At 64.9% G+C, this 57,025-nt stretch carries 53 protein-coding genes and 1 other RNA gene (2 of these 54 running past the window's edge); 28 read left to right on the top strand and 26 right to left on the bottom strand.

The genetic code is table 11. From position 1 onward, the window contains the following. A protein-coding gene (dnaX, locus tag VSR72_RS06670; protein WP_342951639.1) for a DNA polymerase III subunit gamma/tau crosses the window boundary here: on the bottom strand, positions 1–330 show its 5' portion. 2,025 nt of this gene lie to the left of the window's left edge; only the first 330 of its 2,355 coding nucleotides appear in the window; its start codon is at positions 328–330; its stop codon lies beyond the left edge, outside the window. Between the two features lie 244 nt (positions 331–574). After that, positions 575–673: signal recognition particle sRNA small type (ffs, locus tag VSR72_RS06675), an RNA gene on the bottom strand. A gap of 478 nt (positions 674–1,151) precedes the next feature. Between ffs and trxA the strand changes: the two genes are divergently transcribed. From trxA to VSR72_RS06715, 8 genes are all read left to right on the top strand, one after another. Then, complete coding sequence (gene trxA, locus VSR72_RS06680; RefSeq protein WP_027818380.1) at positions 1,152–1,478, top strand: thioredoxin TrxA; 327 nt, start codon at positions 1,152–1,154, stop codon at positions 1,476–1,478. 295 nt (positions 1,479–1,773) lie between these two features. Further along, positions 1,774–3,036 carry a transcription termination factor Rho gene (gene rho, locus VSR72_RS06685; protein ID WP_027818379.1) on the top strand — a complete coding sequence of 421 codons (1,263 nt, stop codon included), beginning with the start codon at positions 1,774–1,776 and terminating at the stop codon, positions 3,034–3,036. Positions 3,037–3,199: 163 nt separating this feature from the next. Beyond that, the gene (locus VSR72_RS06690) at positions 3,200–3,742 is read left to right on the top strand and encodes a MerR family transcriptional regulator (RefSeq protein WP_342951640.1); all 543 of its coding nucleotides are present in this window, start codon (positions 3,200–3,202) and stop codon (positions 3,740–3,742) included. Further along, complete coding sequence (locus VSR72_RS06695) at positions 3,739–5,295, top strand: MFS transporter (protein ID WP_342951641.1); 1,557 nt, start codon at positions 3,739–3,741, stop codon at positions 5,293–5,295. Before VSR72_RS06690 ends, VSR72_RS06695 begins: the two co-directional genes overlap by 4 nt. Positions 5,296–5,332: 37 nt before the next feature. Continuing rightward, complete coding sequence (locus tag VSR72_RS06700; RefSeq protein ID WP_342951642.1) at positions 5,333–6,169, top strand: M90 family metallopeptidase; 837 nt, start codon at positions 5,333–5,335, stop codon at positions 6,167–6,169. Positions 6,170–6,327: 158 nt separating this feature from the next. Continuing rightward, positions 6,328–6,591: a type B 50S ribosomal protein L31 gene (locus VSR72_RS06705; RefSeq protein ID WP_069267507.1), complete on the top strand. Its 264-nt coding sequence runs from the start codon at positions 6,328–6,330 to the stop codon at positions 6,589–6,591. A 320-nt stretch (positions 6,592–6,911) separates the two neighbouring features. Continuing rightward, positions 6,912–8,666, top strand: coding sequence for a glycosyltransferase family 39 protein (locus VSR72_RS06710; protein ID WP_342951643.1), 1,755 nt, complete (start codon positions 6,912–6,914; stop codon positions 8,664–8,666). A gap of 7 nt (positions 8,667–8,673) precedes the next feature. Next, positions 8,674–10,041 carry an MATE family efflux transporter gene (locus VSR72_RS06715; RefSeq protein WP_342951644.1) on the top strand — a complete coding sequence of 456 codons (1,368 nt, stop codon included), beginning with the start codon at positions 8,674–8,676 and terminating at the stop codon, positions 10,039–10,041. 44 nt (positions 10,042–10,085) lie between these two features. Here the strand turns inward: VSR72_RS06715 and lipA are convergent, their stop codons facing one another. From lipA to VSR72_RS06745, 6 genes are all read right to left on the bottom strand, one after another. Next, the gene (lipA, locus tag VSR72_RS06720; protein WP_342951645.1) at positions 10,086–11,084 is read right to left on the bottom strand and encodes a lipoyl synthase; all 999 of its coding nucleotides are present in this window, start codon (positions 11,082–11,084) and stop codon (positions 10,086–10,088) included. Positions 11,085–11,086: 2 nt separating this feature from the next. Beyond that, positions 11,087–12,208 carry an acetoin dehydrogenase dihydrolipoyllysine-residue acetyltransferase subunit gene (locus tag VSR72_RS06725; protein ID WP_342951646.1) on the bottom strand — a complete coding sequence of 374 codons (1,122 nt, stop codon included), beginning with the start codon at positions 12,206–12,208 and terminating at the stop codon, positions 11,087–11,089. A 4-nt stretch (positions 12,209–12,212) separates the two neighbouring features. After that, a complete protein-coding gene (locus VSR72_RS06730; RefSeq protein ID WP_342951647.1) occupies positions 12,213–13,217 on the bottom strand; it encodes an alpha-ketoacid dehydrogenase subunit beta in 1,005 nt (334 codons plus the stop codon). 47 nt (positions 13,218–13,264) lie between these two features. Beyond that, on the bottom strand, positions 13,265–14,242 hold the full coding sequence (locus VSR72_RS06735) for a thiamine pyrophosphate-dependent dehydrogenase E1 component subunit alpha (RefSeq protein ID WP_342951648.1): 978 nt from the start codon (positions 14,240–14,242) through the stop codon (positions 13,265–13,267). Between the two features lie 67 nt (positions 14,243–14,309). Next, positions 14,310–15,086 (bottom strand): SDR family NAD(P)-dependent oxidoreductase, encoded by a 777-nt coding sequence (locus VSR72_RS06740; protein ID WP_342951649.1) that lies wholly within the window; start codon positions 15,084–15,086, stop codon positions 14,310–14,312. A 49-nt stretch (positions 15,087–15,135) separates the two neighbouring features. Next, positions 15,136–16,203, bottom strand: a complete 1,068-nt coding sequence (locus VSR72_RS06745) for an NAD(+)/NADH kinase (protein WP_342951650.1) — start codon at positions 16,201–16,203, stop codon at positions 15,136–15,138. Between the two features lie 481 nt (positions 16,204–16,684). Between VSR72_RS06745 and VSR72_RS06750 the strand changes: the two genes are divergently transcribed. The 3 genes from VSR72_RS06750 (at position 16,685) to VSR72_RS06760 (ending at position 20,063) form a co-directional block, all read left to right on the top strand. Beyond that, positions 16,685–18,697: a sigma-54-dependent Fis family transcriptional regulator gene (locus VSR72_RS06750; protein WP_342951651.1), complete on the top strand. Its 2,013-nt coding sequence runs from the start codon at positions 16,685–16,687 to the stop codon at positions 18,695–18,697. 215 nt (positions 18,698–18,912) lie between these two features. After that, complete coding sequence (locus VSR72_RS06755; protein ID WP_342951652.1) at positions 18,913–19,497, top strand: helix-hairpin-helix domain-containing protein; 585 nt, start codon at positions 18,913–18,915, stop codon at positions 19,495–19,497. A 125-nt stretch (positions 19,498–19,622) separates the two neighbouring features. Beyond that, the gene (locus VSR72_RS06760) at positions 19,623–20,063 is read left to right on the top strand and encodes a YidB family protein (protein ID WP_342951653.1); all 441 of its coding nucleotides are present in this window, start codon (positions 19,623–19,625) and stop codon (positions 20,061–20,063) included. Positions 20,064–20,176: 113 nt separating this feature from the next. Here VSR72_RS06760 and clpB read toward each other — a convergent pair whose 3' ends face one another. Together clpB and VSR72_RS06770 are read right to left on the bottom strand one after the other, a co-directional pair. Then, entirely contained in the window at positions 20,177–22,774 is a 2,598-nt protein-coding gene (gene clpB, locus VSR72_RS06765) for an ATP-dependent chaperone ClpB (protein ID WP_342951654.1), read from the bottom strand. Positions 22,775–23,034: 260 nt separating this feature from the next. After that, on the bottom strand, positions 23,035–23,535 hold the full coding sequence (locus VSR72_RS06770; protein ID WP_342951655.1) for an Rrf2 family transcriptional regulator: 501 nt from the start codon (positions 23,533–23,535) through the stop codon (positions 23,035–23,037). A 208-nt stretch (positions 23,536–23,743) separates the two neighbouring features. Here VSR72_RS06770 and VSR72_RS06775 point away from each other — a divergent pair, with 208 nt between their 5' ends. Next, positions 23,744–24,304 carry a group III truncated hemoglobin gene (locus VSR72_RS06775; RefSeq protein ID WP_342951656.1) on the top strand — a complete coding sequence of 187 codons (561 nt, stop codon included), beginning with the start codon at positions 23,744–23,746 and terminating at the stop codon, positions 24,302–24,304. Positions 24,305–24,404: 100 nt separating this feature from the next. Here the strand turns inward: VSR72_RS06775 and VSR72_RS06780 are convergent, their stop codons facing one another. From VSR72_RS06780 to VSR72_RS06805, 6 genes are all read right to left on the bottom strand, one after another. Continuing rightward, the gene (locus VSR72_RS06780; RefSeq protein WP_342951657.1) at positions 24,405–24,887 is read right to left on the bottom strand and encodes a molybdenum cofactor biosynthesis protein MoaE; all 483 of its coding nucleotides are present in this window, start codon (positions 24,885–24,887) and stop codon (positions 24,405–24,407) included. A gap of 19 nt (positions 24,888–24,906) precedes the next feature. Beyond that, entirely contained in the window at positions 24,907–25,164 is a 258-nt protein-coding gene (moaD, locus tag VSR72_RS06785) for a molybdopterin converting factor subunit 1 (protein WP_112176957.1), read from the bottom strand. 25 nt (positions 25,165–25,189) lie between these two features. Next, entirely contained in the window at positions 25,190–26,416 is a 1,227-nt protein-coding gene (gene glp, locus VSR72_RS06790; protein ID WP_342952026.1) for a gephyrin-like molybdotransferase Glp, read from the bottom strand. A gap of 298 nt (positions 26,417–26,714) precedes the next feature. After that, the gene (thrC, locus tag VSR72_RS06795) at positions 26,715–28,166 is read right to left on the bottom strand and encodes a threonine synthase (protein WP_342951658.1); all 1,452 of its coding nucleotides are present in this window, start codon (positions 28,164–28,166) and stop codon (positions 26,715–26,717) included. A gap of 10 nt (positions 28,167–28,176) precedes the next feature. After that, positions 28,177–29,508: a homoserine dehydrogenase gene (locus VSR72_RS06800; RefSeq protein ID WP_342951659.1), complete on the bottom strand. Its 1,332-nt coding sequence runs from the start codon at positions 29,506–29,508 to the stop codon at positions 28,177–28,179. A gap of 60 nt (positions 29,509–29,568) precedes the next feature. Then, positions 29,569–30,807: a pyridoxal phosphate-dependent aminotransferase gene (locus tag VSR72_RS06805; protein WP_342951660.1), complete on the bottom strand. Its 1,239-nt coding sequence runs from the start codon at positions 30,805–30,807 to the stop codon at positions 29,569–29,571. Positions 30,808–31,325: 518 nt separating this feature from the next. On the opposite strand from VSR72_RS06805, the gene VSR72_RS06810 reads away from it, so the two are divergent. The 12 genes from VSR72_RS06810 to VSR72_RS06865 all read left to right on the top strand — a co-directional run bounded on the left by VSR72_RS06810 (position 31,326) and on the right by VSR72_RS06865 (position 44,645). After that, entirely contained in the window at positions 31,326–31,700 is a 375-nt protein-coding gene (locus tag VSR72_RS06810; RefSeq protein ID WP_342951661.1) for an Mth938-like domain-containing protein, read from the top strand. 156 nt (positions 31,701–31,856) lie between these two features. Next, complete coding sequence (locus VSR72_RS06815; protein WP_342951662.1) at positions 31,857–33,548, top strand: glycosyltransferase family 39 protein; 1,692 nt, start codon at positions 31,857–31,859, stop codon at positions 33,546–33,548. Positions 33,549–33,656: 108 nt separating this feature from the next. Next, positions 33,657–34,028, top strand: coding sequence for an SMR family transporter (locus VSR72_RS06820; protein ID WP_028204911.1), 372 nt, complete (start codon positions 33,657–33,659; stop codon positions 34,026–34,028). Positions 34,029–34,147: 119 nt separating this feature from the next. Continuing rightward, positions 34,148–35,311: a DegT/DnrJ/EryC1/StrS aminotransferase family protein gene (locus VSR72_RS06825; RefSeq protein ID WP_342951663.1), complete on the top strand. Its 1,164-nt coding sequence runs from the start codon at positions 34,148–34,150 to the stop codon at positions 35,309–35,311. A 129-nt stretch (positions 35,312–35,440) separates the two neighbouring features. Then, positions 35,441–36,532, top strand: a complete 1,092-nt coding sequence (locus VSR72_RS06830) for a glycosyltransferase (protein ID WP_342951664.1) — start codon at positions 35,441–35,443, stop codon at positions 36,530–36,532. After that, positions 36,529–37,485 (top strand): formyltransferase, encoded by a 957-nt coding sequence (locus VSR72_RS06835; protein WP_342951665.1) that lies wholly within the window; start codon positions 36,529–36,531, stop codon positions 37,483–37,485. The genes VSR72_RS06830 and VSR72_RS06835 overlap by 4 nt, the downstream gene beginning before the upstream one ends. Then, on the top strand, positions 37,482–38,531 hold the full coding sequence (locus VSR72_RS06840) for a bifunctional UDP-4-keto-pentose/UDP-xylose synthase (RefSeq protein WP_342951666.1): 1,050 nt from the start codon (positions 37,482–37,484) through the stop codon (positions 38,529–38,531). The genes VSR72_RS06835 and VSR72_RS06840 overlap by 4 nt, the downstream gene beginning before the upstream one ends. A gap of 24 nt (positions 38,532–38,555) precedes the next feature. Further along, on the top strand, positions 38,556–39,452 hold the full coding sequence (locus VSR72_RS06845; RefSeq protein ID WP_342951667.1) for a polysaccharide deacetylase family protein: 897 nt from the start codon (positions 38,556–38,558) through the stop codon (positions 39,450–39,452). Between the two features lie 162 nt (positions 39,453–39,614). Next, positions 39,615–40,076, top strand: coding sequence for a peroxiredoxin (locus VSR72_RS06850; protein WP_321936791.1), 462 nt, complete (start codon positions 39,615–39,617; stop codon positions 40,074–40,076). A gap of 399 nt (positions 40,077–40,475) precedes the next feature. Beyond that, positions 40,476–42,314, top strand: coding sequence for a PhoH family protein (locus VSR72_RS06855; RefSeq protein WP_342951668.1), 1,839 nt, complete (start codon positions 40,476–40,478; stop codon positions 42,312–42,314). A gap of 233 nt (positions 42,315–42,547) precedes the next feature. Next, positions 42,548–43,702: a C40 family peptidase gene (locus VSR72_RS06860; protein WP_342951669.1), complete on the top strand. Its 1,155-nt coding sequence runs from the start codon at positions 42,548–42,550 to the stop codon at positions 43,700–43,702. 136 nt (positions 43,703–43,838) lie between these two features. Further along, a complete protein-coding gene (locus VSR72_RS06865; RefSeq protein WP_342951670.1) occupies positions 43,839–44,645 on the top strand; it encodes an SDR family oxidoreductase in 807 nt (268 codons plus the stop codon). 63 nt (positions 44,646–44,708) lie between these two features. Here the strand turns inward: VSR72_RS06865 and VSR72_RS06870 are convergent, their stop codons facing one another. From VSR72_RS06870 to VSR72_RS06915, 10 genes are all read right to left on the bottom strand, one after another. Next, complete coding sequence (locus tag VSR72_RS06870) at positions 44,709–45,719, bottom strand: inorganic phosphate transporter (protein ID WP_201696883.1); 1,011 nt, start codon at positions 45,717–45,719, stop codon at positions 44,709–44,711. 10 nt (positions 45,720–45,729) lie between these two features. Further along, positions 45,730–46,356 carry a DUF47 domain-containing protein gene (locus VSR72_RS06875; RefSeq protein ID WP_342951671.1) on the bottom strand — a complete coding sequence of 209 codons (627 nt, stop codon included), beginning with the start codon at positions 46,354–46,356 and terminating at the stop codon, positions 45,730–45,732. Between the two features lie 194 nt (positions 46,357–46,550). Beyond that, the gene (locus tag VSR72_RS06880) at positions 46,551–47,933 is read right to left on the bottom strand and encodes a replicative DNA helicase (RefSeq protein ID WP_342951672.1); all 1,383 of its coding nucleotides are present in this window, start codon (positions 47,931–47,933) and stop codon (positions 46,551–46,553) included. Positions 47,934–48,092: 159 nt separating this feature from the next. Continuing rightward, the gene (gene rplI, locus VSR72_RS06885; RefSeq protein WP_342951673.1) at positions 48,093–48,545 is read right to left on the bottom strand and encodes a 50S ribosomal protein L9; all 453 of its coding nucleotides are present in this window, start codon (positions 48,543–48,545) and stop codon (positions 48,093–48,095) included. Positions 48,546–48,572: 27 nt separating this feature from the next. Then, positions 48,573–48,848, bottom strand: a complete 276-nt coding sequence (rpsR, locus tag VSR72_RS06890) for a 30S ribosomal protein S18 (protein ID WP_027797225.1) — start codon at positions 48,846–48,848, stop codon at positions 48,573–48,575. A 2-nt stretch (positions 48,849–48,850) separates the two neighbouring features. Continuing rightward, a complete protein-coding gene (priB, locus tag VSR72_RS06895; protein ID WP_028204898.1) occupies positions 48,851–49,150 on the bottom strand; it encodes a primosomal replication protein N in 300 nt (99 codons plus the stop codon). Between the two features lie 44 nt (positions 49,151–49,194). Next, the gene (rpsF, locus tag VSR72_RS06900) at positions 49,195–49,566 is read right to left on the bottom strand and encodes a 30S ribosomal protein S6 (protein WP_027818337.1); all 372 of its coding nucleotides are present in this window, start codon (positions 49,564–49,566) and stop codon (positions 49,195–49,197) included. Positions 49,567–49,772: 206 nt separating this feature from the next. Further along, positions 49,773–50,687, bottom strand: a complete 915-nt coding sequence (locus VSR72_RS06905) for a zf-HC2 domain-containing protein (protein WP_342951674.1) — start codon at positions 50,685–50,687, stop codon at positions 49,773–49,775. Next, the gene (locus VSR72_RS06910; protein WP_342951675.1) at positions 50,677–51,459 is read right to left on the bottom strand and encodes an RNA polymerase sigma factor; all 783 of its coding nucleotides are present in this window, start codon (positions 51,457–51,459) and stop codon (positions 50,677–50,679) included. The genes VSR72_RS06905 and VSR72_RS06910 overlap by 11 nt, the downstream gene beginning before the upstream one ends. 130 nt (positions 51,460–51,589) lie before the next feature. After that, positions 51,590–52,498 carry a LysR substrate-binding domain-containing protein gene (locus VSR72_RS06915; RefSeq protein WP_342951676.1) on the bottom strand — a complete coding sequence of 303 codons (909 nt, stop codon included), beginning with the start codon at positions 52,496–52,498 and terminating at the stop codon, positions 51,590–51,592. A gap of 183 nt (positions 52,499–52,681) precedes the next feature. On the opposite strand from VSR72_RS06915, the gene gcl reads away from it, so the two are divergent. The 4 genes from gcl to lysM all read left to right on the top strand — a co-directional run. Continuing rightward, positions 52,682–54,466: a glyoxylate carboligase gene (gene gcl, locus VSR72_RS06920; RefSeq protein ID WP_342951677.1), complete on the top strand. Its 1,785-nt coding sequence runs from the start codon at positions 52,682–52,684 to the stop codon at positions 54,464–54,466. Between the two features lie 97 nt (positions 54,467–54,563). Then, positions 54,564–55,361: a hydroxypyruvate isomerase gene (gene hyi / locus VSR72_RS06925; protein ID WP_342951678.1), complete on the top strand. Its 798-nt coding sequence runs from the start codon at positions 54,564–54,566 to the stop codon at positions 55,359–55,361. A gap of 46 nt (positions 55,362–55,407) precedes the next feature. Further along, positions 55,408–56,313, top strand: a complete 906-nt coding sequence (locus VSR72_RS06930; protein ID WP_342951679.1) for a 2-hydroxy-3-oxopropionate reductase — start codon at positions 55,408–55,410, stop codon at positions 56,311–56,313. A 436-nt stretch (positions 56,314–56,749) separates the two neighbouring features. After that, positions 56,750–57,025, top strand: partial view of a peptidoglycan-binding protein LysM gene (gene lysM / locus VSR72_RS06935; protein WP_342951680.1) — the 5' portion only. 234 nt of this gene lie beyond the right edge of the window; only the first 276 of its 510 coding nucleotides appear in the window; it begins with the start codon at positions 56,750–56,752; the stop codon falls past the right edge of the window.

Raw genomic sequence — 57,025 nt, forward strand, 5'->3', positions numbered from 1 at the left:
ACGCTCGAGCAGCGCGGCCATTTCGTCCACGCCGCGATTGCTCGCCGCATCCATCTCGACGTAATCGACGAAGCGCCCTTCGTCGATTTCCCGGCACGCGCGACACACACCGCACGGCTTCGACGTCACGCCGGTCTCACAGTTGAGCGCCTTGGCGAAGATGCGCGACAGCGTCGTCTTGCCCACGCCGCGCGTGCCGGTGAAGAGGTACGCGTGATGCAGGCGGCCGCCGTCGAGTGCATGCGTGAGCGCGCGCACCACGTGCTCCTGTCCGACGAGCGAAGCGAAATCCTTCGGTCGCCACTTGCGTGCGAGAACTTGATAGGTCATCCGGAAATTGTATCAGCAACGCCCGCGCGTCCAGATGAATCGAAAGGCGGCGCATGCTCACCTCACGACGGCCGCGCAATGGCGCTTGCAAGCGATTGCGGGCGACGAAAACAGTGGCGATAAATGCGTGACAAACAGGACAGAAACGGAGCACAGACGAACGACAGACGAAGAAGCGCGTCGCGCACTCGATTGCGCGGCGTCAATGTCGTATCTGGGGGAAAACCGGAAGAAAAAAGAGGAAGGTGACGAGCCTGACCCTCGGCACTGGCGGAAAACGGCTGTGGCTGCTTCGTTCCCGACCTGACCAGGTTGACCGCCCCTCCATGCGAGGAGGCCCGTCACGGCGCATTCTAACATCGGTCGCGCAGCAATGCGACTGCTGCAGTGCGAAAAAACGCGCCGAGCCGCTCCGGACAGCCTTGCACGCCATTATTGGACGCCCTCTTGCAACGGCCCGCACCGTCTCCAGATAGCGTGCAGGAGCACAAGATATCGCACCGCAATCCCGCGAAACGGCCCAGCAAAAATGCTCGCGCCGCCGCCCGAATGCCCCGCCAAATGTGGCCTGCAAGACGGAAACCCTGCTTGCGGTATGAGTACTATCACCGTCGGCAACGCATAGGGATTTAGGCTACACTGGCGTCGGCAATTGGCTGGGCCACGTGGTTTGCGTGCGAATAGCGTGTGTTTTGGACGTGCAATTCGGACGGATGAACGGGTTCGGTCTGGCCGCCCTGGCGGCCCCGGATGAATTTTCAGTTTTGGTGTATCGTGGCGAGCAATTAACTCAGCCTCGAATCGAAAGAGGTATTCATACAATGAGCGAACAAATCAAGCATATCAGCGACGCATCGTTCGAACAGGACGTCGTGAAATCCGACAAGCCCGTGCTGCTGGACTTCTGGGCCGAGTGGTGTGGCCCGTGCAAGATGATCGCGCCGATTCTCGATGAAGTCGCGAAGGATTATGGCGATCGTCTTCAGGTCGCGAAGATCAACGTCGACGAACACCAGTCGACGCCGGTGAAGTTCGGCGTGCGCGGCATCCCCACGCTGATCCTCTTCAAGAACGGCGCCGTGGCGGCGCAGAAGGTCGGCGCGCTCTCGAAGTCGCAGCTCACCGCGTTCCTGGACAGCCACCTGTAACTTCCAGGCTGGCCGTCCCTCCCCGACCGGGTGCATTGCCCGGCCAGCAAGGGATGAGCCATGCAACGGTGCGTGTTGTCATGCGACAACACGCACCATAAAAACACGTCGAAACTTGCTGTCGGTCTTCACTGACGGGTTCTGGCGTGTGCTATGCTAGAATTCATAAAGCGTCTACCCGGCGCCCTATAAAGTTTCAAGCAAGATTCAAGCAAAGTTTCGTCCTTGAGCGGTTCCGCTCACTTCTTTCCCCCAGACTTCTTTTCGTCGCACTCCTCCCCGACGGGTTCTCCGTATGCATCTTTCCGAGCTCAAGTCTCTGCACGTGTCCGAATTGATCGAGATGGCCAATGGCCTCGAGATCGAAAATGCGAACCGCCTGCGCAAGCAGGAACTCATGTTCGCGATTCTCAAAAAGCGCGCCAAGACGGGCGAAACGATCTTCGGTGACGGCACGCTCGAAGTGCTCCCCGACGGCTTCGGCTTCCTGCGCTCGCCGGAAACCTCGTATCTCGCCAGCACGGACGATATCTATATCAGCCCGTCGCAGATCCGCCGCTTCAACCTGCACACCGGCGACACGATCGAAGGTGAAGTGCGCACGCCGAAGGACGGCGAACGCTACTTCGCGCTCGTGAAGGTGGACAAGGTCAACGGCCAGCCGCCCGAGGCCTCGAAGCACAAGATCATGTTCGAGAACCTCACGCCGCTGCACCCGAACAAGGTGCTGCTGCTCGAGCGCGAAATGCGCGGTGAGGAGAACGTGACGGGCCGCATCATCGACATGATCGCGCCTATCGGCAAGGGTCAGCGCGGCCTGCTGGTCGCTTCGCCCAAGTCCGGCAAGACCGTGATGCTCCAGCACATCGCTCACGCCATCAAGCAGAACCACCCCGACGTGGTCCTGTTCGTGCTGCTGATCGACGAGCGTCCTGAAGAAGTGACGGAAATGCAGCGCTCGGTGGCAGGCGAAGTGATCGCCTCGACCTTCGACGAACCGGCTGCGCGTCACGTGCAGGTCGCCGAAATGGTGATCGAGAAGGCCAAGCGCCTCGTCGAAATGAAGCACGACGTCGTGATTCTGCTCGACTCGATCACGCGTCTCGCGCGCGCCTACAACACCGTTGTGCCCGCATCGGGCAAGGTGCTCACGGGCGGTGTGGACGCCAACGCGCTCCAGCGTCCGAAGCGCTTCTTCGGCGCGGCACGTAATATCGAAGAAGGCGGCTCGCTCACCATCATCGGCACGGCGCTGATCGAAACCGGCAGCCGCATGGACGACGTGATCTACGAAGAGTTCAAGGGCACCGGCAACATGGAAGTGCACCTCGAGCGCCGTCTCGCGGAAAAGCGCGTCTACCCGTCGATCAACCTGAACAAGTCGGGCACGCGTCGCGAAGAACTGCTGATCAAGCCGGACATCCTCCAGAAGATCTGGGTGCTGCGCAAGTTCATCCACGACATGGACGAAGTCGAGGCCATGGAATTCCTGCTCGACAAGATCCGTCAAACGAAGAACAACTCCGAGTTCTTCGACATGATGCGCCGCGGCGGCTAAGGCCCTCGCCCGCTGGATTCACCACAAAACGCCCGCGAAATTCGCGGGCGTTTTTCTTTTCCGGGATCAAATCACTACGGGTCCCAACCTGTACGTGAACGTTCACGTTGAACTATAATGCGCGGCATGCCTCGATCGCCCCACGGCGAAAAAAGAGTTCACCATGCCCAAGGATTCCCCTGCTTTGCTCACGGTTCGCGACGCCGCCGAGCGCCTGAATGTCACGCCGCGCACGCTCAAGTATTACGAAGAGCGCGGGCTTGTCAGCCCGTCGCGCAGCGAAGGCCGCTACCGGCTCTACGACGAGCACGACCTCGAGCAGTTTTCGCGCATCCTGCGGCTGCGCGCGCTCGGCTTTTCACTGCACGGCATCACCGAAATGCTCAAGCGGCCGCTCGAACACGCTGGCGAAGGCCGCCGGCGCTATTCGCAGGAGTCGCTCCAGCAGATCGCCGAGGCGCTCTCGCAGCAGATCGAAACGCTCGACACGCGTATTGCGGCCGTGCGCCGCGAGTTGAAGGAAGCGCAGACGGTGCGTGCGGAGCTTGCCGACGACCTCGACTACCTGCAGCGGCGCCTCGCGGGTGAGCCGTCCGATCAGCTGATCGAACAGCGCCTCGCCGCCACACGGCGCCGCAAGGCAACTGCGAGCACCACACCGGCAGAGCCTGCGGGCAAAGCACGCGACGACAACGACCCGGCATGAGCGCGACCCAGCCCCGCGAGCCGATCTTCAGCGCGGCGCGCCTGCGTGGCGACTTTTTCCCGTGGGTGCTCGCCCTCGCGACTGGGCTCGACTATTACGACAACGCGATCTTCTCGTTCTTCACGAGCCATATCGCGGGCGGCATCAACGCTTCGCCGGACGAACTCGTCTGGTCGTCGAGCGCTTACGCGGTGTGCGCGGTGCTGGGCATCCTGCAGCAGCAATGGTGGGTGGAGCGCATGGGCTACAGGCGCTACGTGGGCGGCTGCCTGCTTCTATACTCCGCCGGAGCGATTGCGGCTGCACTGTGCGAATCATCGATCGAACTCGCCTTCGCGCGCGGATTTCAGGGCTACTTCATCGGCCCGATGATGGGCACCTGCCGCATCCTCATCCAGATCAGCTTCACGCCGCAGCAACGGCCGGTCGCGACACGCGCGTTCCTTATTCTCATCGTGCTCTCCAGCGCGCTCGCGCCGCTCGTGGGCGGCCAGCTCGTCTCGCATTTCGACTGGCGCGCCCTGTTCGCTTTTTCCGCGCCCGCAGGCGTGCTCTATGCCGTGCTCGCCCTGCTCGCGCTGCCCGATACGGGCCACTTGCTACCCGAGGAACGCGGCGAAGCCCACTTCTGGCCTTACCTCATCTTCGCGTTTGCGCAGGGCGCGTTGCAGATCGCCATGCAGCAGGTGCGCTTCGAACTCTTCAGCGCGTCGCCGGAAATCATCCTGCTCACGCTCGTCGGGATCACGGCTCTCGCGTGGTTCGGCTGGCACCAGTGGCATCATCCGAAGCCCCTCATGCGCCTGCACGCACTGCGCGAAAAGCCGTTCCGGGTGGGCCTGCTGCTCTACATGGTCTATTACTACCTGAGCACGGCGCTCAGCTACCTGGTCTCGCGGCTGCTCGAAGGCGGATTCGACTATCCCGTCGAAAACGCCGGCCGCCTCACTGGCGTCACATCGCTCATCTCGGCCAGCGCGATCTTTCTCTACTTCCGATACGCGAAGTTCGTCACGCATAAGAAGTGGATCATCGTGCCCGGCTTCGTGCTCTCGGCGCTCATCTCGTTCTGGATGACGCGGCTCACGCCGCAAGCAAGCGAAGCCTGGCTCATCCCGCCGCTGCTGCTGCGTGGGCTCCTGTTGCTCTTCATCGTGCTGCCCGTCGCCAATCTCACGTTCCGCATCTTCGCGATCGAGGAATTCACGCACGGTTACCGCTTGAAAAACATCGTCCGACAGTTGACGATATCGTTCGCCACTGCCACGGTTATCATCGTCGAGCAGCACCGGCTCGCGCTGCACCAGACGCGGCTCGCCGAGTTCGTGAATCCGTTCAACCCGGCGTTCCAGAACACGTACGCTACGCTCACGCATTCGTTTGAGCTCATGGGCAGGTCCGCGGCCGAAGCACACGGACTCGCGCTCGCGCAGGTGAGCCGCATGGTCGCACAGCAGGCGAGCTTTCTGAGTTCGCTCGACGGGTTTTACTTCCTGATCGGCGTGGCGGTGTGCGGCGGGATCTTCGCCGCGTGGCAAAAGCAGATCGACTGAGCGAAAATCGCAAGCACGCGAACACTCACCCGAATCGATGCTTTCGAAACTCTCTAACTGGTTCGGCGCGCGCCGCCGCGAGAAGGCGCTGCGCACTTACGCGATCGACGACGCGCTTTGGCACGCCACGCTCGCCGGCCTGCCGTTTCTCAAGCACTTCGACGCCGCCGACCTTGCTCGCCTGCGCGAACTGACGAGCCTTTTCATCGCGCAGAAGGAGTTCTCGACGGCGCACGATCTCGAACTGACCGACCCGATGACGGTGGCGATCGCCGCTCAGGCGTCGCTGCCCGTGCTCAATCTTTCGCTCGATCTCTACAAGGGCTGGGTGGGCGTGGTCGTGTATCCGGGCGAATTCGTGATCCGCAAGACCGTGGAGGACGAGGACGGCGTGGTCCACGAAGTCGAACACGACGCGAGCGGCGAGGCCTGGGAAGGCGGCCCCGTGATCCTCTCGTGGGAAGACGCGCAGATGACCGACGGCAGCGACGCGTACAACGTCGTGATCCACGAGTTCGCGCACAAGATCGACATGTTCAACGGTGAGGCCGACGGTCATCCGCCCCTTTATCGACGCTGGCATGCGCCGCTCGACGCGCAGGCGTGGGCCGACGTGTTCGACAACGCCTACGACCAGTTCTGCGACAAGGTGGACGCCGTGCCGGAGCGCCGCTGGGCGCGCTTCGAGCGCGATTCGCTGATCGATCCCTATGCCGCCGATCATCCGTCGGAGTTCTTCGCGGTGTGCAGCGAGGCCCTTTTCGTCAAGCCGAAGGCGTTCGAGGCGGAATATCCCGAGCTTTACCGGTTGCTCGCGCGCTATTACCGCCAGGACCCGGCGCGCGTGGGCGCGCTGGCCGGCCAGCCGGCCTGAAAACCTGTCGCGCGGGGCCCTCAAAAATTCGCCAACCGGCTGATTATCTGGCATAATCGCCGTTTCTCGACCCTTGGGTAAGTGGCTCGCGCGAGCAAAGCCGGCAACATGGTGTTGCAGGCCCGCGGGTTGGCTACCGCCAGATTTAAGGAATAACCATGAAAGAAGGCATTCACCCGGATTACCGCGAAGTCCTGTTCATCGACGTTTCGAACGACTTCAAGTTCGTGACCCGCTCGACCATCCAGACGCGCGAAACCGCCGAATTCAACGGCAAGACCTACCCGCTCGCCAAGATCGAAGTGTCGTCGGAATCGCATCCGTTCTACACGGGCACGCAAAAGATCATGGACACGGCCGGCCGTGTCGAGAAGTTCAACAAGAAGTTCGGCGCACGCGCCTCGGGCAAGGCTGGCAAGTAAAAGCTTCGCCGCACCGGCTTCTGGCCGGTCCCGCATTTTACGTGCACAAAAAGGGCAGCATACGCTGCCCTTTTTTGTTGCCTGCGCCACCATTGCGCCGTCCAGGCAGCCAGTTGCGTGCGACTTACTGCCCCTTTTCAGATGTTTCCTTGGATTAACACGCGGCTAACGCCGTGACGCACGGTCGCCGGCCCGGCTAGAATGCCGGATTGCTCCGCGGCATACGGACGGGTGTACCGTCTGCCGCGCATGCGTGCCTCGCCCTGCGTGCGAGCCACCCGCTCGAACACGCCCGGTTTATCCGTCTCCCTTCGTACTGCATGAAGCCAGCCATTCGACTGACCGCCTCCGCCACCAGCGCCCTGCCGCGCTGGCTGCTGCTGACCATCTGTATCGTCTTCGCGGCGTTCGGCCTCTTTGGCCGCGACCCGTGGAAGAACGAGGATGCAGCGGGCTTCGGCGTGATGTGGACGATGGCGGGCGGCAGCTCCCACGACTGGCTGCTGCCGAATCTCGTCGGCAAGTACGTGACCGAGAACGGTCCGCTCGGCTACTGGCTGGGCGCCGCCTGCATCCGCCTCTTCGCCCCGTGGGTCGACGCGAGCAACGCTTCGCGCATCGCCACGGGCGTGCTGTTCTGTCTCGCGTGCGCGTTCGTCTGGTACAGCGCGTATCTGCTGGGCCGCCGGCCCGAAGTGCAGCCGTTCAAGTACGCGTTCGGTGGCGAGCCCGAGCCGCGCGACTACGGCCGCACCCTCGGCGACGGCGCCCTGCTCATTCTGCTGGGCTGCTTCGGCCTTGCCGAGCGCGGTCACGAAACCACGCCGCAGCTCATGCAGTTCGTGGGCATCGCCATGCTCCTGTACGGCGTCGTGCGCGCCATCGACAAGCCGGTTCAGGGCGCGCTCTGGTGGGGCCTCGCGCTCGGCATCGTGATGCTTTCGAGCGGCCCCGTGCTCGTAGGCGCGCTCCTCATCGGCACGTTCGCCATGCTCGCCATCGCGCCCGAAACGCGCTCGCGCTGGCTGCTCGTGGCGGGCCTGCCCGTGGCGCTCGTGATCTCGGCCTCGTGGCCGATGCTGGCGCTTCACTTCTACCCCGACGACGCCGTCTGGTTCCTCAACCAATGGGCGCACACCAACGTCAACGCCTTCGCCGGGCCGCCGGGCTACGTGCTGCGCTACGCCGCCAAGAACCTGCCGCTCTTCACATGGCCCGCGTGGCCGCTGGCGATCTGGGCCTTCGTGAGTTGGGCCGGACTGCGCCACAAGCCGCACATCGCGATTCCGCTTTCGGTGATCGTGCCGCTCATCATCCTCGTGATCGTGCAGAGCCACGAATCGAACCGGCTCTTCATGCTCGTGCTACCCGCGCTTTCGGTGCTCGCAACGTTCGCGCTGCCCACACTCAAGCGCGGCGCAATCAACGCGATCGACTGGTTCGCGGTGCTGAGCTTCACGATTCTGAGCACCTTCGTGTGGCTCGTGTGGCTCGCGGGCATGACCGGCTTCCCGGCACCGCTCGCGCGCAACCTCGCGCGCCTCGCGCCGGGCTTCGTGCCGCAGTTCAAGATTCTCTCGTTCGTGTGCGCGGTGGCCGTCACCGTGTGCTGGATGGTGCTCGTGCGGTGGCGTGTGGCGCGCCATCCGAAGGTGCTGTGGCGCAGCGTCGTGCTCTCGAGCGGCGGCACCACGCTCATGTGGGTGCTGCTCATGACGCTCTGGCTGCCGGTCGTCAACTACAGCCGGACCTATAAGGACGTCGCCGAACAGATCGCCGCGCACCTGCCCGCGGACTATCAGTGCATCTCGCCCGTGCGCCTCGGCGACGCGCAGATCGCCACCTTCGCGTACTTCGGCAAGATGCACTTCGCCTTCAACGAGGACTGCGACGTCATCCTGCGCCAGGACACCCAGGACTACGGCGAGCCGAGCTCGATGCCGGACTACGTGTGGAAGCTCGTGTGGGAAGGCCGCCGCGCCGCCGACCGCGACGAGCGCTTCCGCCTCTATGTGCGCATCGACCGTCCGACACCGCCGATCAAGAAGCATGTCTGGCGCAAGCGTCCGGACTGAGGCCGCGGTGACGACGACGTTCGCCGGCGACGTCCGGCGTATCGCCGCGCTCGCGTGGCCGGTGCTGATCGGGCAGCTCGCGATCATCGCGTTCGGCGTGATCGACACCGCGATGGTCGGCCGCTACTCGGCGCTCGACCTCGCTGCGCTCGGCCTGGGGTCGTCGATCTACGTTTCGGTCTATATCGCCCTCACGGGCATTCTTAGCGCGCTGCAGCCCGTTGCGGCGCAGCTCTACGGCGCGCGCAAGGACACGGAAATCGGGCTCGAGGTGCGCCAGGCATTCTGGCTCGCGCTCGTGCTGATGGCGATCGGCTTCACGATCCTCTACTTTCCCGGCCCGCTACTCGATCTCGCGCGTGCGCCTGAGGCGCTGCGCGAGCGCACCGTCGGCTATCTGCGGCTGCTTTCGTTCGGGCTGCCCGCGGCGCTGGCCTTTCGCATCTACAGTTCGCTTGCCAATGCCGTGGGGCGACCGCGTCTCGTGATGTTCCTGCAAGTCGGCGCGCTCGTGCTCAAGGTGCCGCTCAACACGTGGCTCATCTTCGGCGGCCACGGTGTGCCGGCGCTCGGCGGTCCAGGCTGCGCGCTCGCAAGCACGTCGATCAACTGGGCGCTCGCCTTGTGCGCGGCTGTCGCGTTTACGCGTGTTGATGTGTTCGCGCCGTTCGAAATCTTCAAGCACTTCTGCTGGCCCGAGTGGAAGCGCCAGGCCGAACTGCTCAAGCTCGGCATTCCGATGGGGCTTTCGTACCTGATCGAAGTGACGTCGTACACGTTCATGGCGATCTTCATCGCGCGCATGGGCACGACCACGCTCGCCGGGCACCAGATCGCCGGCAACATCGGCGCGGTGCTCTACATGACGCCGCTTTCGATCGGCGTGGCGACCTCGACGCTCGTCGCGCAGGCGCTGGGCGGCAATCGTCCGGCCGAAGCGCGTACGCTCGCGCGGCACGGCGTGGCGACAGCCGTGGCGATCGCCTGCTGCTACGGCGCGATCGTGTTCGTGCTGCGGCCGCTGATCATCGGCGGCTATACGCCAGATCCGACCGTTGCGGTCGCAGCGATGCCGCTCGTCGCCATCGTCACCTGCTATCACGTATTCGACGCGCTGCAGATCACCACGGCCTTCGCCTTGCGCGCCTACAAGGTCGCGGTCGTGCCGACCATCATCTACGCGATCGCGCTCTGGGGCGTGGGGCTGGGCGGCGGCTACGCGCTGGGCTTCGATGTGACCGGCACGATGCCCGCCTGGGCGACGGGCGCGCGCGGCTTCTGGCTCGCCAACATGGCTAGCCTCCTGATTGCCGGCGCTGGACTTCTGTTTTATCTCTCGCGTGTAAGTGCGCGGTTTGTGCGCGAGCGTGCCTAGCCTGTTGTCGCGGGAGGCGGTTGGCGGTTAGTTGCAAACACAGATCACCCGGCATCAGCCTGCCGCGCCGCCTCCACCGTCTGAGCCGCGTGATACGACGAGCGGACCAGCGGCCCGGCCACGACTTCGCTAAATCCCATTTCCAGCCCCGCCGAGCGCAATGCGGCGAATGCATCGGGATGCACGTAGCGCATCACCGGCAAATGGAACTTCGATGGCGCGAGATACTGCCCAATCGTCAGTACTTCTACGCGATGCTCGCGCAGGTCGCGCATCGTCGCGAGCAGTTCTTCGTCGGTTTCGCCCAACCCCACCATCAGCCCCGACTTCGTGACGAGCGCACCGTTCGCCGCTTTCGCGCGCGCCAGCAGGTCGAGCGAACCGCGATAATCCGCGCCCGGCCGCGCCGCGCGATAGAGCGAGGGCACGGTCTCGATGTTGTGATTGAACACGTCGGGCCACGCGAGCGAGAGCGCCTCGAGCGCACGCGCGATGCGGCCGCGAAAATCCGGCGTCAGCACCTCGACGCCGATCCCCGGCACGCGCTCGCGCACCTGCGCGATGCAGCGCGCGAAGTGCGCTGCGCCACCGTCGCGCAAGTCGTCGCGATCGACCGATGTGATGACGACGTGCCGCAAGCCCAGCGCCGCGACTGCCGCCGCAAGGTGCGCCGGCTCGTCCTCGTCGAGCGGCGCGGGCCGCCCGTGAGCGACGTCGCAGAACGGACAGCGCCGCGTGCAAAGGCCGCCCATGATCATGAAGGTCGCGGTGCGCTGCGCAAAGCATTCGCCGATGTTCGGGCACATTGCTTCTTCGCATACCGAATGAAGCCGGTGTTCGCGCAATACGGCCGCCACGCCCGCTACGGTCTCGCTCATGAGCGGGCGCGCGCGCAGCCAGGGCGGCTTCGGCAAGACCGCGTCAGTGCCCGAGGGCGGCACTATCTTCACCGGAATCCGCGCAAGCTTCTCGCGGCTGCGAAGGCCCTCCTGACCAAGCGCCGTACTCGACACGTGAGACGTATGGGACGTGGCGGCATCCATGCTCAGGCTCCTTCGTCAAAGAACGCCTTGAGCAGGCGGTTGACCTCCTGCGCGGCCTCCATCTGCACCATGTGCCCCTTGCCCGCGATCACCTCCACACGCACCTGCGAGGGCAACCCCTGCGCATGACGCGCCGGAATGATCTGGTCGGCCTCGCCCCAGATCACGAGCGCGCGCGGCGCGAGCGAGGCGACACGCTCCCGGAACACGCGCTGCTGCGCGCCACCTTCGAAAGCCTGCCCAGCGATCTTGCCGAGCGCGGCCTGTACGCCTTCGAGCCGTTTGTACTTCACGAGGTCTTCGACAAGCTGGCGCGTCACCAGCGCGGGATCGGCGAACAGCTTCGTCACGTGCGGCTTGAGCGCGTTGCGATTCGCCGCCGCGACGAAACCGTCGATATACGCACCATCGATCTCGCTCCCCAGGCCCGCACTCGCAATCAGCGAAAGCGAGGCCACGCGCTCGGGCGCTTGCTCCGCCACCGCCATGGCCACCGCACCGCCCAGCGAGTGCCCGACGAGATGCGCTTTGCCGATTTTCTGCGCGTCGAGGAACGCGATCACGCTTTGCGCGAGCTCATCGAGACTGCCGCTCTCAACGGCCTTGCCCGACTCGCCGTGCCCCGGCAGATCGAGCGCCCAAACCGTGCGCTCTGCAGCGAGATCGGTGTGGTTGAAGAGCCAGTTGTTGAGATCGCCGCCGAAGCCGTGAATCAGCACGACTGGCACGCCCGCGCCTTCGCCCTGCTTCAGGTAGCGCACGGTCCTGCCGCCGATTTGCGACTTTTCCGGCTGCGGCCCCGCGTCGGCGTCGCCCGCCTGCGCAGGCAGGAAGTCGCGCTGAAACTCGGCCACGGCCGCGTCGATATCCACGTCTGCCGCTTCGGCATCGGCTACCACGCCAAGCAGCGCGCCCACGGGCAGCGTGTCGCCCTCCTGCGCGATCTGCCGCCGCAACACGCCCTCGAACGCGCACTCGACGCCCGACGCGATCTTGTCGGACTCCACATCGAGCAATTCATCGCCCTTGGTGACCTTGTCGCCGAGCGACTTGAGCCAGCCGTTCACCTGGCCCTGCTCCATCGACAGGCCCCATTTGGGCATCGTGATCATGTGAATCGGCATGACTTCAGCTCCTTGCTGCGCGCGCGGCTTCGGCAATCTTCTCCGCCGAGGGGATGTAGAGGTCTTCGAGCGATGCCGCGAACGGCACCGGCGTATGCGGCGCGGTGACCATGCCGACGGGCGCCTTCAGATCCTTGAACGCCTTCTGGCCGACGAGCGCGGCAATGTCGGTTGCGATCGAGCAGCGCGGGTTCGCTTCGTCCACGACGACGACCCGGCCCGTACGGCGCGCGCTTTCGAGGATCGTTTCCTCATCGAGCGGAGAGGTCGTGCGCAAGTCGATCACGTCCGCCTCGATGCCGTCTTTCGCGAGCTTCTGGGCGGCGTCGAGCGCGTAGTGGACCATGCGTCCATAGGTGACGATCGTGATGTCGTCGCCATCGCGCACGATGTTGGCTTCGCCGAATGGAATTGAATAGGATTCCTCCGGAACATCGCCCTCCATCGTGTAGAGCAGCTTGTGCTCGCAGAAAATAACAGGATCGTTGTCGCGGATCGCTTCGATCATGAGGCCCTTGGCGTCATAGGGCGTCGCAGGGCACACGACCTTCAGCCCCGGAATATGCGTGAAGAGCGAGGTGAGCATCTGCGAGTGCTGCGCTGCCGCGCGCAAGCCCGCGCCGTACATGGTGCGGATCACGACGGGCGTGACCGCCTTGCCGCCAAACATGTAGCGAAACTTCGCGGCCTGGTTGAAGATCTGGTCGAAGCACACGCCCATGAAATCGATGAACATCAGTTCCGCCACCGGCCGCATACCGCACGCTGCCGCTCCCACTGCCGTGCCGATGAAGCCGCCTTCCGAGAGCGGCGTATCGAGCACGCGCCCCGGGAACTTGCCATAAAGGCCCTTCGTCACGCCGAGCACGCCGCCCCAAGCGTCCTGCTCGCCTGGCGCCCCGGCTCCGCCCGCGTTGTCCTCGCCCATGACGATCACGCTCTCGTCGCGCCCCATCTCCTGGGCAAGCGCTTCGTTGATGGCCTGCGAATAGGTGATTTTCCGTGCCATTTCCGTCTCCTTTATCTGGAATTCCTGATGACCTGAACGCGCAGCGCTTAAGGGTATGACACGTACACGTCAGTGAGCAGCGCCTCGGCTGGCGGCAGCGGCGCGGCCTTGGCCTGCGCCACGGCGTCGTCGATCAGTTGCTTCACTTCGGCGTCCACCTTGCGCAGATCGTCGCTGCTTGCGAGTTCGGCGCGCACCACGCGCTCCTCGAAGCGCTTGAGGCAATCCTTCTCTTCGCGCAGCTTTTGCACTTCGCCCGGCGCGCGATAGGTTTGCGCGTCGCCTTCGAAGTGGCCAAAGTAGCGCGAGAGTTTCATCTCCACGAGCGTCGGGCCACCGCCGCTGCGCGCGCGTGCAATCGCTTCGCCCAGCGCTTCATGAACGGCGAAAAAGTCGAAGCCGTCGACGATCACGCCCGGCATACCGAAGCCGTTTGCGCGGTCGGCTATGTTGTCCGCCGCGACCGACCATGTGGACGATGTCGCCTCGGCGTAGCCGTTGTTTTCCGCGACGAAGATCACCGGCAAGCGCCATACGGAGGCGAGATTCATCGACTCGAAGATCACGCCCTGATTCGACGCGCCGTCGCCAAAGAAGCACACGCCCACTCCGCCCGTCTTCTTCTGCTTGGCGGCGAGGGCCGCGCCGCACGTGAGCGGGCCACCCGCGCCCACGATGCCGTTCGCGCCCAGCATGCCCTTCGAGAGATCGGCGATATGCATCGAGCCGCCCTTGCCGCGGCACGAACCCGTGTGGCGCCCATAGATTTCGGCCATCATTTCGCGCACGTCCACGCCCTTGGCGATGCAGTGGCCGTGGCCGCGGTGCGTGGTGGCGACGTAATCGCTATCGTTCAGATGGCTCATCGTGCCGACCGCGGATGCCTCCTCGCCCGCGTACAGGTGCACGAAGCCTGGAATCTCGCCGGTCGCGAACTCGACGTGCAGCCGTTCCTCGAACTCGCGGATCGTGCGCATCGAGCGATACGCGGTGAGCAACTGCTGCTTGTTCAACTGAAGTGACATGGTTGTCTCCTGGGTGTACGACGCTGTAACGCTCTGGATTAGCCTGCTGCGGGAATTGCAACTGCTCCTAGTGGAAAGTGAAACCGCCGTCTACGTTGACCGACTGGCCCGTGACGTTGTCCATCGTCGCGAAGAACAGGGCGAGCCGCCCCATGTCCTCCGGCGTTTGTGCGCGGCCTTGCGGGATCAGCGTGAGCTGATGGCGCTGCCAGGACTCTTCGACGCTCTCGCCTTCTGTCTTCCATTCGTCGGAGAGCCGGTCCCACATATAAGTGCGCACGATGCCGGGGCAAATCGCATTCACGGTAATGCCCTCGCGCGCGACTTCCTTGGCGAGTGCGTTGGTAAAGCCGACCACCGCAAATTTTGAAGCGCTGTAGTGCGCTAGATTCGGAAACCCTTCCTTGCCCGCGATCGAAGCGACGTTGATGATCCGACCGCGCTTTTGCGTGCGGAAATGCGGCAACGCAGCTTTGCAGCCGAGGAAAACGCCCTTGGCATTCACGCCCATCACGAAGTCCCAGTCGCGCTCCGTTAATTCGGATACCGGACTAATGGAGATTACGCCGGCGCAATTCACGAGAATATCGAGGCCGCCGAATTCGGAAATCGCCTGCGACACCATCCCTTCGAGTTGGACGGCCTGGGTAACATCGACCTTCGCGAACGCGGCGCGTCTGCCCAGCGCGCGTATTTCTTCGGCCGTCGCTGCAAGGGGCTCCTCGAGCAGATCCGCGAGCAGCACGTCCGCGCCGGCCTGCGCGAGCGTGAGCGCAATACCGCGGCCGATACCGCGCGCGCCGCCGGTCACGATCGCGACCTGGCCTTTCAAGGGTGTGTCCATGCCGATGTCTCCTTCTTTCGGTTACGAGTGGAGGAAGCCAGCCAAATCGCTACGCGCGCGCCGCGGCCTCGCGCAACAACTGATGCGACGCCGCGTAGCGCAGCGTGCGCGCGACGTCGACGGTCAGCGGGCCGTGCCAGTCGAGCGTGACTTCATAGCGGTCGCCGCGCGCCGGTTCGATCTCGCGCTCGCCGTCGAACGCGAGCGTGCCGTGGCCCGCTTCGAGCGGCAGCGCCACGCCCACTTCGAGGCGCTGGCAGGTGCGCATGGTCAAGCGTTCGACGCGGCCCGGCGCGATCGGCGCGAGCAGCGGCACGCCCGCACCTGAGCCCTCGGGCGCGCCAGGCTGCGCGAAAGTCATGTGCAAACCGTGCGCGGCATCGCGCCCGACCGGCGCCCATGCCCCGCCAATCGACGAGAGGCCGATGCCGTCGGGCGGCGCAAAGGTCAGAAAGAGTGATTCGATATCCGAACTTTCCGAAATCGCACGCGCGCCGATGAACTGCTGACGCGCCACGCAAATGTCGACGAGCGCGATTTCCTCGCGCCCGCGCGACGGCCCTTCCACGCAGCGCGCGACGAGCCGCTTGTTGCGCGAGAGCGCCGCCTCCGCCGGCACCGCGCCAGTCGCGACGAGCGCGCCGGCGAGGCCCGCGACGGTGGCCTCGCGCAGTTCGGGAAAGGCGTTGTTGGTGCCGGTAGAGAGCGCGAGCAGCGGCGTCGCGCCGCAATGTGCCGCGACTGCGCGATGGGTGCCGTCGCCACCCAGCACCGCGATCAGCGCAACTTCCTCACGCACCATGTGGTCGACGCCGGCGTGCGTATCCGCAACGCTCTCGCTCACGGGCAGATCGACGAACACGACCTCGGGCCAGGGCTCGTGCGCGGCGATGGCCGCGTGCGTTTCGATGGCGCGCAGCAGGAGTGCCGCTACGCCGGTGTTGTCGCGCAGCGTGAGCACGCGCGCGACGCCGAGCGCGCCCAGGCCAGCAAGCAGGCGCACGACCATATTCGCCTTCTCGGCCGTGGGAAAGACGGATGCATGCGAAGTGAGACGGCGGATGTCGCGCCCCGATGCGGGGTTCGCGATCACGCCTACGGTCACGGGCGTCGTCACGGGTCTTGTCTCCTGATCGCGTCGCACCGTGAGTGCGCCGCTTTTGCCAGCAGACTCTGCAAGCGTCATGCCAATGACGTTGGCGACGCGATGGATGCGCGCGGAGGACCGCGCGACGGGCTTCTGCGCCAATTACGCGCCGTAGCGCGAGCAGCGCTTGCGTCGCGCACGGCGTCTCAGCCGACGTCTCGCGCGCGCCGCGTACCCAGGGCACCGCCAGCCGCCCGAGTGAAAGAAAACGCGCACAGCCCCGCGTGGCGCGCCTGAGCGGCAACTGAGCGTTCCCGTCTCCCGCGTGGGAGTGCGGATCACACTGTGCTGAGACAGTCGTCTCAGCCGTCTCGCATGCTGCGCTGCGGTGTGATCGCGCGCAAAGGATGTGCTACAAAAGACTCCCGCCGAACGCTTTCCGGTCCGACGCTACCCAACGTTTAGCGACGTTACCCCGACGCTCTTTGCGAGCCACCGTCTGGAACCGCTCATGCCCTACGCCCTTGCGTCTACCCGGCACGCCGAGCGCGTGCGTGGCGCCGTAGAAGGCCGGCTGCCCGCGCCGTCCGATTCGCCGCGCCTCGTCTCGTCGTGGCAGCGCTCGTTCGAGCGCTATCAGCTCGACCCCGGCTCCGTGATCGGCCCACGCGTGCTGAGCGCCGCCGAACTGCGCGAGATCCGCGATCGCGAGGAGTCCTTTCTGCGCGCCTCCGGTCAATGCCTCACGCGCCTGCACGACATGGTGCGCGAAGCCGATTACTGCGTGATGCTGACCGACGCGCACGGCGTGACCATCGACTACCGGCTCGACCGCGAGCGCCGCAACGATTTCAAACACGCGGGGCTCTATATCGGCTCGTGCTGGTCCGAGAGCGAGGAAGGCACCTGCGGCATCGCGAACGTGCTCACCGATCTCGCGCCCATTACGGTGCACAAGACCGATCATTTCCGCGCTGCGTTCACCACGCTCACGTGCAGCGCCGCGCCGATCTTCGCGCCGGGCGGGGAACTGATCGGCGTGCTCGATGCTTCAGCCGTGCAGTCGCCCGACAATCGCGAAAGCCAGCGCATCGTCAACCAGCTCGTGCGCCAGAGCGCCACGCTCATCGAAGACGGCTATTTCCTGCATCGTCTCGCGTCGTGCTGGATTCTGTTCGGCCACCAGAATCGCAATTACGTCGAGGCGCAGCCCGAGCTGCTGATCGCCTTCGACGAAAACGGCAACGTGGTCGCCGCGAACCGGCGCGCGCGCGAATGCATGCCGTGCCTGGACGGCCCGCGTCACATCGACGAGATCTTCGATTCGTCGCACGTGCAGTTGCGCGACATCGGGCGCATCGAGACGATCGCGGCGCTGCGCCTGCGCGCGAACGGCTCGATGCTCTATGCGCGCATTCGCGCGCCGCTTGGGGCTGGCAGTTACGGCGGACACAGCGCGCGTAGCGGCCACAGCGGCGGTACAAGCGCGGCGCATGGCGCCATGCCGCTGCGCCGCGACGCCATCGACGCGCACGAATACGATCGCAGCGCGCTCGGCCCCTTCCTGCGCAGCGCCGACGCGCGCGTGGCCGAAAACGCGCGCATCGCACAACGCGTGGCGGGCAAGCGCCTGCCGATCCTGCTGCTCGGCGAAACGGGCGCCGGCAAGGAAGTGTTCGCACGCGCGATTCACGACGCCAGCGCGCGACGCAATCGCGCATTCATCGCGGTGAATTGCGGAGCGCTGCCCGAGTCGCTGATCGAGAGCGAACTGTTCGGCTATGCGCCGGGCGCGTTTACAGGCGCGCGTCGCCACGGCGCGCGCGGCAAGATCGCGATGGCCGACGGCGGCACGCTCTTTCTCGACGAGATCGGCGACATGCCGCTCGCGTTGCAAACCCGCCTGTTGCGCGTGCTCGCCGAAGGCGAAGTGCTGCCGCTGGGGAGCGAAACACCGGTGCGCGTCGATATCGACGTGGTGTGCGCAACGCACCGGGACCTCGCGCAAATGGCGAGCGCCGGAGCGTTCCGCGACGACCTCTACTATCGCCTGAGCGGTGCGGTGCTCACGCTGCCGCCGCTGCGCGAGCGGCGCGACATCGCCATGCTCATCGACACGGTATTCGCGGAAGAAGCGCAGGCCGCCGGCCGCCCGCTTGCGCTCGACGCCACGCTTGCGGTGCGGCTCGCGGCGTTCGCATGGCCCGGCAACCTGCGGCAACTGCGCAATGCGATGCGTTACGCATGCGCCGTGTGCGACACCGTGCTGGTCGAAGCCCGACACCTGAGCGCCGATCTCGCGGCAAGCCTGCCGGAACTCGCAGCGGCCGCAGCACCCTGCTCCGCGGCCGGCATGCCGCCAATGTCGCCGCTCTGCGCCGAAGATGAGCGCGCGCGCATCGTCGCGGCGCTCACGGCGCACCGCTGGCGCCCGAACGCCGCTGCGCAGGCGCTCGGCATCTCGCGCGCAACGCTCTACCGCCGCATTGCGAAGCTGGGCATCGTCGGCCCTCATCGCGTTTGAGCCGGATTTCGCCGACAGCCGCGCGTTTCGCGTCGCCAGATTGCACAGAAGTATTAAATATTGTGCGGCGCGATTTACTTGCCACACATCGACCGGTATAAATCGAGCGCTCGCGATCCACGGATACGCCTTCTGGCCTATTCTTGTACCGCAGCCCCCGCTGGATGCGTCGTCCGTTCCCGGCTAACTGAAATGCCCTCAATGGAGTGATTGCCATGCTCAAGAAGCTGCTGATGCTGTTCCTCGCCATCGGCCTGTCGCTGTCCGCCGTGCTCGCCGCAGCCGTGGAGGTGAACACCGCCGACCAAACCGCGCTCGAATCGGTCAAGGGTATCGGCCCGGTGCACGCCAAGGCGATCATCGACGAACGCACGAAGAACGGCCCGTTCAAGGACGCCGACGACCTCGTGAACCGCGTCAAGGGCATTGGCCCGAAGTCGGTGCAGAACCTCGAGGCCGCAGGGCTCACGATCAACGGCTCCTCGGTGCCGCCGGCGGGCAAGACGGCTAGCGCAAAGAGCGGCAAGAGCGCCGCTGCAACGAGCGCTGCGCCCGCCGCTACCACGGCCAATCCGATGACGGCGCAGACGCCGGCCGCCGCGACGACTGCGCAAGCCGCCTCCGGCACGACGGCCGCAAAGTCGAAGCACATGAGCAAGAAGGACAAGGCGGCGGCAAGCGCGCCCGAAGCGGGCTCCGCAGCGGCCGCCGCGACCACGGCATCCGATACGAAGGCGAAAAAGCCCAAGAAGTCGAAGAAGGACAAGGCCGCTTCTGCTGCGGCCGCTTCCGGCGCCTGATTGCCGGCATCCGCCGGCGCGCGCAAGCCGCGCGCCGGACCTCGCAAACGCGGCGCCGCCCTCGCGTGCGCCGTTCGACTTACCGGCCGCGTCCCCCGTCGCGGCCATCACTCAGAGAGATCGTCATGAGTCTGCTAGATACCCTCGGTTCCCTGCTCGGTTCGCAGTCGCAACAGCAAGGCGGCGGCCAGGCCCAGCTCCTCGCCACAGCGATGGAGTTCGTCAACAACCAGCCCGGCGGCCTGAACGGCCTGATCGAGAAGTTCCAGCAAGGCGGCCTCGGCGACATCGTGCAGTCGTGGGTCGGCAACGGCGAGAACCAGCCCGTTTCGTCGGATCAACTGCACAACGTGCTCGGCTCGGACGTCGTCTCGGGTCTCGCCCAGAAGGTCGGCATGCAGCCCGACCAGGTGAGCGGCCTGCTGGCCCAGGTGCTGCCGCACGTGGTCAACGCGGGTACGCCGAACGGCGAAGTGCCGCAAGGCGGCCAGATCAACACCGAAAGCGTGCTTGGCACACTTGGCGGCCTTGCGTCGCTGTTTGGCGGCGGCAACAAGCAGGCCTAAGCAGCAAGCAGTCGCAGGCATGAAAAAAGGGCAGCTCAATGAGCTGCCCTTTTTGTTTCGGCTCGGCGCGCGCACCTCGCGGCACGCGCCTTCACCGGCTAACGCTGCGCGCGTCAGTGCACCACGCGCTCGAACACGAACTTGCCGTCGTGCACGCCGACCGGAATCACGTCCTTCGGTCCGAACTTGCCCGCGAGGATCAGCTTGGCGACCGGATTCTCGATCTCCTGCTGAATCGCGCGCTTGAGCGGCCGAGCCCCGAACAGCGGGTCGTAACCGACCTTGGCGATCTGGCCGAGCGCGTCGTCCGACACCATGAGCTCCATGTCGAGCTTCTCCAGACGCTCGCGCAGACGCTGCAACTGGATCTTCGCGATCGACTCGATATTGGTGCGATCGAGCGCATGAAACACCACGACCTCGTCGATCCGGTTCAGGAACTCGGGGCGGAACTGCTGCTTCACTTCGTTCCACACCGCGTCCTTCACCGCTTCCTGCGGCTCGCCGGCCATCGCCTGAATGAGGTGCGAACCGAGGTTCGACGTCATCACGATCACCGTGTTCTTGAAGTCGACGGTACGGCCCTGGCCATCGGTCATGCGGCCGTCGTCGAGCACTTGCAGCAGCACATTGAACACGTCCGGGTGCGCCTTCTCGACTTCGTCGAGCAGGATCACGCTATACGGCTTGCGTCGCACGGCCTCGGTCAGATAGCCGCCCTCTTCATAGCCCACGTATCCCGGCGGCGCGCCGATCAAACGCGCGACGCTGTGCTTCTCCATGAACTCGCTCATGTCGATGCGGATGAGGTGATCCTCCGAATCGAACAGGAAGCCCGCCAGCGCCTTGCACAGCTCGGTCTTGCCCACGCCCGTCGGCCCGAGGAACAGGAACGAGCCGTACGGCCGGTTCGGGTCCGAGAGACCGGCGCGCGAGCGGCGGATCGCGTCGGCAACGGCGGTGATGGCCTCGTCCTGGCCCACCACGCGCTCATGCAGCTTTTCTTCGATCTGCAGCAGCTTTTCACGCTCGCCCTGCATCATGCGCGAGACGGGAATGCCGGTCGAGCGCGACACGACTTCCGCGATTTCCTCGGCGCCCACGAGCGTGCGCAGCAAGCGCAAACGCGTGGGGTTGTTCTGCTCGTTCGCCTCGGCGAGCGTCACCTGCTTGAGCTGCGCTTCGAGTTCCGGCAGCTTGCCGTATTGCAGTTCCGCGACCTTTTCGAGCTTGCCATCGCGCTGGTACTTCGTGATCTCGGCGCGCACGCGGTCGATCTCTTCCTTGATCTGCGCACCGCCCTGCACCGCGGCCTTCTCGGTGGTCCAGATCTCTTCGAGGTCCTTATATTCCAGGCTCAGGCGATCGATCTCTTCCTCGATCAGCTGCAGACGCTTTTGCGACGCTTCGTCCTTCTCCTTCTTGACGGCCTCGCGCTCGATCTTCAGCTGGATCAAACGGCGATCGAGCTTGTCCATTGCTTCGGGCTTCGAATCGATTTCCATCTTGATCTTCGAAGCGGCTTCGTCGATCAGGTCGATGGCCTTGTCCGGCAGGAAGCGGTCGGTGATGTAGCGATGCGAGAGTTCCGCGGCTGCGACGATTGCCGGGTCGGTGATTTCCACGCCGTGGTGCAGCTCGTACTTCTCCTTCAAGCCGCGCAGGATCGCGATGGTCGCCTCGACCGACGGTTCATCGACGAGCACCTTCTGGAAGCGGCGCTCGAGCGCCGCATCCTTTTCGATGTACTTGCGATATTCGTCGAGCGTCGTCGCGCCGATGCAATGCAGCTCGCCGCGCGAGAGCGCCGGCTTGAGCATGTTGCCCGCATCCATCGCGCCTTCGGCCTTGCCCGCGCCGACCATCGTGTGAATTTCGTCGATGAAGACGATGGTCTGCCCTTCGTCCTTCGCGATGTCGTTGAGCACGGCCTTCAGACGTTCTTCGAACTCGCCGCGATACTTCGCGCCCGCGAGCAGCGCGGCCATGTCGAGCGAGAGCACGCGCTTGCCCTTGAGCGTTTCCGGCACTTCGCCGTTGACGATGCGCTGCGCGAGGCCTTCGACGATGGCCGTCTTGCCCACGCCCGGCTCGCCGATCAGCACCGGATTGTTCTTGGTGCGGCGTTGCAGGATCTGGATCGAGCGGCGGATTTCGTCGTCGCGGCCGATCACGGGGTCGAGCTTGCCCGAACGCGCGCGCTCGGTCAGGTCGACGGTGTACTTCTTGAGCGCTTCGCGCTGGCTCTCGGCGTCCTGGCTGTGCACCTGCGCACCGCCGCGCACCGCCACGATCGCGGCTTCGAGCGCCTTGCGCGTCAAGCCGTGCTGGCGCGCGAGACGGCCCGCTTCGCCCTTGTCGTCGGAAACGGCGAGCAGGAACATCTCGCTCGCGATGTACGTGTCGTTGAGCTTTTGCGCTTCCTTGTCGGCCTGATTGAGCAGGCCGGTGAGTTCGCGGCCGATCTGCACGTTGCCGTCGGTGCCCTGCACCTGCGGCAAGCGGTTGATGGCGTCGTTCAGCGTGTTCTGCAGGGCCTGGACCTGCACGCCCGCACGGGACATGAGCGAGCGCGCGGAGCCGTCCTGCTGCGCGACGAGCGCAGCCAGCAGGTGAACAGGTTCGATGTACTGGTTATCGTGACCAACGGCGAGGCTTTGCGCGTCGGCGATGGCTTCCTGGAACTTGGTGGTGAGTTTGTCGATTCTCATTTAATGCGAGACCTCCAGATTTCTAGACTGTCACCAAATTTGAGGGGGGACACGCCGGTTTCAAGCGCTCTGGCGTCATTTTTTCCGATTTTTCGGATTCAAGCGCATGCGGCGGCCATCGGCAACCCTGCCGAGGCGCGAGAAAACGGGGGAAGAATATGAGACGGCCGAGGCCGTGCGAAGCAAAGCGCCACGGCTGGGCGGCGCCGCTCGAAAATGAAGGAAATGGTGCGCGAGGCGCGCGGGACGCTGACGCGCCCTTAATGCTCCCGGGTAGACGCGGGTCGAGCCGCCTGCGCAAGCGGCATGAACTGGATCGGCGCGAGGCCAAGCAGCCCGGTCAACTCGTCTGCCGGCTGCGCCAGTTCGCCGATGGTATGGCGGTCGAGTTCCGCGAGGAACGCGTCGCGCGCAGCCGCCAGCGCGTGTTTGAGCCGGCACTGCGGCTCGATGACGCAGCTACGCCGTTCGCCATGTTCGTCCGGAAAGCAGCCGACCAGCGAAAAGTCGCTCTCGGTCTCACGGACGACCGCACCCACCGTCAGATCGAGCGAAGCCGGCGCGAGCCGCAAGCCACCGTTGCGCCCGCGAACGGTATCGACCCAGCCCAGTTCCCCGAGGCGCTGCACGACTTTCATCAGATGATTCTTCGAAACGCCGTAGGCGTCCGAGATCTCCTGGATCGTGGCCAGGCTGTCGCGACGCAGCGCGAGATACAACATCACGCGCAACGAATAGTCGGTGTAGTCGGTCAGTCTCATGGCGGTGGCAATGACAGGATGATGCGGGTGACAGAACCCATACAATAACATGCAGTTAGCATGCAGGTTTTGCCCGGACTGGGTATCATTGTCGCTTCGATGGTCACTTCGCAGTGCCTGGCAGCTTGCATGCGGCTCACGGCCGCATCGTGCCGCGGCCCCGCCGCCGACTACACTCCAGGCACTCCAGGTATCACCCAGGCCCCAGATGACTCGCCCCGACACCCACCCCGCTGCTGCGCTGCACGCCCAGCCAACCGAAGACAACATCCGCGAACTCGTCTACGCGTTCTACGACCGCGTGCGCGACGACGCGATGCTCGGCCCGGTGTTCGACGGCGTGCTGGCCGGACGTTGGGACGAACACTTGCCGAAAATGTGCCGCTTCTGGTCGAGCCTCGTGCTCGGCACCAAGACCTACCGCGGCAATGTGCAGCAGGCTCACGATCCGGTGCCGGGCGTCGAGCCGCAGCATTTCAGCCGCTGGCTCTATCTTTTCCTCGATACGGTTCAGGCGCGCTACGAACCCGCGGCGGCAGTGCAGTTCATGGAACCCGCGCTGCGCATCGCACAAAGCCTGCAACTCAGCCGCTTCGGCTGGGACTACACGATTCCGCCCGAGCAGCAGGCGATCCTCGATCGCGTCGCGCCGCGCAGGCGCCCTGCCGGCCACGGCCATGACTTGCCCACGCGCCCCACTGGCGAGCCGTTCCCGGCCCGTTTCGTTGGCCGCCAGGTGGATGTCGACGAAAGCACGCCGGCAGAGTAAGCGTCTCCGCTTTCAGCGAAGTGCTGGAGCAGGCGGTTAGTTGCATTAGACAGCGCACGGGACGAGCTGAATCCGTCCCTTCGCCCCAACGTACGATCGCCTAGCTGGATTCGCGCGAAGTATTCCCCGACGCCACACCCCAGCGCTCCAACGCCGCATCGTCGCTTTCGCGGGCATCGACCCAGCGCGCGCCCTGCTCTGTCTCTTCCTTCTTCCAGAACGGCGCCTCGGTCTTGAGGTAGTCCATCACGAACTCGCAGGACGCGAAGGCGTCGCCGCGATGCTTCGAGGTCGTCGCGACCAGCACGATCTGGTCGAGCGGCGCGAGCTTGCCCACGCGGTGCACGATCAGCACCTCGATGCCCGCCCAGCGCCGCTGCGCCTCCAGGGCGATCGCTTCCAGCGCCTTCTCGGTCATCCCCGGATAGTGCTCGAGTTCGAGCGACGCGATCGTGCTGCCGTCGTTCAGGTCGCGCACTGTGCCGACGAAGCACGCCACCGCGCCGATCGCCGGATTACGCGCGCGCAGTTGCGCAACCTCGGTGGTGAGGTCGAAATCTTCGGTTTGTACGCGCACGGGCATCGTGAATCTCCTGTCGCGCTCAGCCGCCCGTCACGGGCGGGAAAAACGCGACTTCGCAGCCCTCGGTGATGCGCGTGCGCGGGTCCGTCATCACGTGATTGCAGGCCATGCGCAGCGCGCGGCCTTCCGCAAGCGTCTCGGCCCACACGCCGCCGCGCGCACGCAACCAGCCGCGCACGTCGCCGACTGTCACGATGCCGTCCGGCAGCGTGACCGTTTCGTCCGCGACGCCCAGCGCCTCGCGCACGCTTGCAAAAAATTTCAACTGGATCTTCATCGCTCGGTGTTTCAAATAGGGCTTTTCAGTACAGCAATTCGGTGAACGGGATGAAGCGCACGGTCTCGCCGGCGCTGATCGCGTGGTTGGGCGGATTGTCGATCAGACCGTCAGCCCAGACCGTGGAGGTCAGCACCGCCGAACTCTGGTTCGAGAACAGGTCGAGCCCGCCAGCCGGATTCACGCGCGCGCGCAGGAATTCGTTGCGGCGATCGCTCTTCGTCTGGGTGAAGTCGGCGCGCAGCGAAAGCGCGCGCGGGCTTACGTGCGTCGCGCCTGCGAGACGCAGCAGGAACGGGCGCACGAACAACAGGAAGGTGACGAAGCTCGACACCGGGTTGCCGGGCAGCCCGATGAAGAACGCCTCGCCGGCATGCGCAGCCGCGGCGCCTGGCGTTCGACGCACGGCACCGAACGCAAGCGGCTTGCCTGGCTTCATGGCGATCTGCCACAGGTTGATGCGCCCTTCGGCCTCCACGGCGGGCCGCACGTGATCCTCTTCGCCCACCGAGACGCCGCCCGAAGTGAGGATGAGGTCGTGGGCAGCGGCCGCCTCACGCAGCGTTGCGCGGGTGACGTCGAGCTGGTCCGGCACGATGCCGTAGTCGGTGACTTCGCAGCCGAGGTTGCGCAGGAGTCCCGTGAGCGTGAAGCGGTTCGAATTGTAGATCGCGCCGGGCTTGAGCGGCTCGCCTGGCATGGTCAGCTCGTCGCCGGTGAAGAACACCGCGACCTTCACGCGGCGCACGACGTTGAGCGCCGCGCACCCCACCGACGCCGCGAGCCCGAGCGCCGCGGGCGTAAGACGCGTGCCCGCCGGCAGGATCACCGTGTTCTTGCGGATATCCGCGCCCTGCGCCGTGATCCATTCGCCCGCCTTGGGCGTGTGCAGAATGGTGACGGCGCCTTCCGCGGCCTCGGTCTGCTCTTGCATCACCACGGCGTCCGCGCCCGGCGGCACCGTCGCGCCCGTGAAGATGCGCGCGGCCGTGCCCGCCGCAAGCGGCTGCGGCGCGTGGCCAGCGGGAATGCGCTGCGAAACTGGCAGATTGCGGCTGCCTTGCGCGAGATCGGCCACGCGCACCGCGTAGCCGTCCATCGCGCTCGTATTCATCGGCGGCACGTCGAGCGGCGAGACGACATCTGCGGCGAGCACGCGGTTCAGCGCGTCGAACGTCGAAATCGTTTCGGCGCCGGCAAGCGGCTGCGCTGCGGCAAGCAGCGTCGCAAGGGCGTCGGCGGTGGAGAGCATCGGCGTGCGCGGTGCAGGCGCCGGCGCAGCGGAAGACGGGGACGTAGGCGTGGACATCGAGGTCGTCTCGGACTTGGGCGGTGGGGCCGCCAGCAACGGTTGGTCTGCCGTTATTGTAGCGGCGCGACCGGCGCGCCGTGCCTTATGCCGTGGATATCCCTGGCGCAGAACGCCTTCGAGCACTGAGGGTCGGCTGGGGCTTTGCAGCGGGCGGATCTGAGCGACCCGCCGCCTGGGAAATGCTGATGAGACATCGACGCGCCAGGACCGGTAGCAGATCCGGCCCCGGCTGCATCGATCAGTCCGCCGTGTGAGCGGCAATATAGTCCTTCACGCGCTTAGCGTCGGCGGGCACGACTTCGAAGCGCTGCGGCAGCGCCTCCAGGCCTTCGAACGCAGCCGGGCGCTCCGGCTCGCGGTCCAGCGCCTCGCGAATCGTCTCGCCGAACTTCACGGGCTGCGCCGTTTCGAGCACGATCATCGGCACACCCGGTTGCAGGTGCTCGCGAGCGACCTTCACGCCGTCGGCGGTATGGGTGTCGATCATCGTCTTGTAGCGCGAATAGATGTCGCGGATCGTCGCGATGCGGTCGTCGTGGCTGCTGCGGCCCGACACGAAGCCGAACTGCTTCACGCGCACAAAGTCCCCGCTCGCCACGAGATCGAAGCCGCCCTTCTCCTCCACGTCGCGGAACAGTTGCGTCACGCGTGCCGGATCGCGGCCGAGCAGGTCGTACACGAAGCGCTCGAAGTTCGACGCCTTCGAGATATCCATGCTCGGACTCGTCGTGTGATACGTCTCGGCCGAAGCGCGCACGCGATAAACGCCCGTGCGGAAGAATTCGTCGAGCACGTCGTTCTCGTTGGTCGCGACCACGAGCTTCTCAACGGGCAGGCCCATCATGCGCGCGATATGGCCCGCGCAGACGTTGCCGAAGTTGCCCGAGGGCACCGTGAACGACACGCGCTCGTCGTTCGACTTCGTCGCAGCAAAGTAACCGGCGAAGTAGTACACGACCTGGGCCACGACGCGCGCCCAGTTGATCGAGTTGACCGTGCCGATCTTCTGCTGCGCCTTGAACGCGTGATCGTTGGAAACGGCCTTGACGATGTCCTGGCAGTCGTCGAACACGCCTTCCACGGCGAGGTTGAAGATGTTCGGGTCCTGCAGGCTGAACATCTGCGCTGTCTGGAACGCGCTCATTTTCTTGTGCGGCGAGAGCATGAACACGCGCACGCCCTTCTTGCCGCGCATCGCGTATTCGGCGGCGCTGCCGGTGTCGCCCGAGGTCGCGCCGAGAATGTTCAGCTCCTGGCCGGCCTTCGCGAGCGTGTACTCGAACAGATTGCCGAGCAACTGCATCGCCATGTCCTTGAACGCGAGCGTCGGGCCGTTCGAGAGTTCGAGCAGCGAGAGCTTGGCGCCGTTTTCCTCGCCGAGCGTGGTGAGCGGCGTGATCTTGCTCGCGTCTTCGCCGTGGCGCACGTTGCGGTACGTTTCGCCCGTGTAGGTGCGGCGCGTGATGTCGCGCAAGTCGTCGGCAGGAATGTCGCCGGCGAACTTCGAGAGGATTTCGAACGCGAGATCCGCGTACGAGAGGCCGCGCCAGCGCGCGAGTTCTTCCTTGCTGATCTGCGGATACTCGGCCGGCAGATACAGGCCGCCGTCGCGCGCGAGGCCGCCCAGCAGGATGTCGGAAAACGAATGATGCTCGCCGGCGCCCGCGCCGCGCGTAGATACGTAATTCATAGCCCTTGCCTTAGTTCAGTCCTTCCATGCGCAGCTTCGTGACCGGCAACTTCACCGTCGCGAGCTTTTCGATCTGCGCGATCGCCGCGTTGACGTTCTTCTCGAGCGTCTCGTGGGTGATCAGGATGATGTCGGTTTCCGCCTTGCCCTGCGCGTCGATCTGCTCCGCTTCCTTTTGCAGCAGCGCATCGATCGAGATGCCGCCGTCCGCCAGGATGCGCGTGATGGCCGCCATCACGCCGGTCTGGTCGGCCACGCGCAGGCGCAGGTAGTAGCCGCTCGTGACTTCGTCGATCGGCAGGATCGGCGTGTTCGAAAGGCTGTCCGGCTGGAATGCCAGATGCGGCACGCGGTGCTCGGGGTCGGCCGTGTGCAGGCGCGTGACGTCCACGAGATCGGCCACCACGGCGGATGCAGTAGGCTCCGCGCCCGCGCCCTTGCCGTAGTAGAGCGTCGCGCCCACGGCGTCGCCGTGCACGACCACCGCGTTCATCGCGCCTTCCACGTTGGCGAGCAGGCGCTTGGCCGGGATCAGCGTGGGATGCGTACGCAGTTCGATGCCCTTCTCCGTGCGGCGCGCGATACCGAGCAGCTTGATGCGATAGCCGAGTTCTTCCGCGTACTTGATGTCGATGGCGTCGAGCTTGCTGATGCCTTCCACGTAGGCTTTGTCGAACTGCACGGGCACGCCGAACGCAATCGCGCTCATGATCGTGGCCTTGTGCGCGGCGTCCACGCCTTCGATGTCGAAGGTCGGATCGGCTTCGGCGTAGCCCAGTTCCTGCGCGCCCTTCAGTGCGGTCGCGAAGTCGAGGCCGCGCTCGCGCATTTCCGAGAGGATGTAGTTCGTCGTGCCGTTGATGATGCCGGCGATGTACTGGATGCGGTTGGCCGTGAGGCCTTCGCGCAGCGCCTTGATGATGGGGATGCCGCCCGCTACCGCCGCCTCGAACGCGACCATCACGCCCTTGGCGCGCGCCGCTTCGAAGATCTCGGTGCCGTGCACCGCCAGCAGCGCCTTGTTCGCCGTGACCACGTGCTTGCCATTGGCAATGGCGCGCAGCACGAGATCCTTGGCGAGCGTCGTGCCGCCGATCATTTCGGCAATGATCGAAATCGACGGGTCGTCGACGACCGCGTTGAAGTCGGTCGTCAGGTCGACGGTACCGGCTTCACTGCCGAGCGCCGTCGTGGCCTTGGCCGGGTTGCGCACTGCGATGCGCGCCACCTCGATGCCGCGACCCGCGCGGCGTTTGATTTCTTCCTGGTTGCGGCGCAGTACCGTGAAGGTGCCGCTGCCCACCGTGCCGAAGCCCAAGAGACCTACTTTGATCGGATCCATGCAGCGTGTGTTCGTCTAAGTGTTTGAAAAGGGTATGCGTGCTACTTGATCGGGCGTCGCTCAGGTGCCGTGCCGCTGACGATAGCCGTCGAGGAAACGCGCGATGCGGTTGATCGAATCGGTCAGGTCGTCGACGTTCGGCAGGAACACCACGCGGAAGTGGTCCGGCTGCTTCCAGTTGAAGCCCGTGCCTTGCACGAGCAGCACGCGCTCCTGCAAGAGCAGGTCGAGGATGAACTGCTGATCGTTCTCGATCGGATAGAGCTTCGGGTCGAGGCGCGGGAACATGTAAAGCGCCGCCTCGGGCTTCACGCAGGTTACGCCCGGAATGGCCGTGAGCATGTTGTACGCAAGCTCGCGCTGGCGATAGAGGCGGCCGCCCGGCTGGATCAACTCGTTGATGCTCTGGTAGCCGCCCAGCGCCGTCTGGATCGCGTACTGGCCCGGCACGTTCGCGCACAGACGCATCGAGGCGAGGATACCGAGGCCTTCCGTGTAGTCCTTCGAGCGACGGCGGTTCTCGCCCGTCATGCCAGAGAGGAACATCCAGCCCGCGCGGTAGCCGCACGCGCGATAGCTCTTCGAGAGGCTGTTGAGCGTGACGGTGATCACGTCTTCCGAAAGCGAGCCGAGCGCCGTGTGCGTCTTGCCGTCGTAGATGATCTTGTCGTAGACCTCGTCGGCGAAGAGGATCAGCCCGTGCTCGCGCGCGATGGCCACGAGGCCGCGCAGCAGGTCGTCCGAATACAGCGCGCCGGTCGGGTTGTTCGGGTTGATGACGACGATCGCGCGCGTGTTCGGCGTGATCTTCGAGCGGATGTCGTCGAGGTCGGGCATCCACGCGTTCGATTCGTCGCAGATATAGTGCACGGGCGTGCCGCCCGAGAGGCTCACCGCCGCGGTCCACAGCGGATAGTCCGGCGCGGGCAGCAATACTTCATCGCCGTCGTTGAGCAGCGCCTGCATGGCCATCACAATCAGCTCGGACGCGCCGTTGCCGATGTAGATGTCGTCGAGTTCGACGCCCTTGACACCCTTTTGCTGCGCGTAATGCATGATCGCCTTGCGCGCGGCGAACACGCCCTTCGAGTCCGAATACCCCGAGGAGCCCGGCAGGTTCAGGATCATGTCCTGAATGACCTCGTCGGGCGCGTCGAAACCGAACGGCGCCAGATTGCCGATGTTCAGCTTGATGATGCGATGGCCTTCTTCTTCGAGGCGCTTCGCGTGCTCGAGCACCGGCCCGCGGATGTCGTAGCAAACGTTCTGCAGCTTGTTGGATTTGAGAATCGGTTTCACGGCGGGCTGTCGGTCAGAAAATCGGTCAGAGAATCAGTCAGAGCGTCAGAGGCGAGTAAGACGCGGTAAAAGGGCTGGAACAGGCTGGGATGCCGTTGCCCGGCCGGCGGATGGCGCCTTGGCGGACAAGACATACAAGGAAACCGGGGCGCCCCCGGCAGGACAATAGCCGTGCACGATTGCGGGGGAAGCGCCGGGCGCACGCACAACGCCACTGAAAGCGTCTGCCAGGGCCAATTCGATCCCCCTACCACCCTGACAGCTTGTGGCTGCCCTCGCCCGATGCGCGGATGGCGCGCTCGCAGCGGTCTACCGGCGGGTCTGCCCGCGGGCGCCGCCGCTGCGGCGGCTAAAAAGCTATAATTTAGCGGATTTTGACCAACTTCCGCAATGCGCAATCGGCCAGAAGGCGGACCGGGAAGCATGCCACGAGGCGGTTCGCGCCGAGGCCGGCGTCGGCACAGGATATGCGCCCCCTCGCTTGCGCACCCGAGCTGCCCTTACCCCGGAACTCCGTTTTGAAACTACACCAGGACTCCAGCGCCGCGCTGAACACCGTGACCGGTTACGGCGCCGACTACGTCGAAGTGAACCTCGAACGCCACACGGGCAGCATCATCGTGATGCCCGATTCGCCGGTCACCCCCTGGCCGGTGCAGGCCTTCGACGCCCTCACGCCCGAACTCTTCGAGATGCTGCTCCCGCTGAACCCCGAGGTCGTGGTGTTCGGCAGCGGCGAGAGGCTGCGCTTTCCGCACCCGCGCCTGACCGCGGCGCTGGCCGCGAAGCGCATCGGCGTGGAGGCAATGGACTTCAAGGCCGCCTGCCGCACCTACAACATTCTCATGGCCGAAGGCCGCCGTGTGGCGGCCGCGCTTCTGATCGAAAGCTGACGCGCCTTAAGCTTGCCATCAGGTCGCCGCGCGGCGGCGTAGTACACTTGCGCGCCGCGTGCGAAGCGTGCGCCGGACATGGCCCACGGGCCACGTATGACAACGCGCGCGCCGCACCTCGACCGCAACGACTGCAACAAGAACAGGCTGAAACCCATGAACGATACGCCATCGAGGCTACCGCTCAACCGCAGCGCGATCCTGCTCCTGATCCTCGCCCTCGCCGTGATCTGGTTCCTGCCGCTCGGCTGGCGCCACCTGCTGCCGAGCGACGAAGGCCGTTACGCCGAAATGGCGCGCGAAATGTTCGCCAGCGGCGACTGGATCACGCCGCGCTACAACGACTACAAGTACTTCGAGAAGCCCCCGCTCCAGACCTGGATGAACGCGCTCACGTTCGCGTGGTTCGGCATCGGCGAGTGGCAGGCGCGCCTCTATACGGCGCTCACCGGCTTCGCCGGCGTGCTGCTGATCGGCTTCACCGGCGCGCGCGTGTTCAACGCCGCCACGGGCTTCTTCGCCGCGGTCGTGCTCGCCTGCGCGCCGTACTGGAACCTGATGGGCCACTTCAACACGCTCGACATGGGCCTGTCGTTCTGGATGCAGCTCACGCTGTGCGCGCTGCTGCTCGCGCAGCGCCCGAACCTGCCCAAAGCGAACGCGCGTCTCTGGATGTGGGTGTGCTGGGCAGCCATGGCGATGGCGGTGCTCTCCAAGGGCCTCGTCGGCCTGATCCTGCCGGGCGCCGTGCTCGTGCTCTATACGGCGATCTCGCGCGACTGGGCGCTCTGGAAGCGCCTCTACCTCGTGAGCGGCCTGATCGTGTTCTTCGCGATCGTTTCGCCGTGGTTCATCCTCGTGCAGCAGCGCAATCCCGAGTTCTTCAACTTCTTCTTCATCGTCCAGCAGTTCCAGCGCTACCTCACGCCCGCGCAGAACCGCCCCGGCCCGTTCTACTACTTCGTGCCGGTCATGCTGGTGGGCTTCCTGCCGTGGCTTTCGGTGAGTGTGCAGAGCGTGCGCCATGCGCTGCGCGCGCCGCGTCAGCCCAACGGCTTCTCGCCCGTCATGCTGATGCTCGTGTGGACGGTGTTCATTTTCCTGTTCTTCAGCGCCTCGCACTCGAAGCTGGTCTCCTACGTCCTGCCGATCGCGCCGCCGGTTGCGCTCATCATCGGCATGTATCTGCCGGTCATGACGCGCTCGCAGTGGAAGAAGCACCTCGCGGGCTACGCGCTCTTCGCCGTCGTGCTGATGGCGGGCTCGTTCGTGCTCACGCGCCTTGGCGACGCACGCAATCCGAACGCGCTCTACCGCGAATTCCAGGTGTGGGTGTTCGCCGCAGCCGCGGTGGCCTTCGTCGTCACCATGGTCGCCCTGCGCCTGAACCGCGCGAAGCGCACGCCCGAAACCGGCGCGCGCGCCCCGGCAGTGGCGCTCGGCACCGCCTGGCTGCTGCTCGCGACCATTGCGGGCACGGGCCACGACGTGTTCGGGACGCTGAGTTCCGGCGCGCCGCTCGCGCCCGCGGTGCGCGCCGCCATTGCGAAGCTGCCGCCCGACACGCCGTTCTACTCGGTGGGCGTGCTCGACCACACCATGCCGTTCTACGTGCGCCACACGATGACGATGGTCGAGGTCACCGACGAACTTGCCTTCGGCATCTCCGAGGAACCGCAAAAATGGGTGCCGACCATCGCCGACTGGGAAGCCCGCTGGAAAGCCGAGCGCTACGCGCTCGCGCTGATTCCGGTCGATCGCTACGAAAAACTGGCCGCCCAGGGCTTCCCGATGCAGGTGATTGCCCGCGACGCCCGGCGCGTGATCGTCGAGAAGCCGCAATCCTGAGCGCGACCCGGCCCCGATTGACGCATGCGCGATAATCGGGGCCAATCGCGAAGGTGCGGCCGGCTCAGCCCCGCCGCAACCCGATAACCCGTTGAATCACCCTTTCCGATGAATCCGATTTCCCTGATCTGCATCCTCGCCGGCGTCGGCCTCAACGCGTGTGCGCAACTGTTGCTGAAAGCGGGTGTCAATGCCGTTGGACACTTCGAATTCAGCCGTGCGAACATCTTGCCCATTGGCCTGAAGCTCGCGACGCAAGTCCCGATTCTCGGCGGGCTTACCTGCTACGTGTTCAGCGTGGTCGTGTGGATCGTCGGTCTCTCGCGCGTCGACGTCTCGATCGCCTACCCGATGCTCTCGCTCGGCTACGTGGTCAATGCGTTCGCGGCGTGGTATCTGTTCGGCGAGGTGCTGAGCGTGCAGCGCCTCGTCGGCATCGGCATCATCCTGATCGGCGTGTTCGTGCTGGCGCGCAGCTAACGCGCCGCGAGACCGCTTGCAGCGCGGCCTATCGCGCCCATATAGGCATTTCGTAAGGTGCGTCGCGGCAGCCTTTGTTGCCCGGCCCCACTTTCTGACGAGCAAAGAGCAAAGCACTCATGACCCAGTCATCTCCGCAGTCGACCCTTCCGTTCCTGCCGTTCGTGCGTCCCGAAATCGACGAGGAAACCATCCAGGGCGTCGCCGACGTGCTGCGCTCTGGCTGGATCACGACCGGCCCGCAGAACCAGGCGTTCGAGGCGGCGCTCTCCGAGTACTGCGGCGGCCGGCCCGTGCGCACGTTCAACTCGGGCACGGCGACGCTCGAAATCGGACTGCGCATTGCCGGCGTGGGTCCCGGCGACGAAGTCATCACCACGCCCGCCTCGTGGGTCGCGACCAGCAACGTGGTCTACGAAGTCGGTGCGACGCCGGTGTTCGCAGACATCGATCCCGTCACGCGCAACATCGACCTCGACAAGCTCGAAGCGGCCATCACGCCGAAGACGAAAGCCATCATCCCGGTCTTCCTCTCGGGCCTGCCCGTGGACATGGACCGGCTCTACGCAATCGCCCGCCAGCACAAGCTGCGCGTGATCGAGGACGCCGCGCAGGCGTTCGGCTCGAGCTGGAACGGCAAGCGCATCGGCGCGATCGGCGACATCGTCTCGTTCAGCTTTCACGCCAACAAGAACCTTACGTCGATCGAAGGCGGCGCGCTCGTCCTCAACGACGAAGCCGAGGCCGTCCTCGCGCAGAAGTACCGCCTCCAGGGCATTACGCGCACGGGCTTCGACGGCATGGACTGCGACGTGCTCGGCGGCAAGTACAATCTCACGGATGTCGCGGCGCGCGTCGGGCTCGGCCAGCTCAAGCACATCGAGCGCTTCACCCGTCAGCGCCACGCGCTCGCGCGCGCCTACTTCGCGGGTTTCGAGGGCGGCGCGGCGGTGAAGCTCGGCATGGGCCTGCCGCTCGCCGACTTCGCCAACAGCAACTGGCACATGTTTCAGATCACGCTGCCGCTCGAGAAGCTCGCGATCGATCGCGCCGGTTTCATGGGCGAACTCAAGGAGCGCGGCATCGGCTCGGGCGTGCATTACCCGGCCATCCACCTCTTCACGCTCTACCGCGAGCGCGGTTTCAAGGCGGGTATGTTCCCGCACGCGGAGCGCTTCGGCGCGAGCACGGTCACGTTGCCGCTCTTCACGCAGATGAACGAAGCCGACGTGGCGCGCGTGTGCAGCGCGGTGAACGAGATTTGCGCAAAGTTTGGAAAGTAAGCGGTAGAAGTCGACAGACGTAATCAGCAGGTAGAAACAGGGGAAACGCAAACTGGATGGCGCAGCACATGCGCCGCCAGACTGCGCACGCAGCAAACCGAAGCATCCAATAACGGAATCGACGCACACATGAGTCAAACGGAACAAGGCACCTTGACCCCGGACATGCCGGAAGTCTCGGTCATCATTCCGGTCTACAACGAGGAAGCTGGCCTTCCCGCGCTGTTCGCGCGCCTGTATCCGGCGCTCGACCAGCTCGGCACCTCGTACGAAGTGATCTTCATCAACGACGGCAGCCGCGACCGCTCGGCCGCGATGCTCGCCGAGCAGTTCCGCGCGCGGCCCGATACCACGCGCGCGATCCTGCTCAACGGCAACTACGGCCAGCACATGGCGATTCTCGCGGGCTTCGAGCAGGCGCGCGGCGAGATCGTCATCACGCTCGACGCCGACCTGCAGAATCCGCCCGAGGAAATCGGCAAGCTCGTCGAGAAGATGCGCGAGGGCTACGACTACGTCGGCACCATCCGCAAGCAGCGCCAGGACAGCCTCTGGCGGCGCAAGGCCTCGCAGGCAATGAACCGTCTGCGCGAGCGCATCACGCGCATCAAGATGACCGACCAGGGCTGCATGCTGCGCGCGTACAACCGCCGCATCATCGACACGATCAACCGCTGCGGCGAAATCAATACCTTCATTCCCGCGCTCGCCTACACGTTCTCGCAGAACCCGGTCGAGGTGGAGGTCGCGCACGAGGAGCGCTTCGCGGGCGAATCGAAGTACTCGCTCTACAGCCTCATTCGCCTGAATTTCGACCTCGTGACGGGCTTCTCCGTCGTGCCGCTGCAGTGGCTGTCGTTCATCGGCGTGATCCTCTCGCTCGGGTCGGCCGGCCTCTTCCTGCTGCTGCTGATTCGCCGCTTCATCCTCGGCGCGGAAGTGCAAGGCGTGTTCACGCTGTTCGCCATTACGTTCTTCATGCTCGGCGTGATCATCTTCGCGCTCGGGCTGCTTGGCGAATACATCGGCCGCATCTACCAGCAGGTGCGCGCGCGCCCGCGTTACCTGATCCAGACGATCCTCGAGGAGCGTAATAGCCGCGCCGTCGTCGATACGCCGCGCCAGGATTTCATGCAGGCCGCCGCGTTTGCGCAGCCGACGCCGCCGGTGCAACCGGCGAAAGTCACGACGAACCCGGCCAACGAAGGAGCCGGTCAATGAAGCCGCGCGCCGTTGTCTTCGCGTATCACAACGTGGGCGTGCGCTGCTTGCAGGTGCTGCTCGCGGGCGGCGTCGACGTTGCGCTTGTCGTCACGCATGAAGACAGCCCGACCGAGAACATCTGGTTCGGCAGCGTGAAGTCGGTGGCCGAGGAGCACGACATCGAGGTCGTCACACCCGCCGACCCGAAGAGCGCCGAGTTGCGCGCGGCCGTTTCCGCGGCGCGCCCGGACTTCATCTTCTCGTTCTACTACCGGCACATGCTGCCCGTGGACCTGCTCGCCCTAGCCGGGCGCGGCGCGTACAACGTGCACGGCTCGCTCCTGCCGAAGTACAGGGGCCGCGTGCCCACGAACTGGGCCGTGCTCAACGGCGAGACCGAAACCGGCGCCACCCTGCACGAGATGGCCGCGAAGCCCGACGCGGGCGCCATCGTCGCGCAAACGCCGGTGCCGATCCTCCCCGACGACACCGCCGCGCAGGTATTCGACAAGGTCACGGTCGCCGCCGAGCAAACACTTTGGCGCGTGCTGCCCGCGCTGATCGCGGGCGAGGCACCGCATCTGCCGAACGACCTCACGCGAGGCAGCTACTTTGGCGGGCGCAAGCCGGAGGACGGCCGCCTCGATTTCAGCCAGAGCGCGCAGCAGGTGTACAACCTGATCCGCGCCGTCGCGCCGCCCTATCCGGGCGCGTTCACCGACATTGGCAACGAGCGTTTCGTGATTGCCGGCGCGCGTCTCGTGCGGCCCGGATCGCAAGATGCCGAAAGGGTCCGCCCCCTCGCCGGATTGCCCGTGGGCATCCACGTAAGCGATAATGCGCTTTTCGCCGTCTGCGGCGACGCACGCGCCATCGCGATCCACGAACTGCGGCATGCGAAGAACGGTCAGGAGACCGTCATCAGCCCCGCCGCGTTCTCCGAACTCATTTCATCTGTCCCCCGTCCATGACCAAAAAAGTTCTGATCCTGGGTGTGAACGGCTTTATCGGCCACCACCTCTCCAAGCGCATCCTCGAAAACACGAACTGGGAAGTGTTCGGCATGGACATGCAGACGGATCGCCTCGGCGACCTCGTCAAGCATGAGCGTATGCACTTCTTCGAAGGCGACATCACGATCAACAAGGAGTGGGTCGAGTACCACGTCAAGAAGTGCGACGTGATCCTGCCGCTCGTCGCCATCGCTACGCCCGCGACCTACGTGCAGCAGCCGCTGCGCGTGTTCGAACTCGACTTCGAGGCGAACCTGCCGATCGTGCGTTCGGCCGTGAAGTACCGCAAGCACCTCGTCTTCCCGTCGACCTCCGAGGTCTACGGCATGTGCTCGGACGAGCAGTTCGACCCGGACGCCTCGGCGCTGACCTACGGCCCGATCAACAAGCCGCGCTGGATCTACGCGTGCTCGAAGCAGCTCATGGACCGCGTGATCTGGGGTTACGGCATGGAAGGCCTGAACTTCACGCTGTTCCGTCCGTTCAACTGGATCGGCCCGGGCCTCGACTCGATCTACACGCCGAAGGAAGGCTCGTCGCGCGTCGTGACGCAGTTCCTCGGCCACATCGTGCGCGGCGAGAACATCAGCCTCGTGGACGGCGGCGCGCAAAAGCGTGCGTTCACCGACATCGACGACGGCATCGAAGCGCTGATGAAGATCATCGAGAACAAGGACGGCGTCGCCACGGGCAAGATCTACAACATCGGCAACCCGACCAACAACTTCTCGGTGCGCGAACTCGCACACAAGATGCTCGCGCTCGCCGCCGAATTCCCCGAATACGCGGAAACGGCGAAGAAGGTGCAGCTTGTCGAAACGTCGTCGGGCGCGTACTACGGCGCGGGCTACCAGGACGTGCAGAACCGCGTGCCGAAGATCGACAACACGAAGCAGGAGCTGAACTGGGCGCCGAAGTCGACTTTCGACGAAGCGCTGCGCAAGATCTTCGAAGCGTACCGCGGCCATGTGGCCGACGCCCGTGCGCTCGTCGAGCAGCACTAAGCGTCAAAGAAAGGTCCTCGTCACTTGGCCCGCATCGTCCTGAAAATCGACGTCGACACGCTGCGCGGTACGCGCGAAGGCGTGCCGAATCTCGCGCGCATCTTCGACCGCTACAAGGCGCGCGCCACGTTCCTGTTCAGCCTCGGCCCCGATCACACGGGCTGGGCGCTGCGCCGCGTGTTGCGGCCGGGCTTTCTGAAGAAGGTCTCGCGCACGTCGGTCGTCGAGCACTACGGCGTGAAGCAGCTGATGTACGGCGTGCTCTTGCCGGGTCCGGATATCGGTGTGGAAGCCGCGGCTGAAATGCGCGCGATTCACGAAGCCGGCTTCGAGTGCGGCATCCATACGTGGGATCACGTGTACTGGCAGGACAACGTGCGCAAGCGCGACGCGCAATGGACCGCGCGCCAGATGCAGAAGAGCCACGACCGCTTCACGCGCATCTTCGGCACACCGCCCGTCACGCACGGCGCGGCGGGCTGGCAGATGAACGAGGCCGCCTTCGAGCAGATCGACACGTGGGGCATGAAGTACGCCTCGGACGGGCGCGGTCATTCGCCCTACCGTCCGGTGGTGGCGGGCCGCACGCTGAGCCATGTGCAGATGCCCACCACGCTGCCCACGCTCGACGAGGTGCTCGGTGTGGATGGCGTCGACATCGACACGGTCGCCGCGTGGATGCTCAAGCGCACTGAAAACAACCCGCACGACCAGGTCTTCACGCTGCACGCCGAACTCGAAGGCCAGAAGCTCGCGCCGGTGTTCGAGCAGTTGCTCGCGGGCTGGCGCGCGCAAGGCCACACGTTTGCCACGATGGGCGACTACCATGCGACGCTGGACCCTGAATCGCTGCCATCGTACCCTGTCACCTGGGGCGAGATCGCCGGCCGCTCCGGCCAGCTGATCGTTCAGCCCGACTGAATCCGCCGCCCGCGCGCCGCGGGGTCCCTGCCAGGACCCGCGCCCGCGCAAAGCCCCCCGCCGCGGGCGGCACGCCGTCCCGGCGAAACGGCGCCGCAGCCTCCAGCCAGAAAGTGCTGCGGCCACGCCAGCCTATAACAAAGGGAGAGCCACGTGCCTGACGTGACCATCGCAGTCGACCACCCCGTTCCGGACTTCACCGCCCCCGCCACCGGCGGCGACTTCACGCTGTCGAGCCTGAAGGGCAGCAAGGTGGTGCTCTACTTCTATCCGAAAGACAACACGCCGGGCTGCACGACCGAAGGCCTGCAGTTCCGCGACCTCTCTCCGAAGTTCAAGAAGGCCGGCGCGCAGATCGTGGGCGTGTCGCGCGACAGCGTGCGCTCGCACGATAACTTCAAGGCCAAGCTCGAACTGCCGTTTACCTTGGTATCGGATGCCGACGAAGCGCTCTGCACGCTCTTCGACGTCATCAAATTGAAGAAAATGTATGGCAAACAGGTACGAGGTATCGAACGCTCGACCTTCCTGATCGACGCGACCGGCGTGCTGCGCCAGGAGTGGCGCGGCATCAAGGTCCCGGGCCACGTCGAGGAAGTTCTGGAGGCTGTACAAGCGCTTTGAGGAGCGTTATATTGGGCTGCAATGAGTGCCTGTCCAACCCTTTTTACGTCGCGTTGCGGCGGTTTCGCAGCCGGTCATGGAATGACCGGAAATGCGCATCCGAGGCACCGGGACAACACCGAAGTGAAGCCGCTTGCCTCGTCATCCGGGGCGGCGGCTTTTTTGTTTGTTCCACGCTGTTCCCTCCCGCTTTTCTCCCCGTTTGCGCCGGCTTTGCGACCCGGCGCGAGCAAACGTCAAGGAGCTGATCGAAAACCAGGCGAACCGGCATTTTCTGACCTGAGCGCGCACCTTGCGCAGTAACGGCGGGAGCCTACCCGGCACCTGCACGCACCGCCCGAAAGCGCGCCTTACTGGGTAACCCCGCGACCACTCGACCCGATTTTTTCGAGGGACACCATGCCTTTGCCTACTCCCCCCAGCAAGCTCGGCAACCTGCTGCCGCCCGAAGAATACAAGGCGCGTGCCCGCACGACGCGCAGCACACGCAAGGCCGCGAGCGAGAACGACGCGGCCGACGTTGCCGAATACGGCCCTGCGAGCGTCGCCGAGCCGATGACGCAGGCCGCCAACGCCGCGACCACGCTGCGCACGGTGCCGCTTTCGAGCGCCAGCGCCGAACTGTCCGCGCTCGAGCCGGTCGCACCGGCGCCCGCGCGCAACAAACGCAACAACAGCAAGCAAGTCACAGCCGCGCTGCTGCAGCCTCTCGAGGCACGCACCGATGCCGACGCGCCCGTTGCCCGCGGCGGCAAACCCGCTTCGGCCAAAGCCTCCGGCGGCGCCGCTGCGCCCGCCACGCGTGCCGGCACGAAAAAACGCGTGCATCCCGAAGAGAGCACCGAAGTCCAGAAGCTCTTCGTGCTCGACACGAACGTGCTGATGCACGACCCGACCTGCCTGTTCCGTTTCGAGGAGCACGACGTCTATCTGCCGATGATGACGTTGGAGGAACTCGACAACCACAAGAAGGGCATGTCGGAAGTCGCGCGCAACGCGCGCCAGGTGAGCCGCACGCTCGACCAGCTGGTCGCCAATGCGGGCCCGATCTCCGAAGGCATTTCGCTTGGCCGCCTCGGCAGCCGCGAAGCACTCGGGCGCCTGTACTTCCAGACCACGCTCACGCATATCGATCCGGTCGACGGCCTGCCCCAGGGCAAAGCCGACAACCAGATCCTCGGTGTGGTGCGCGCGCTGCAGCGCGACCGGCCGGACCGTCTCGTCGTGCTGGTGTCGAAAGACATCAACATGCGCATCAAGGCCCACGCGCTCGGCCTGCCCGCGGAAGACTACTTCAACGACCAGGTTCTCGAAGACAAGGACCTGCTCTACTCGGGCGTGCGTGCGCTCCAGCAGGACTTCTGGTCGAAGCACGCAAAGGGCATGGAGTCCTGGCAGGACACCAAGACCGGCACGACGTACTACCGCGTGACGGGCCCCGAGTGCCTTTCGATGCTCGTGAACGAGTTCGTGTATCTCGAGCCGCAAAACGGCGAGCCCGCGTTCCATGCGATCGTGCGCGAGCTCAACGGCAAGACGGCGCTTTTGCAGACGCTGCGCGACTACGGTCACCACAAGAACAACGTGTGGGGCATCACGGCGCGCAACCGCGAGCAGAACTTCGCGCTGAACCTGCTGATGAACCCGGAGATCGACTTCGTCACGCTGCTCGGCCAGGCCGGCACAGGCAAGACGCTCGTCGCGCTCGCGGCGGGCCTCGCGCAGGTGCTCGACGAGAAGCGCTACAACGAGATCATCGTCACGCGTGCGACGGTGCCGGTTGGCGAGGACATCGGCTTCCTGCCGGGCACTGAAGAAGAAAAGATGCAGCCGTGGATGGGCGCCTTCGACGATAACCTCGAAGTGCTCCAGAAAACCGACGACGCCGCCGGCGAATGGGGCCGCGCCGCGACCCAGGAGCTGATCCGCTCGCGTCTGAAGGTGAAGAGCATGAACTTCATGCGCGGCCGCACGTTCGTGGACAAGTATCTGATCATCGACGAGGCGCAGAACCTGACGCCGAAGCAGATGAAGACGCTCGTCACGCGTGCGGGTCCGGGCACGAAGATCGTGTGTCTGGGCAACATCGCGCAGATCGACACGCCGTACCTCACGGAAGGCAGCTCGGGCCTCACCTACGTGGTGGACCGCTTCAAGGGCTGGGCGCACAGCGGCCACGTGACGCTCGCTCGCGGCGAACGCTCGCGGCTTGCCGATTACGCGTCCGATATTCTGTAATCCGTTCGCAGAGCGCCGCTTTCAGGGGCGTTCGTGCACATGACAAGGACCGTATCCGGGAACCCGGATGCGGTCCTTTTTTATTGTCCAGACGTCCCCCAGGCACAACAGTTGGCGTCCGAACTTCAAGTAAGTTGTGAAGAATCCTTGCGAAAGCGCTGACACGCGGGCTACCATCCGCCCATGACCCGTTTTCCCAATGACGCACGCGTCGCGCGCGCCATCTTCGCTTCATGCGCCGACTCTGGCTTCCGCTTCTGATCGCAGTCCTGCTTGCCGCGTGCTCCAGCGCGCCGCAAAAGGTATCGCGCAGCGGTTCGTCTTCCGGCGAAAACGCGTGGCGCACCAGGCCGCCGGGCTTTCCCAATTTCGTCGATCACAGCGTGGGCCGCGAGGAAATCTCGATCCAGGCGATGGGGCTCGTCGGCATTCCGTATCGCTGGGGCGGCAACACACCCGACAGCGGCTTCGATTGCAGCGGTCTCGTGAAATACGTGCTCGCGCGCTCGGCCTCCGTCGACTTGCCGCGCACGACAGCCGAAATGAGCACGCGCGGAGATACGATCGAACCCGACGAGATCGCAGCCGGCGATCTCGTCTTCTTCAATACGACTGGGCGGCCGCATTCGCACGTCGGGATTTACGTCGGAAACCTGCGTTTCGTCAATGCGCCTTCGACGGGCGGCACAGTGCGGCTCGACTATCTGGCCAACCCCTACTGGGCAAAGCGCTTCGACGGAATCCGCCGGATGGCGCCGCCGAAGCGCACGCCTTTCGAGACACCGACGTGGCAAGCGTCTGCACCGGCTGAACGTACGCCCGGCGTGAGCGCCGCGCCACCCGCTGCCGCGATGGCGAGCGTCGCGCCCGTTGTAGTTGCACAGCCCGCGCCGCGAGCCGTCGCCGCGAGCCAGAATCGCATCGTTGCCGTGCCGCAGCCAGCCTATGCCGCAGCGCCGGCCACGACTGTGCCGGCGGGTTCGACAACCGCGGCCGCCCCGGCCGACGCGTTCGAGCCGCCACCCGCCTCGCTCGGCGCCGCACAAACGCAGGCACACGACGCGGGCGCGCTCGCACCTGCGGTTGTACCTGCCAACAACGCATCTGCCTACGCGGCCAACCCTGCGGCCAACCCCGTGCCCAACCCCGCCGCCGGCGCCCCACGCGACGCGATCGACGCCGCCGCCGACGCCTTCGAGCCCCCGCCGCCCACTGCAACCGCAGCAGCGCGCCAGGCGGGCCAGGTGGGCTCGACGCCGATCCAGACGGCCTCCCCATCCCCCGGCGGCGCGCAGATCATGCGCGCATCGACAGCCGGCTCAGTGTTGCCCGCCCCGACCCAGACCAGCGATGACCCCATCGCGCGCTTCGCCAACGGTGGTGACTGAAGCGCCCGCGCTGCGGCGCTGAGCGGCGCATTGCCCCTGGCCGAAAGGCGCGACATGCTTTCAGCGGTTTCCGGCGCCCTGCGCGTCTGCTATCGTTTTGGGACCGTTTTTCATACTTTCGCGCAGCGAGGCGACGATGGATCTTGGACTCAGCAAGAAGGTGGTACTCGTGACGGGCGGCAGCAAGGGCATCGGCCTTGCCTGCGCGCGCGCCTTTGCGCAGGAAGGCGCCCGTGTGGCGATCGTCTCGCGCGACCCCGCCAACCTTGCGCGCGCCCGCGAGCAACTGGCGAGCGAGGGCCTGCACGTGCACCTCACGCGCGCGGACCTGCACGAAGCGCATAGCGCCGCAGACGTAGTCGAAGAAGTCTCCACGGCGGTGGGCCCCATCGATATCCTCATCAACAGCGCGGGCGCGGCACGCCGCTACGACCCGGAATCGCTCGACGCGGACGCGTTCAAGGCCACGATGGAGGCGAAATATTTCCCCTACATCTACCCGCAGCAGGAAGTGCTGCGCCGCATGGTGCAGCGGATCAAGGCGGGCGAAAGCATGGAGCCCGGGGCCATCGTCAACATCATCGGCATGGGCGGGAAGTTCGCGAGCGACATCCATATCGCGGGAGGCGCGGCCAACGCGGCGCTGATGCTCGCCACGGTGGGTCTCGCGCACTACCACGCGCGCTATGGCATCCGCATCAACGCGATCAACCCGGGCGCCACACTCACGGAGCGTTTGCAGGAGGCGGTTCAACTGGAGGCGCAGCGCACGGGCGTCGGCGCAGAAGAGGCGTTGGCGAGCGGCGAGTCGAAGGTGCCGCTCGGGCGGTATGCGAAGCCGGAGGAAATTGCCGATGTCGCGCTCTTCCTCGCGAGCCGGCGCGCGAGCTACGTCACTGGCGCGCTGATTCCAATGGATGGGGCGAGCACGCCGCTGATCTGAAGCGCCCGCCAGCGCGCTGACGTGGCCTCAAAAGCACTGCGGCGCCCGAAGGCGCCGCAGGTTTTACATGAAGCGGTGACCGAGCCACCAGGCGGCCGCGGCCAGCGTGGCCGAGGCCGGTATGGTCAACACCCAGGCCCAGACGATGTTGCCCGCCACGCCCCAGCGCACCGCGCTGAGCTTCTGCGTCGCGCCAACGCCGACAATCGCGCCAGTGATCGTGTGCGTGGTCGAGACGGGAATGCCCATCCACGAAGCCGTGAAGAGCGTGAGCGCCCCGCCCGCCTCCGCGCAGAAGCCGCCCACCGGCTTGAGCTTGGTGATCTTCTGGCCCATGGTGCGCACGATGCGCCAGCCACCGAACAGCGTGCCCAGACCCATCGACAGATAGCACCCGCCGATCACCCAGATCGGCGGCGCGTCCGAGCCGATCGCCGAGTAGCCTGTTGCGATCAGCAGCATCCAGATGATGCCGATGGTCTTCTGCGCGTCGTTGCCGCCGTGGCCGAGGCTATAAAGGCTGGCGGAGATCAGCTGCAGGCGCCGGAAGCGCCGGTCGACCTTGCTTGGCGGCGTGCGGAAGTACAGCCACGACACCGTGAGCATGAAGAACGAACCCAGAATGAAACCGAGCAGCGGCGAGATGAAGATGAACGCCACGGTCTTCATAAGGCCGTCGAAGTTGAGCGAGGCCCAGCCCGACTTCGCGAGCGCCGCGCCGACGAGACCGCCGATCAGCGCGTGCGAGGAACTCGACGGAATGCCGTAGTACCAGGTGAGCACGTTCCAGCCGATCGCGCCCATCAACGCGCCGAACACCACGTAATGGTCGACGATATCGGGGTCGATCGTGCCCTTGCCCACCGTCTGCGCCACCTTCAGGTGGAACACGAAATAGGCGATCACGTTGAACATGGCGGCAAACGCCACCGCCTGCTGCGGCTTCAGAACCCCCGTGGACACGACCGTGGCGATGGAATTCGCCGCGTCGTGAAAGCCGTTCATGAAGTCGAAGATGAGGGCGATGGCGACCAGCGTCGCGACCGCCCAGAGGGCGAGTTGTATCGATTGCATCGCGGTCCGCTCAGGCGTTCTCTAGCACGATGCCTTCGATGATGTTCGCGACATCCTCGCACTTGTCCGTGATCGCTTCGAGCAGTTCGTAGATTGCCTTCAGCTTGATCAGCGTCTTGACGTTGTCTTCCTCGCGGAAGAGCTTCGAAATGGCGGAGCGCAACAGGCGGTCGGCGTCGGATTCGAGGCGATCGATGTCCTCGCAGGCCTTGAGGATCTCGCGCGCCTGCTTCATGTCGGAGAGGAGCCCGACGGCCAGTTGCACGCGCTCGGCCGTCGCCGTCACCACGTGCGCGAGCTGGCTCGCCTCGGCGGTCACGGCCTGCACGTCGTAAAGCGAAATGGCGGTAGCGACGTCCTCCATGAGGTCGAGGCAGTCGTCCATCGTCGTGATCAGCTTGTGGATCTCGTCGCGATCGAGCGGCGTGATGAAGGTCTTGTGCAGCAGGTCGATCGCCTCGTGCGTGAGCTTGTCGGCGGCCTTTTCGGCGGCCTGCACGTTCTGCTTGTGGACCTCGGCGTTGGCGAGGTTATCGATCAGGAGTTCGAGTTCGCGGCTCGCGGAAACGATGCATTTCGCATGCGCGTTGAAAATCTCGAAGAACTTGCCCTCGGTGGGCATGAATCGACCGAACATTGGTATCCCGGAAATTGGTCTCGGATTGCCGTCACGAAGCGGTAACTACGCGGCAACTAAGCGGCAAATTAAGCGACAGAGCTGACTGTCATAAAACGGCAATATTGTATCGTCAGGCGAGAGCCGCCGCATGAATCGGCAGCCGCCAACGCGGCATTTGCGCCACTTTGGCGCAAGCCGCGCAAGCAATCGCCTTATTCGCCGTAGAAGTTCTGCGCCCCGGCAAAATTATCGAATTTCGTGTATTGACCGTGGAACGTGAGGCGAACGGGTCCGATCGGACCGTTACGCTGCTTGCCGATGATGACTTCGGCCGTGCCCTTGTCGGGGCTGTCGGGGTTGTAGACTTCGTCGCGATAAATGAACAGGATCACGTCCGCGTCCTGTTCAATTGCGCCCGATTCGCGCAAGTCCGACATCACCGGACGCTTGTTCGGACGCTGCTCGAGACCGCGGTTCAGCTGCGAAAGCGCGATCACGGGCACGTCCAGTTCCTTCGCCAAACTCTTGAGCGAACGCGAGATTTCGGAAATTTCAGTCGCCCGGTTCTCACCCGACGACGAGCCGCTCATGAGCTGCAGGTAGTCGATGATGATGAGGCCGAGCTTGCCGCACTGGCGCGACAGACGCCGCGCGCGCGAGCGCAATTCCATCGGGTTCAGGCCGCCCGTTTCGTCGATGAAGATCTGCGCCTCGCTCATTTTCTGCACGGCGTGCGTGAGCTTCGGCCAGTCCTCGTCGGTCAGCCGGCCCGTACGCATACGGTGCTGGTCCAGACGTCCGACCGAGCCGAGCATACGCATGATGAGCTGCGTGCCTGGCATTTCCATCGAGAAGACCGCGACCGGCAAACCGTATTCCACGGCCACGTACTCGCCGATGTTCATCGACAAAGCCGTTTTACCCATCGACGGGCGCCCCGCCACAATGATCAGCTCGCCGCCGTGCATGCCCGAAGTCATGCGATCGAGGTCAACGAAACCCGTGGGTGTACCCGTCACGTCGGTCGGGTTGGCCGTGTGATAGAGCGTGTCGATGCGCTCCACGACCTGCGTGAGCAGCGGCCCGATCTCGAGGAAGCCCTGAGTGCCGCGCGCGCCGTCTTCGGCGATCGAGAACACCTTCGACTCGGCCTCATCGAGCAGCTGGCGCACCTCCTTGCCCTGCGGGTTGAAGGCGTCGGCCGAAATTTCGTCGGCGACGGAAACGAGGCGCCGCAACACCGCGCGGTCACGCACGATTTCCGCGTAGCGGCGAATGTTCGCAGCGCTCGGCGTGTTCTGCGCCAACGCGTTGAGGTACGCGAGTCCGCCCACGTCATCCGCTTTGCCCGAGGTGCCGAGCGCTTCGTACACCGTCACCACGTCCGCTGGGCGCGTAGCCGCGATCAGCCGGCCAATGTGCTCGAAGATGATGCGGTGATCGTAGCGATAGAAGTCGCTTTGCGAGAGGAAGTCGGCAATCCGGTCCCATGCGCTGTTATCCAGCAGCAGGCCGCCGAGCACCGATTGCTCGGCTTCGATTGAATGCGGCGGGACTTTCAACGAGTCGATTTGGGGATCTTTCGGAGCGTTCATGGAGGGCAATTATCGGACAAGGGGGTGCCTCGAACAAGCGTGAAAACTCGCAACGAGCGTCCAGACAGCGCACAACAAAAAAGGCAGAAGCCCTGCGGCTCCTGCCCTTCCTGAGTCTTGCGTCAAACCGCGCGGCCCGCGAGGACCGCACGTTGATACTTAGGCGTGCTCGCCCAGCACCGACACCGTGACGTCGACGATGACGTCGGTGTGCAGCGCAACGTGCACCGGGTGGTCGCCCACCATCTTCAGCGGGCCTTCCGGCAGACGCACTTGCGCCTTTTCCACTGCGAAGCCTTGCTTCGTGAGCGCAACGGCGATGTCCGCGTTCGTGACCGAACCGAACAGACGGCCGTCCACGCCGGCCTTCTGGCCGATCTGAACGGTCAGGCCGTTCAGCTTTTCGCCTTCGGCTTGCGCAGCTGCCAGCTTTTCAGCGGCGGCCTTTTCGAGTTCAGCGCGGCGAACTTCGAATTCAGCGATTGCGTCCTTCGTTGCACGGCGTGCCTTCTTGTTCGGGATCAGGAAGTTACGTGCGTAACCGTCCTTCACCTTCACGATGTCGCCGAGGTTACCCAGGTTGACGACTTTTTCCAGAAGAATGATCTGCATTCTATTGCTCCTTATCGCGTCGTCTTGTTAGGCCTTGTGCTGGTCGGTGTACGGCATCAGCGCGAGGAAACGCGCGCGCTTGATAGCCGTGTCCAGCTGACGCTGATAGTGGGCCTTCGTACCCGTCAGACGAGCCGGCGTGATCTTGCCGTTTTCGCCGATGAAGTCCTTCAGCGTATCGAGGTCCTTGTAGTCGATCTGTTCGACGTTTGCAGCCGTGAAGCGGCAGAACTTCTTACGCTTGAAGAGCGGGTTTTGTTGCTGACGACGCTTGTCGAATTTCTTACCAGTCGGGCGGGGCATGATTAGTCCTTTCCTGTGCCTTGCATTTCGGTGATGTGAAACACCAGGGTTCGCGCATTGCGGTGCTTTTTCGCCAGAAAACCGGTGAAGAGCGCTTCCACGCCCATCTCACAGCTTTCCACGAGACCGCAGGCCTTGCCGGCCGCCACCGCGGGCATCGTGAGCTCGACGAAGCGGGGAATGCCGGCTTCGACGACCTCCGTGCGGTGCTGCAACGTGACGCTTGCAATCGGAACGCCGGCGGGGGTGTACCGCACCGGTTCGCGTTCGACGACGCTAGCCGTAAGCTGCAGCCTGTTCACGGGGCTAACTTAGGCAAATGAGCTTGAATCCTGATGGCTTGTACTTAAGCCTGCGCTTCGGTCGGCTGGGCAGCCGCCTTCTTGGCTTCTTCGCGCTGCACTTCCTTCATCATCGGCGACGGGCCGGTTTCGGCCTTCTTCATCTTGACGATGAGGTGACGCAGAACAGCGTCGTTGAACTTGAACGCGTGTTCCAGTTCGTCGAGCGTGGTCTGGTCGCATTCGATGTTCATGCAGACGTAGTGAGCCTTCGCGAGTTTCTCGATCATGTAGGCCAGTTGACGACGGCCCCAGTCTTCGATGCGGTGGATCTGGCCACCGTGCGAGGTGATCGTGCTCTTGTAGCGCTCGATCATGGCGGGCACTTGCTCGCTCTGATCGGGATGCACGATGAAGACGATTTCGTAATGACGCATGTTCACTCCTTGTGCTGACTTGTGGATATAAGCCACCCGGGCGTCGGAACCGGTGCGGCAAGTGAGAAGCCGAAGATTGTAGCGCGGATGGGCTACGCACGCAAGACAGATCGTGCGCTCCGGCAATGATTCGGACGTGTTTTCAATGACTTGCACGGCGGGGAGCGTCCTGAAGACGCCCCTTTGCGCCCGTGAGAGATGGCAGTCTAGCTGCCGGCCGCCTCGCTCGCGCCGCCCGCGAGACGGGCATCGAGCGCCGCGCGCAGGCCGTCGAGCGCGTCCGCGCCAGCGTCCGTCACGGCCCACAAGGTCATGCCGGCCGCCTGCCAGCGCAGGATCGAGTAGCCTTCGCTCGAACTCTGCGGCGCGGCGCCCGAGACGGCCGGCCCGCTCGCGCCCGGCGGGAATACATAAACGTCGATCACATGCTTGCCATGGTGATAGACCAGCACGGCGACACGTTCGCGCCCCACATAATCGAGGCGTCCGCCCGCCAGCGCAAAGCCCTGCTGCGCCAGATCAAAGACGGGCGGCGCATAGTCGATGCGGCCGTTGAACCACGGCTTCACCGTATGGCGGTCGGTCGATATCACGTCGATGTCGCGGCCCGAGATCTGGGCTCGCACGTGGCTCGACACGAGATCGTCGACGAAGGCCGTTTCAGCGGCCGGGCGGCGCAGATGTAGCGTAGCGATCACAGCCAGCGCACAAAGGATCAGCACCGCGCAGCCGAACCACGCGAGCGTGGCCGCGCGCGGGACAGCGTTCGCGACCGGAGCACTCCAGCCGCCACCGCTCACACCACCCCGCGCATCGCCGTTACCTGGCCACCAGTTGCGTACCCAAGCGCGCCAGCCGCGCGCTGGGGCTGGCGAAGGCGTTGCCCTGGCAGGCGCCGCGTCGGTCGCCGGCAATGCCGCGACGATACGCGCGGCAAGCCCAGCCGGCGCTCGGTGGTACGGCGCGGAGCGGATCATTTGAGAAATAGCCTGAGCATCGTCGGCGACGCGGCGGCACTGCTCGCAACCTGAGAGATGCTCGCGTACACGCCATTCGTCGGCGGCGGAGAGTTCGCGGTCGACGCTCGCGTCGACCAGCGGGCGCGCTTCGTTACAGTTCATCTGGCGCCTCCTTCGTGCGGCCTTCGGTGCGAGAGCGAGGATGCATCGGCGCTCCGCCGTCGGCGGCCGGCTCCTCGCGGAACCGACCGCCGCTCCCCCGGCCGGATGGTCTCCTGGCTTGATTGCTTCCCCCGACACCTGCCCTGTCGTCCGCGCAGCCGTGGGCGCGTACAACCGAATCGCTTGCAGACTCACTGGCCGCAGAGCTCGCCGAAGCGCCGCCGCGATACCCCGCCAGCAGCGTCGCCAAACGCCTGCGGCCACGTGCGAGCCGCGACATCACGGTGCCGACCGGCAAGTCGGCGATCGCCGCGATCTCGCGGTAGCCCAGTTCCTCCAGCTCGCGCAGCACCAGCACTTCCCGATACTCCACCGGCAGGCGCCTCAGCGCGTCATGCACCTGGCGCGTGTCCTCGGCGCGGATCGCGAGCGTCTCGGGATCGACGCCGCCGGTTTCCCAGCCTTCGAGCGGCGCGTCGTCGCGCAACTCATCGAATGGCGCCACCTCTTCCGCGCCCGCTCGCCGCCGCCATTCGTCGTACCAGACGCGCCGCACGATCGCGAGCAACCATGGGCGTGCCTCGTCGCCGCGAAACGCGTCGAAGAAGCGAAACGCCCGCAGAAACGCCTCCTGGACGATATCTTCCGCGTCGCCCGGGTTGCGCGAGAGCCAGCGCGCGAGGTTGTACGCCGCATCGAGATGCGGCAGCGCCAGCGCCTGAAAGCGGCGGCTGCGGCTTGCCTCATCCTGCTCGTACGCGGTTTCGCCCACGTCGTCCCCTTCGCGTCTTCGTCTGGCTTGCTTGCGCGACCGTGGCCGCTATACAGGCACTACCGAAGCTCGGGCCAGTTTATTCCCGCTATCTGCGCGCGAAAATGAAAAATAAATGCGAAATGCTTCATTACGCGCCGGTCCAGTAGCCCGGCCGCGCGTAGACCTGCTTGAGGTAGTCGATGAAATAGCGCACGCGCGCCGGCACGTAACGCTGCTGCGGATACACCGCGAGGATGTCGTAATCGGGCAGCGCGTACTCGTCGAGCACGGTTTCGAGTTCGCCGCGCGCCAGCTGGGCGTCGATCTCCCAGGTCGAACGCCAGCCGATGCCGAGGCTCTCGGTCACCCAGCGGTGCAGCAGCTCGCCGTCGTTGCAGTCGAGCGTGCCGCCCACGCGCACCGTCACGAGCTTGCCGCCGCGGCTGAAATACCAGCCCCGGTTCTGGCCGCCCTGCAGGTTGAACGCGAGGCAATTGTGGTTCGGCAGGTCTTCGAGCGTTTTCGGCCGTCCGTACTTGCGGAAATACTCTGGCGTGCCGCACACCACGCGCCGGTTCGTGGCGAGCTTCACGGCGACAAAGTTCGGGTCCACCGCGCCGCCGATGCGGATCGACAGGTCATAGCCCTCACGCACCAGATCGACCACGCGGTCGGTGAGATTGAACGACACCTGGAGTTCGGGCTTGTCGGCGAGAAACTCAGGCGCAAGCGGCGCGACGTGCTTGCGCCCGAACGCTGCCGGCGCCGAGACGATCAGATGGCCGCTCACCACCTGACGGCCGGCGGATAGCTCGTTTTCGGCCTGATCCCAGTCCGCGAGCAGGCCGCGGCAGCGCTCGAGAAACGCTGCGCCCTCCTCGCTCACCACCAGCCGCCGCGTCGAGCGGTAAATGAGCTTCACGCCCAGACGCTTTTCCAGCGCGTCGATACGCCGCCCGAGGATCACCGGCGAGACGCCTTCCTCGAGCGCCGCCGCCGCGAGGCTGCCCGCGTCCGCGACCCGCACGAAGGTTTCGATCTGTTTGAATCGGTCCATCTCCTGTCTCCTTGCCCTGCCATCTGTCAGGCGCCGCGTCTGAAGCCCCGCCCCGCCAGCATTCCATACTTTTTGTTTCGGAATAAACGACCTGGACTGATCTTATCAAACCTTTCCTGCGCCCCTAAAGTAGGCCTCAACGCTTAGCCATTCCTCGCATACCGAGACATTCAGGAGACAATCATGGCCAAAATGAGAGCCGTCGACGCCGCTGTTCTGGTGCTCGAGAAAGAAGGCATCGACACCGCTTTCGGCGTGCCGGGAGCCGCCATCAATCCGTTTTACTCGGCGATGAAAAAAGCCGGCGGCATCACGCACGTGCTGGCGCGCCACGTCGAAGGCGCCTCGCACATGGCCGAAGGCTATACGCGTGCCACGCCCGGCAACATCGGCGTGTGTATCGGCACCTCTGGCCCCGCGGGTACCGACATGATTACGGGCCTCTACTCGGCCCAGGCCGATTCGATTCCGATCCTCGCGATAACGGGCCAGGCGCCGCGCGCCCGCCTCTACAAGGAAGACTTCCAGGCCGTCGACATCGAGTCGATCGCCAAGCCCGTCACGAAGTGGGCCGTGACGGTGCGTGAGCCGGCGCTCGTGCCGCGCGTGTTCCAGCAGGCGTTCCACCTCATGCGCTCGGGCCGTCCGGGTCCGGTGCTGGTCGATCTGCCGATCGACGTGCAACTCGCCGAAATCGAATTCGACATCGACACCTACGAGCCGCTGCCGGTCTACAAGCCGAAGGCAACGCGCAAGCAGATCGAAGCTGCCCTCGAGTTGCTCAACGCCAGCGAAAAGCCGCTGATCGTCTCCGGCGGCGGCGTGCTCAACGCAGCGGCCGAAGACCTGCTCGTCAAGTTCGCCGAAACGGTGGGCGTGCCCGTGATCCCGACGCTCATGTCGTGGGGCGCGATTGCCGACGACCATCCGCTCATGGCCGGCATGGTCGGCCTGCAGACCTCGCACCGCTACGGCAACGCCACGATGCTCGCCTCCGACTTCGTGCTCGGCGTCGGCAACCGTTGGGCGAACCGCCATACGGGCAGCGTCGAGGTCTACACGAAGGGCCGCAAGTTCGTGCACGTCGATATCGAACCGACGCAGATTGGCCGCGTGTTCGGCCCGGATCTCGGCATCGTCTCGGATGCGAAGGCCGCGCTTGAACTCTTCGTCGAAATCGCGCAGGAATGGAAAGCCGCGGGCAAGTTGAAGGACCGCAGCGCGTGGGTGGCCGACTGCCAGCAACGCAAGCGCACGATGCTTCGCAAGACGCACTTCGAAAACACGCCGATCAAGCCGCAACGCGTGTACGAAGAGATGAACAAGGTGTTTGGCCGCGACACCTGCTACGTGAGCACCATCGGCCTTTCCCAGATCGCCGGTGCGCAGTTCCTGCACGTGTACAAGGCGCGCAACTGGATCAACTGCGGCCAGGCAGGCCCGCTCGGCTGGACGATTCCCGCAGCGCTCGGTGTGCGCGCAGCCGATCCGACGCGCCCCATCGTGGCGCTCTCGGGCGACTACGACTTCCAGTTCATGGTCGAAGAGCTGGCCGTGGGCGCGCAGTTCAAGCTGCCGTACGTGCATGTGGTCGTGAACAACTCGTACCTTGGCCTGATCCGCCAGGCGCAGCGCGCGTTCGACATGGACTTCTGCGTGCAGCTCGCGTTCGAGAACATCAACGCGCCTGAAGTGAACGGCTATGGCGTCGATCACGTGACGGTTGCCGAAGGCCTCGGCTGCAAGGCGCTGCGTGTGTTCAAGCCGGAAGAGATCGCACCGGCGCTGAAGCAGGCGCAGTCGATGGCCGCCGAGTTCAGCGTGCCGGTGGTCGTCGAAGTGATTCTCGAGCGTGTGACCAACATCTCGATGGGCACCGAAATCGACGCCATCAACGAGTTCGAAGAACTGGCCGAAAAGCCCGAGCACGCGCCGACTGCCATCAGCGCGATGAATGCCCTCGACTGAGCGCACTCGACCACGCATCACTGCAGCACAGGCAGCGCGCAAGGCATCGGCGCGCTGCCTGACTTCCATCACTGACCGACCAGCGAGACCCAGCACCATGCCAAAATTCGCCGCGAACCTCACCATGCTGTTCAACGAAGTGCCCTTCCTCGACCGCTTCGCCGCGGCAGCGCAAGCGGGCTTCGACGCCGTGGAGTTCCTGTTCCCCTATCCGTACAAGGCCGCCGAACTGGCCGAGCGCCTCGAAGTGAACGGGCTGAAGCTCGTGCTGCACAACCTGCCCGCCGGCAACTGGGAAGCGGGCGAGCGCGGCATTGCCTGCCTGCCCGATCGTCGAGGCGAGTTCCAGGCAGGCGTTGGCCGCGCGATCGAATACGCAAAGGCGCTGAAGGTACCGCAGCTCAACTGCCTCGTCGGCATTCCGACAGCTGGCGTCGATCGCGAGACGGCGCTCGCCACGATCGTCGATAACCTGCGCTACGCAGCCGGTGAACTCAAGCGCGAAGGCATCCGCCTGCTGGTCGAGCCGTGCAACTCGTACGACATTCCCGGCTTCGCGCTGAACCGCTCCGCCGAAGCGCTCGACGTGATCGAAAAGACCGGCTCGGACAACCTGTTCCTGCAATACGACATCTATCACATGCAGCGCATGGAAGGCGAACTCGCCGCGACGATCAAGAAGCACTTCGCGAAGATCGCCCACATCCAGCTTGCCGACAATCCTGGCCGCAACGAACCCGGCACGGGCGAAATCAACTACCCGTTCCTGTTCGACCTGCTCGACACGCTCGGTTACGAAGGTCACATCGGCTGCGAGTACAAGCCGCGCACGACGACCGTCGAAGGCCTTAGCTGGCTGCGCAGCGCGAAGCAGCGCACCGCCGAACTCGCCTGAGCTCGTCCAGCACATTCACGCATTCGCTTTAACGGAGACACACAAGATGGCAAAGATTGGCTTTATCGGACTCGGCATCATGGGCGCGCACATGGCGCGCAACCTCATCAAGGGCGGCCACACGCTCGCGGTGAACGGCAAGTACCCGGTGCCCGACGATCTGCGCACGCAAACCGAAGTCGTCGCCGATTCGACGGCTGTCGCGAAGGTGTCGGACATCGTCATCGTGATGGTGCCGGACACGCCTGATGTCGCCAACGTCCTGTTCGCCGATGACGGCGTCGCCAAGGGTCTCTCGGCCGGCAAGCTCGTGATCGACATGAGCTCGATCTCGCCGCTCGAAACGCAACAGTTCGCCAAGCAGATCAACGCGCTCGGCTGCGACTATCTCGACGCGCCGGTTTCGGGCGGTGAAGTCGGCGCACGCGAAGCCACGCTCACGATCATGGTGGGCGGCCCGCAAAAATCGTTCGATGCCGTCAAGCCGCTGTTCGAGCTGATGGGCAAGAACATCTCGCTCATCGGCGACAACGGCGCGGGCCAGACCTGCAAGGTGGCGAACCAGATCATCGTCGCGCTGAACATCGAGGCCGTGGCCGAAGCGCTGCTCTTCGCGGCGCGTTCGGGCGCCGACCCCGAGCGCGTGCGCAAGGCCCTCATGGGCGGCTTCGCTTCGTCGCGCATTCTCGAAGTGCACGGCGAGCGCATGACCAAGCGCACGTTCAATCCGGGCTTCCGCATCGAGCTGCACCAGAAGGACCTGAACCTCGCCATCGACGGCGCGCGCAAGCTGGGCATCGCGCTGCCGCACACCGCGAGCGCGCAGCAGCTCTTCAGCGTGTGCGCCGCGAACGGCGGCAAGGCGTGGGATCACTCGGCGATGATCCGCGCGCTCGAGATCATGGCGAACTTCGAGATCGCCGAGCCGCAAGTACAAGCGAAGGTGGCTTAAAGCCGTTGCAGGACGGCGGTTCGCGCGACGCAACGCGCGGACCGCACGCAGAACCGGATCACGCATACCGGCTCGTGCGCGGTGACTACAGCGCACGAGCCTCCCGTGGGGCGCTTCGCGGCGGCGGCAACCGTCGCGAGGCAAATCGGTGCCGCTCTGGGCTGAGGGCGGCCAGTGGGGTCCGAAAGCGGCGCCCGGTGACGGCGGGGAAGCCTTGGTCGGTCAGACGTCGTCATCGGGTGTCCGCGCGTCGGATGCCCGTTTTTCTTTGCGCTCTCTTTTCTCCCTGGTTTCACACTCTTTGACGCCGCCCCGATGGACGCCGTCGCCGAGGCATTTCTAGAATCGTGCTTTCATCCGGCTGTCACGCAGACGGGTCAAGGTGGACGCGACGCGTGACCACCCAGTCATTTCCAGCACGTAAGGAGTGTGATCGATGGGCATCATCAATTTCATCAAGGAAGCAGGCGAAAAACTGTTCGGTGCCGCTGCCGCACCGGCCGCCGCGGCGGAACCCGTTGCTGCACCCGCAGACCCCGCCGCGAATCTCGCGGCACTGAACCAGAAGGCCGGCGACGCGATCGCGGCCTATATCCGCTCGCAAGGCCTCGACGCCGACAACCTCGGCGTGACCTACGACGGCGTTTCGCACACCGTAACGGTCACCGGCAACGCCGCCGACCAGCCAACGAAGGAAAAGATCCTTGTCGCG

The sequence above is a fragment of the Paraburkholderia sp. JHI869 genome, from assembly GCF_038900775.1.
In the GTDB taxonomy this organism is placed as follows: Bacteria; Pseudomonadota; Gammaproteobacteria; order Burkholderiales; family Burkholderiaceae; genus Paraburkholderia.

What these genes read in the sequence shown, in the direction of transcription:
- thrC (WP_342951658.1), bottom strand. Translation starts at nt 28,166, where the DNA reads ATGAATTACGTATCTACGCGCGGCGCGGGCGCCGGCGAGCATCATTCG.
- VSR72_RS06770 (WP_342951655.1), bottom strand. Translation starts at nt 23,535, where the DNA reads ATGAGACTGACCGACTACACCGACTATTCGTTGCGCGTGATGTTGTAT.
- VSR72_RS06800 (WP_342951659.1), bottom strand. Translation starts at nt 29,508, where the DNA reads ATGGATCCGATCAAAGTAGGTCTCTTGGGCTTCGGCACGGTGGGCAGC.
- VSR72_RS06835 (WP_342951665.1), top strand. Translation starts at nt 36,529, where the DNA reads ATGAAGCCGCGCGCCGTTGTCTTCGCGTATCACAACGTGGGCGTGCGC.
- VSR72_RS06700 (WP_342951642.1), top strand. Translation starts at nt 5,333, where the DNA reads ATGCTTTCGAAACTCTCTAACTGGTTCGGCGCGCGCCGCCGCGAGAAG.
- moaD (WP_112176957.1), bottom strand. Translation starts at nt 25,164, where the DNA reads ATGAAGATCCAGTTGAAATTTTTTGCAAGCGTGCGCGAGGCGCTGGGC.
- lipA (WP_342951645.1), bottom strand. Translation starts at nt 11,084, where the DNA reads ATGGATGCCGCCACGTCCCATACGTCTCACGTGTCGAGTACGGCGCTT.
- VSR72_RS06825 (WP_342951663.1), top strand. Translation starts at nt 34,148, where the DNA reads ATGACCCAGTCATCTCCGCAGTCGACCCTTCCGTTCCTGCCGTTCGTG.
- VSR72_RS06695 (WP_342951641.1), top strand. Translation starts at nt 3,739, where the DNA reads ATGAGCGCGACCCAGCCCCGCGAGCCGATCTTCAGCGCGGCGCGCCTG.
- trxA (WP_027818380.1), top strand. Translation starts at nt 1,152, where the DNA reads ATGAGCGAACAAATCAAGCATATCAGCGACGCATCGTTCGAACAGGAC.
- VSR72_RS06880 (WP_342951672.1), bottom strand. Translation starts at nt 47,933, where the DNA reads ATGAACGCTCCGAAAGATCCCCAAATCGACTCGTTGAAAGTCCCGCCG.
- rpsR (WP_027797225.1), bottom strand. Translation starts at nt 48,848, where the DNA reads ATGCCCCGCCCGACTGGTAAGAAATTCGACAAGCGTCGTCAGCAACAA.
- VSR72_RS06930 (WP_342951679.1), top strand. Translation starts at nt 55,408, where the DNA reads ATGGCAAAGATTGGCTTTATCGGACTCGGCATCATGGGCGCGCACATG.
- VSR72_RS06820 (WP_028204911.1), top strand. Translation starts at nt 33,657, where the DNA reads ATGAATCCGATTTCCCTGATCTGCATCCTCGCCGGCGTCGGCCTCAAC.
- hyi (WP_342951678.1), top strand. Translation starts at nt 54,564, where the DNA reads ATGCCAAAATTCGCCGCGAACCTCACCATGCTGTTCAACGAAGTGCCC.
- clpB (WP_342951654.1), bottom strand. Translation starts at nt 22,774, where the DNA reads ATGAGAATCGACAAACTCACCACCAAGTTCCAGGAAGCCATCGCCGAC.
- VSR72_RS06855 (WP_342951668.1), top strand. Translation starts at nt 40,476, where the DNA reads ATGCCTTTGCCTACTCCCCCCAGCAAGCTCGGCAACCTGCTGCCGCCC.
- VSR72_RS06780 (WP_342951657.1), bottom strand. Translation starts at nt 24,887, where the DNA reads ATGCCCGTGCGCGTACAAACCGAAGATTTCGACCTCACCACCGAGGTT.
- VSR72_RS06710 (WP_342951643.1), top strand. Translation starts at nt 6,912, where the DNA reads ATGAAGCCAGCCATTCGACTGACCGCCTCCGCCACCAGCGCCCTGCCG.
- VSR72_RS06870 (WP_201696883.1), bottom strand. Translation starts at nt 45,719, where the DNA reads ATGCAATCGATACAACTCGCCCTCTGGGCGGTCGCGACGCTGGTCGCC.
- VSR72_RS06775 (WP_342951656.1), top strand. Translation starts at nt 23,744, where the DNA reads ATGACTCGCCCCGACACCCACCCCGCTGCTGCGCTGCACGCCCAGCCA.
- VSR72_RS06725 (WP_342951646.1), bottom strand. Translation starts at nt 12,208, where the DNA reads ATGCCGATTCACATGATCACGATGCCCAAATGGGGCCTGTCGATGGAG.
- VSR72_RS06830 (WP_342951664.1), top strand. Translation starts at nt 35,441, where the DNA reads ATGAGTCAAACGGAACAAGGCACCTTGACCCCGGACATGCCGGAAGTC.
- VSR72_RS06875 (WP_342951671.1), bottom strand. Translation starts at nt 46,356, where the DNA reads ATGTTCGGTCGATTCATGCCCACCGAGGGCAAGTTCTTCGAGATTTTC.
- VSR72_RS06740 (WP_342951649.1), bottom strand. Translation starts at nt 15,086, where the DNA reads ATGGACACACCCTTGAAAGGCCAGGTCGCGATCGTGACCGGCGGCGCG.
- VSR72_RS06690 (WP_342951640.1), top strand. Translation starts at nt 3,200, where the DNA reads ATGCCCAAGGATTCCCCTGCTTTGCTCACGGTTCGCGACGCCGCCGAG.
- VSR72_RS06905 (WP_342951674.1), bottom strand. Translation starts at nt 50,687, where the DNA reads ATGAACTGTAACGAAGCGCGCCCGCTGGTCGACGCGAGCGTCGACCGC.
- VSR72_RS06730 (WP_342951647.1), bottom strand. Translation starts at nt 13,217, where the DNA reads ATGGCACGGAAAATCACCTATTCGCAGGCCATCAACGAAGCGCTTGCC.
- VSR72_RS06915 (WP_342951676.1), bottom strand. Translation starts at nt 52,498, where the DNA reads ATGGACCGATTCAAACAGATCGAAACCTTCGTGCGGGTCGCGGACGCG.
- VSR72_RS06815 (WP_342951662.1), top strand. Translation starts at nt 31,857, where the DNA reads ATGAACGATACGCCATCGAGGCTACCGCTCAACCGCAGCGCGATCCTG.
- VSR72_RS06760 (WP_342951653.1), top strand. Translation starts at nt 19,623, where the DNA reads ATGAGTCTGCTAGATACCCTCGGTTCCCTGCTCGGTTCGCAGTCGCAA.
- VSR72_RS06860 (WP_342951669.1), top strand. Translation starts at nt 42,548, where the DNA reads ATGCGCCGACTCTGGCTTCCGCTTCTGATCGCAGTCCTGCTTGCCGCG.
- rplI (WP_342951673.1), bottom strand. Translation starts at nt 48,545, where the DNA reads ATGCAGATCATTCTTCTGGAAAAAGTCGTCAACCTGGGTAACCTCGGC.
- rho (WP_027818379.1), top strand. Translation starts at nt 1,774, where the DNA reads ATGCATCTTTCCGAGCTCAAGTCTCTGCACGTGTCCGAATTGATCGAG.
- VSR72_RS06735 (WP_342951648.1), bottom strand. Translation starts at nt 14,242, where the DNA reads ATGTCACTTCAGTTGAACAAGCAGCAGTTGCTCACCGCGTATCGCTCG.
- VSR72_RS06840 (WP_342951666.1), top strand. Translation starts at nt 37,482, where the DNA reads ATGACCAAAAAAGTTCTGATCCTGGGTGTGAACGGCTTTATCGGCCAC.
- rpsF (WP_027818337.1), bottom strand. Translation starts at nt 49,566, where the DNA reads ATGCGTCATTACGAAATCGTCTTCATCGTGCATCCCGATCAGAGCGAG.
- VSR72_RS06750 (WP_342951651.1), top strand. Translation starts at nt 16,685, where the DNA reads ATGCCCTACGCCCTTGCGTCTACCCGGCACGCCGAGCGCGTGCGTGGC.
- gcl (WP_342951677.1), top strand. Translation starts at nt 52,682, where the DNA reads ATGGCCAAAATGAGAGCCGTCGACGCCGCTGTTCTGGTGCTCGAGAAA.
- VSR72_RS06705 (WP_069267507.1), top strand. Translation starts at nt 6,328, where the DNA reads ATGAAAGAAGGCATTCACCCGGATTACCGCGAAGTCCTGTTCATCGAC.
- VSR72_RS06755 (WP_342951652.1), top strand. Translation starts at nt 18,913, where the DNA reads ATGCTCAAGAAGCTGCTGATGCTGTTCCTCGCCATCGGCCTGTCGCTG.
- glp (WP_342952026.1), bottom strand. Translation starts at nt 26,416, where the DNA reads ATGCTCTCCACCGCCGACGCCCTTGCGACGCTGCTTGCCGCAGCGCAG.
- VSR72_RS06865 (WP_342951670.1), top strand. Translation starts at nt 43,839, where the DNA reads ATGGATCTTGGACTCAGCAAGAAGGTGGTACTCGTGACGGGCGGCAGC.